The organism is Actinomadura fulvescens, from assembly GCF_039533225.1.
In the GTDB taxonomy this organism is placed as follows: Bacteria; Actinomycetota; Actinomycetes; order Streptosporangiales; family Streptosporangiaceae; genus Spirillospora; species Spirillospora fulvescens.
In genome coordinates this window covers 521,521-579,191 of record NZ_BAAATD010000002.1, presented here as the reverse complement: position 1 = coordinate 579,191, position 57,671 = coordinate 521,521, and the positions used below count along the sequence as shown (strand labels likewise).

Annotated in this window: 43 protein-coding genes and 3 tRNA genes (2 of these 46 only partly in view); 22 read left to right on the top strand and 24 right to left on the bottom strand. The window is 70.9% G+C overall.

The features are described from left to right. Nucleotides 1–158, top strand: the final stretch of a protein-coding gene (locus ABD333_RS09500) for a maleylpyruvate isomerase family mycothiol-dependent enzyme (RefSeq protein ID WP_344539718.1). It extends 574 nt beyond the left edge of the window; only the last 158 of its 732 coding nucleotides appear in the window; its start codon lies beyond the left edge, outside the window; it ends in the stop codon at nucleotides 156–158. 3 nt (nucleotides 159–161) lie between these two features. Here the strand turns inward: ABD333_RS09500 and ABD333_RS09495 are convergent, their stop codons facing one another. The 3 genes from ABD333_RS09495 to ABD333_RS09485 form a co-directional block, all read right to left on the bottom strand. Beyond that, nucleotides 162–1,250 (bottom strand): PQQ-dependent sugar dehydrogenase, encoded by a 1,089-nt coding sequence (locus tag ABD333_RS09495; protein WP_344539716.1) that lies wholly within the window; start codon nucleotides 1,248–1,250, stop codon nucleotides 162–164. A gap of 16 nt (nucleotides 1,251–1,266) precedes the next feature. Continuing rightward, the gene (locus ABD333_RS09490; protein WP_344539715.1) at nucleotides 1,267–5,007 is read right to left on the bottom strand and encodes a glycoside hydrolase family 2 TIM barrel-domain containing protein; all 3,741 of its coding nucleotides are present in this window, start codon (nucleotides 5,005–5,007) and stop codon (nucleotides 1,267–1,269) included. A gap of 125 nt (nucleotides 5,008–5,132) precedes the next feature. Continuing rightward, entirely contained in the window at nucleotides 5,133–6,296 is a 1,164-nt protein-coding gene (locus tag ABD333_RS09485) for an ROK family transcriptional regulator (RefSeq protein WP_344539714.1), read from the bottom strand. Nucleotides 6,297–6,399: 103 nt separating this feature from the next. On the opposite strand from ABD333_RS09485, the gene ABD333_RS09480 reads away from it, so the two are divergent. From ABD333_RS09480 to ABD333_RS09450, 7 genes are all read left to right on the top strand, one after another. Then, nucleotides 6,400–7,806, top strand: coding sequence for a Gfo/Idh/MocA family protein (locus tag ABD333_RS09480; RefSeq protein ID WP_344539712.1), 1,407 nt, complete (start codon nucleotides 6,400–6,402; stop codon nucleotides 7,804–7,806). After that, complete coding sequence (locus ABD333_RS09475; RefSeq protein ID WP_344539711.1) at nucleotides 7,803–9,098, top strand: ABC transporter substrate-binding protein; 1,296 nt, start codon at nucleotides 7,803–7,805, stop codon at nucleotides 9,096–9,098. The genes ABD333_RS09480 and ABD333_RS09475 overlap by 4 nt, the downstream gene beginning before the upstream one ends. Nucleotides 9,099–9,139: 41 nt before the next feature. Further along, nucleotides 9,140–10,231, top strand: a complete 1,092-nt coding sequence (locus ABD333_RS09470) for a carbohydrate ABC transporter permease (RefSeq protein WP_344539709.1) — start codon at nucleotides 9,140–9,142, stop codon at nucleotides 10,229–10,231. Then, a complete protein-coding gene (locus ABD333_RS09465) occupies nucleotides 10,228–11,070 on the top strand; it encodes a carbohydrate ABC transporter permease (protein WP_344539707.1) in 843 nt (280 codons plus the stop codon). Before ABD333_RS09470 ends, ABD333_RS09465 begins: the two co-directional genes overlap by 4 nt. A gap of 90 nt (nucleotides 11,071–11,160) precedes the next feature. Further along, nucleotides 11,161–12,750, top strand: a complete 1,590-nt coding sequence (locus ABD333_RS09460) for an alkaline phosphatase D family protein (RefSeq protein WP_344539705.1) — start codon at nucleotides 11,161–11,163, stop codon at nucleotides 12,748–12,750. A 4-nt stretch (nucleotides 12,751–12,754) separates the two neighbouring features. Beyond that, entirely contained in the window at nucleotides 12,755–13,699 is a 945-nt protein-coding gene (locus tag ABD333_RS09455; RefSeq protein ID WP_344539703.1) for a polysaccharide lyase family protein, read from the top strand. A 103-nt stretch (nucleotides 13,700–13,802) separates the two neighbouring features. Next, the gene (locus tag ABD333_RS09450; protein ID WP_344539701.1) at nucleotides 13,803–14,567 is read left to right on the top strand and encodes a hypothetical protein; all 765 of its coding nucleotides are present in this window, start codon (nucleotides 13,803–13,805) and stop codon (nucleotides 14,565–14,567) included. 19 nt (nucleotides 14,568–14,586) lie between these two features. Here the strand turns inward: ABD333_RS09450 and ABD333_RS09445 are convergent, their stop codons facing one another. Beyond that, nucleotides 14,587–16,419, bottom strand: a complete 1,833-nt coding sequence (locus ABD333_RS09445) for a tetratricopeptide repeat protein (protein ID WP_344539699.1) — start codon at nucleotides 16,417–16,419, stop codon at nucleotides 14,587–14,589. Nucleotides 16,420–16,845: 426 nt separating this feature from the next. Between ABD333_RS09445 and ABD333_RS09440 the strand changes: the two genes are divergently transcribed. Next, nucleotides 16,846–17,568: an MFS transporter gene (locus tag ABD333_RS09440; protein WP_344539697.1), complete on the top strand. Its 723-nt coding sequence runs from the start codon at nucleotides 16,846–16,848 to the stop codon at nucleotides 17,566–17,568. An 87-nt stretch (nucleotides 17,569–17,655) separates the two neighbouring features. Here the strand turns inward: ABD333_RS09440 and ABD333_RS09435 are convergent, their stop codons facing one another. Together ABD333_RS09435 and ABD333_RS09430 are read right to left on the bottom strand one after the other, a co-directional pair. Then, the gene (locus tag ABD333_RS09435; RefSeq protein WP_344539695.1) at nucleotides 17,656–18,339 is read right to left on the bottom strand and encodes a GntR family transcriptional regulator; all 684 of its coding nucleotides are present in this window, start codon (nucleotides 18,337–18,339) and stop codon (nucleotides 17,656–17,658) included. Then, nucleotides 18,336–19,487 carry a CaiB/BaiF CoA transferase family protein gene (locus ABD333_RS09430; protein WP_344539693.1) on the bottom strand — a complete coding sequence of 384 codons (1,152 nt, stop codon included), beginning with the start codon at nucleotides 19,485–19,487 and terminating at the stop codon, nucleotides 18,336–18,338. Before ABD333_RS09430 ends, ABD333_RS09435 begins: the two co-directional genes overlap by 4 nt. A gap of 82 nt (nucleotides 19,488–19,569) precedes the next feature. Between ABD333_RS09430 and ABD333_RS09425 the strand changes: the two genes are divergently transcribed. After that, nucleotides 19,570–20,745 carry an acyl-CoA dehydrogenase family protein gene (locus tag ABD333_RS09425; RefSeq protein ID WP_344539692.1) on the top strand — a complete coding sequence of 392 codons (1,176 nt, stop codon included), beginning with the start codon at nucleotides 19,570–19,572 and terminating at the stop codon, nucleotides 20,743–20,745. A gap of 102 nt (nucleotides 20,746–20,847) precedes the next feature. Here the strand turns inward: ABD333_RS09425 and ABD333_RS09420 are convergent, their stop codons facing one another. Further along, a complete protein-coding gene (locus ABD333_RS09420; protein ID WP_344539691.1) occupies nucleotides 20,848–22,647 on the bottom strand; it encodes a glycoside hydrolase family 3 protein in 1,800 nt (599 codons plus the stop codon). Nucleotides 22,648–22,827: 180 nt separating this feature from the next. Here ABD333_RS09420 and ABD333_RS09415 point away from each other — a divergent pair, with 180 nt between their 5' ends. Then, a complete protein-coding gene (locus ABD333_RS09415; RefSeq protein ID WP_344539689.1) occupies nucleotides 22,828–23,178 on the top strand; it encodes an ArsR/SmtB family transcription factor in 351 nt (116 codons plus the stop codon). Further along, on the top strand, nucleotides 23,175–23,660 hold the full coding sequence (locus ABD333_RS09410) for an SRPBCC family protein (protein ID WP_344539687.1): 486 nt from the start codon (nucleotides 23,175–23,177) through the stop codon (nucleotides 23,658–23,660). The genes ABD333_RS09415 and ABD333_RS09410 overlap by 4 nt, the downstream gene beginning before the upstream one ends. On the opposite strand, the gene ABD333_RS09405 is transcribed toward ABD333_RS09410, so the two are convergent. The 8 genes from ABD333_RS09405 to ABD333_RS09370 form a co-directional block, all read right to left on the bottom strand. Then, nucleotides 23,661–23,735: transfer RNA gene (locus tag ABD333_RS09405), tRNA-His, on the bottom strand. 1 nt (nucleotide 23,736) lies between these two features. Then, a tRNA-Ile gene (locus ABD333_RS09400) sits at nucleotides 23,737–23,810 on the bottom strand. Between the two features lies 1 nt (nucleotide 23,811). After that, nucleotides 23,812–23,897 (bottom strand) — tRNA-Ser (locus tag ABD333_RS09395). A 264-nt stretch (nucleotides 23,898–24,161) separates the two neighbouring features. After that, a complete protein-coding gene (locus tag ABD333_RS09390; RefSeq protein ID WP_344539685.1) occupies nucleotides 24,162–24,407 on the bottom strand; it encodes a hypothetical protein in 246 nt (81 codons plus the stop codon). Between the two features lie 99 nt (nucleotides 24,408–24,506). Further along, nucleotides 24,507–25,667 (bottom strand): acetate/propionate family kinase, encoded by a 1,161-nt coding sequence (locus ABD333_RS09385; protein ID WP_344539683.1) that lies wholly within the window; start codon nucleotides 25,665–25,667, stop codon nucleotides 24,507–24,509. After that, nucleotides 25,664–27,706 (bottom strand): phosphate acetyltransferase, encoded by a 2,043-nt coding sequence (pta, locus tag ABD333_RS09380; protein ID WP_344539682.1) that lies wholly within the window; start codon nucleotides 27,704–27,706, stop codon nucleotides 25,664–25,666. Before pta ends, ABD333_RS09385 begins: the two co-directional genes overlap by 4 nt. Before the next feature lie 35 nt (nucleotides 27,707–27,741). Beyond that, the gene (locus ABD333_RS09375; protein WP_344539680.1) at nucleotides 27,742–28,503 is read right to left on the bottom strand and encodes an ABC transporter permease; all 762 of its coding nucleotides are present in this window, start codon (nucleotides 28,501–28,503) and stop codon (nucleotides 27,742–27,744) included. Further along, the gene (locus tag ABD333_RS09370) at nucleotides 28,496–29,413 is read right to left on the bottom strand and encodes an ATP-binding cassette domain-containing protein (protein WP_344539678.1); all 918 of its coding nucleotides are present in this window, start codon (nucleotides 29,411–29,413) and stop codon (nucleotides 28,496–28,498) included. Before ABD333_RS09370 ends, ABD333_RS09375 begins: the two co-directional genes overlap by 8 nt. 67 nt (nucleotides 29,414–29,480) lie before the next feature. Between ABD333_RS09370 and ABD333_RS09365 the strand changes: the two genes are divergently transcribed. Then, nucleotides 29,481–30,254 carry a TetR/AcrR family transcriptional regulator gene (locus tag ABD333_RS09365; RefSeq protein ID WP_344539676.1) on the top strand — a complete coding sequence of 258 codons (774 nt, stop codon included), beginning with the start codon at nucleotides 29,481–29,483 and terminating at the stop codon, nucleotides 30,252–30,254. Here ABD333_RS09365 and ABD333_RS09360 read toward each other — a convergent pair. The 3 genes from ABD333_RS09360 to ABD333_RS09350 all read right to left on the bottom strand — a co-directional run bounded on the left by ABD333_RS09360 (nucleotide 30,202) and on the right by ABD333_RS09350 (nucleotide 32,460). After that, entirely contained in the window at nucleotides 30,202–30,441 is a 240-nt protein-coding gene (locus tag ABD333_RS09360) for a sigma-70 family RNA polymerase sigma factor (RefSeq protein ID WP_344539674.1), read from the bottom strand. The genes ABD333_RS09365 and ABD333_RS09360 overlap by 53 nt on opposite strands. A 118-nt stretch (nucleotides 30,442–30,559) precedes the next feature. After that, complete coding sequence (locus ABD333_RS09355) at nucleotides 30,560–32,077, bottom strand: alkaline phosphatase family protein (protein ID WP_344539672.1); 1,518 nt, start codon at nucleotides 32,075–32,077, stop codon at nucleotides 30,560–30,562. 71 nt (nucleotides 32,078–32,148) lie between these two features. Then, nucleotides 32,149–32,460, bottom strand: a complete 312-nt coding sequence (locus ABD333_RS09350; RefSeq protein WP_344539671.1) for an antibiotic biosynthesis monooxygenase — start codon at nucleotides 32,458–32,460, stop codon at nucleotides 32,149–32,151. A gap of 79 nt (nucleotides 32,461–32,539) precedes the next feature. Here ABD333_RS09350 and ABD333_RS09345 point away from each other — a divergent pair, with 79 nt between their 5' ends. The 3 genes from ABD333_RS09345 to ABD333_RS09335 all read left to right on the top strand — a co-directional run bounded on the left by ABD333_RS09345 (nucleotide 32,540) and on the right by ABD333_RS09335 (nucleotide 38,695). Further along, nucleotides 32,540–33,037, top strand: coding sequence for a GyrI-like domain-containing protein (locus ABD333_RS09345; RefSeq protein ID WP_344539669.1), 498 nt, complete (start codon nucleotides 32,540–32,542; stop codon nucleotides 33,035–33,037). 66 nt (nucleotides 33,038–33,103) lie between these two features. Continuing rightward, nucleotides 33,104–34,519: an amidase gene (locus ABD333_RS09340; protein ID WP_344539667.1), complete on the top strand. Its 1,416-nt coding sequence runs from the start codon at nucleotides 33,104–33,106 to the stop codon at nucleotides 34,517–34,519. Nucleotides 34,520–34,852: 333 nt separating this feature from the next. Then, complete coding sequence (locus tag ABD333_RS09335; RefSeq protein ID WP_344539666.1) at nucleotides 34,853–38,695, top strand: S8 family peptidase; 3,843 nt, start codon at nucleotides 34,853–34,855, stop codon at nucleotides 38,693–38,695. Between the two features lie 75 nt (nucleotides 38,696–38,770). Here ABD333_RS09335 and ABD333_RS09330 read toward each other — a convergent pair whose 3' ends face one another. Further along, nucleotides 38,771–39,175: an SRPBCC family protein gene (locus ABD333_RS09330; RefSeq protein ID WP_344539664.1), complete on the bottom strand. Its 405-nt coding sequence runs from the start codon at nucleotides 39,173–39,175 to the stop codon at nucleotides 38,771–38,773. Nucleotides 39,176–40,710: 1,535 nt separating this feature from the next. On the opposite strand from ABD333_RS09330, the gene ABD333_RS09325 reads away from it, so the two are divergent. Continuing rightward, complete coding sequence (locus ABD333_RS09325; RefSeq protein WP_344539662.1) at nucleotides 40,711–41,976, top strand: HNH endonuclease signature motif containing protein; 1,266 nt, start codon at nucleotides 40,711–40,713, stop codon at nucleotides 41,974–41,976. A gap of 718 nt (nucleotides 41,977–42,694) precedes the next feature. On the opposite strand, the gene ABD333_RS09320 is transcribed toward ABD333_RS09325, so the two are convergent. Next, nucleotides 42,695–45,313 (bottom strand): ATP-binding protein, encoded by a 2,619-nt coding sequence (locus ABD333_RS09320; RefSeq protein WP_344539661.1) that lies wholly within the window; start codon nucleotides 45,311–45,313, stop codon nucleotides 42,695–42,697. A 319-nt stretch (nucleotides 45,314–45,632) separates the two neighbouring features. Further along, nucleotides 45,633–47,072 carry an MFS transporter gene (locus tag ABD333_RS09315; protein ID WP_344539659.1) on the bottom strand — a complete coding sequence of 480 codons (1,440 nt, stop codon included), beginning with the start codon at nucleotides 47,070–47,072 and terminating at the stop codon, nucleotides 45,633–45,635. Between the two features lie 121 nt (nucleotides 47,073–47,193). Here ABD333_RS09315 and ABD333_RS09310 point away from each other — a divergent pair, with 121 nt between their 5' ends. Then, nucleotides 47,194–47,493 (top strand): ArsR/SmtB family transcription factor, encoded by a 300-nt coding sequence (locus ABD333_RS09310; RefSeq protein ID WP_344539657.1) that lies wholly within the window; start codon nucleotides 47,194–47,196, stop codon nucleotides 47,491–47,493. Nucleotides 47,494–47,496: 3 nt separating this feature from the next. On the opposite strand, the gene ABD333_RS09305 is transcribed toward ABD333_RS09310, so the two are convergent. Next, nucleotides 47,497–48,048, bottom strand: a complete 552-nt coding sequence (locus tag ABD333_RS09305) for an NUDIX hydrolase (protein ID WP_344539656.1) — start codon at nucleotides 48,046–48,048, stop codon at nucleotides 47,497–47,499. Between the two features lie 43 nt (nucleotides 48,049–48,091). Here ABD333_RS09305 and ABD333_RS09300 point away from each other — a divergent pair, with 43 nt between their 5' ends. The 4 genes from ABD333_RS09300 to ABD333_RS09285 all read left to right on the top strand — a co-directional run bounded on the left by ABD333_RS09300 (nucleotide 48,092) and on the right by ABD333_RS09285 (nucleotide 54,029). Beyond that, nucleotides 48,092–49,807, top strand: coding sequence for an AMP-binding protein (locus ABD333_RS09300; RefSeq protein ID WP_344539654.1), 1,716 nt, complete (start codon nucleotides 48,092–48,094; stop codon nucleotides 49,805–49,807). Between the two features lie 181 nt (nucleotides 49,808–49,988). Continuing rightward, a complete protein-coding gene (locus ABD333_RS09295; RefSeq protein WP_344539652.1) occupies nucleotides 49,989–52,706 on the top strand; it encodes a PQQ-dependent sugar dehydrogenase in 2,718 nt (905 codons plus the stop codon). Between the two features lie 29 nt (nucleotides 52,707–52,735). Further along, a complete protein-coding gene (locus ABD333_RS09290) occupies nucleotides 52,736–53,686 on the top strand; it encodes a phosphotransferase family protein (RefSeq protein WP_344539650.1) in 951 nt (316 codons plus the stop codon). Nucleotides 53,687–53,753: 67 nt separating this feature from the next. Then, nucleotides 53,754–54,029: a TFIIB-type zinc ribbon-containing protein gene (locus tag ABD333_RS09285; RefSeq protein ID WP_344539649.1), complete on the top strand. Its 276-nt coding sequence runs from the start codon at nucleotides 53,754–53,756 to the stop codon at nucleotides 54,027–54,029. Between the two features lie 77 nt (nucleotides 54,030–54,106). Here the strand turns inward: ABD333_RS09285 and ABD333_RS09280 are convergent, their stop codons facing one another. Then, nucleotides 54,107–56,686 (bottom strand): polynucleotide kinase-phosphatase, encoded by a 2,580-nt coding sequence (locus ABD333_RS09280; protein WP_344539647.1) that lies wholly within the window; start codon nucleotides 56,684–56,686, stop codon nucleotides 54,107–54,109. Beyond that, nucleotides 56,683–57,671: the 3' portion of a 3' terminal RNA ribose 2'-O-methyltransferase Hen1 gene (locus ABD333_RS09275; RefSeq protein ID WP_344539646.1), read on the bottom strand. 466 nt of this gene lie beyond the right edge of the window; 989 of the gene's 1,455 nt are visible here — the last part of the coding sequence; its start codon lies beyond the right edge, outside the window; the stop codon is at nucleotides 56,683–56,685. The genes ABD333_RS09280 and ABD333_RS09275 overlap by 4 nt, the downstream gene beginning before the upstream one ends.

Below are 57,671 nucleotides of genomic sequence, written 5' to 3'. Positions count from 1 at the left end.
CCTACGGCGAGCCGGGCGCCCCCTCGTCCATCACCGGGCCCGCCGGTGACTTCTGCCGGGTCGGCGCCCGCCGCCTCGACCCCGAGGCCTCCAGACTGAAGGCCTCGGGGCCGCACGGCGCGCAGGCGCTCGCCGTTCTTCGCAACTACGCCATCTGACGGTCAGCGGCGCTGCTTGGGCGGGAAGCGGACCACCCGGTCGTCCTGAGGAGTGGGGTTGCCGCGGCCGTCACGGTTGCTGGTGACGATCCACAGCCAGCCGTCCGGGCCCACGGCGACCTCGCGGAGGCGGCCGTAGGTGCCGGGCAGCACGGCGGTGGGCGAGCCGGACGTGCCGCCCTGGCCGTCCAGCGGGACCTGCCACAGGCGGGTGCCGCGCAGCGCTGCCGCGTAGAAGGTGTCGCCCGCGACGGTGCCGCCGCTGGGTGACGATTCCGAGGTCCGCCAGATGACGATGGGATCGCGGTAGGTCGGCTCACCGCCCCGGCCCTCCACACGGGGCCAGCCGTAGTTGGCACCGGCCCTGATGTGGTTGACCTCGTCCCAGGTGTTCTGGCCGAACTCGGTGGCGTACATGTGGCCGCCGCCCCAGCCGAAGCCCTGCACGTTGCGGTGCCCGAGCGTGTAGACGAGAGAGGACGGGTTGGGATTGTCCGGCGGCGCGGTGCCGTCGGGGCGCATCCGCAGGATCTTGCCGCCGAGGCTGGCAGGGTTCTGGGCGTTGCCGGTCTGGGCGGCGTCGCCTGTTCCGGCGTAGAGCATCCCGTCGGGACCGAAGTGGATGCGCCCGCCGTTGTGGATGGACGCCTTGGGGATACCGGACCGCACCACCTGCTGTTGCGGCGTCGGCGCAAGCCTGAAGCGGACGATTCGGTTGTCGCTCGCGGCGGTGTAGTAGGCGTAGACGTATCCGTCCTGGGCGTAGGTGGGGCTGACGGCCAGGCCCAGCAGACCACCTTCGCCTGCGGGCCGCACGCCGGTGAGGCGCGCTACCTCGGTGGGCGGCGAGCCGGCGCGCAGACGGACGATGCGGGAGCTGTTGCGCTCCGAGACCAGAGCGCTGCCATCCGGCAGGAACGCCAGGCCCCAGGGAATGGCGAGGCCGGTGGCCACGACGCTGGGGCTGGTGAAGTCGAACTCGGGCTCGGCGGCGGGCTCGGCGGCCGGTGTGGCCGAGGCGGCGGACAGGGGTAGTGCGGACAGGGGTGTGGCGGACAGGGCAATTCCGAGGATGAGCGCGCGGAGTCTCATGTCGGTCCTCGAATCTTCAGCGGGGGGCGGACTCCTGGGTCACCGGCCGGATCACGACGGAGTAGCTGTGGTCACGGTCCGGCCGGACCTGGTATTCGGGGCGTACGGGGTTGGGAGTGTCCCCGACGCCGGTGACGGCGTGGTTCACGTGGAAGGTGTTCCAGCCTGGGTTGCGTACGCGGGCGAAGGGATAGAGGGCGCGGTCCAGGTCGTCGTAGGGCGTGACCGATGCTTCGAGGTCACCGCCTACGAGGAGACCCCTGCCGCGGGTGTCCGTGAGCATGGCCCAGCGGACGTCATCGTGATTGCCATAATCCTGCGGCCGATAGTACGAGACGTACTGGTCGTCTACGGAGGACGACCAGACGCCCATGCGAGTACCGTCCTTTCGGTCGTTGTAGTTCTCGACGGGCCCCCGTCCGTACCACGAGAAACGGTTGAACGTGTCGGGCATCTTCAGTGTGAAACCCACCCGGGCCAGGTAGGGAACGGTTCGGACGCGGCCCTGCGGACTGACCCGGTGGCTCAGCTCGATCTGCCCTCCGCCGTCCACCACGTACGTCGTGGTCTGGTCGAGCCAGGCGTCGGCGTGGCCGGGGGCCGACACCCTGCTGGTGATCCCGATCGTGGTCTTCTCGCCGGGGGTGACCGTGATCGAGGTCGGGGTGGTGACGAGCCGGTCCAGTCCGGCCAGGCGCCAGTCCTCGCCCTCGGCGCGGCCCCACGTGTAGGTCTCGTTGCTGATCGGCGCACGCCATACGTCGAGCTCGGGGCCTGTGCGGAGGAGCTCGGCGCCCTGGTGGCGCATGGACGTCAGGGTGCCCGTGGCCCGGTCGAACACGTACCGGAAGTCGCGGCCGGACACGACGATCTCCTTGCCGTTCTGCGTCGTCTCGGCCTTCCCGTTCGACGGCGTCGCAACCCCCGGCACCGCCGTTCCGCCCGCCGCGAACTGCCCGAAGCCGACCACATGCCCGGCCGGGGCGTACCAGGTCCGCTTCGCCAGCACGGCCTCGACCGTGAGCCACCGTTCGTTCGAGGTGGGCGGCAGGGCGGGAACCGCCACGGGACCGGGTTTCAGCGGGAGTGTGCCGGAACGGATCGTGCGGCGGCCCTCGGTGTAGCGCCAGCGCAGCTTGAGATCGCGGGTGTCGGCGAACGCGCGCTCGCTGGCGACCGAGACCTGCTCGCCGGTACGGGTGATGCGGATCGGTGACTGTACCCAGGCCAGCTGTGCCAGCTCGGGCTGGAGGTATCGGTCCGAGCCCACCAGTCCGTCCACGCCGGACAGGCTCTGGCCGTTCGACAGGAACGAGCCCTTGCGGTCGAAGTCGTCGAAGTTCAGCGCGAGCAGCGCGTCCTTCGTCGGATCGGCTCCCGAGCCGAGCTCGGCGGGGGTCAGCGCGCGGCCGTAGACGCGTACGTCGTCGATCGTGCCGTGGGCCATCCGGCCGCTGTAGTTGTCCTGCATGCGTTCGGAGTTGCGGCCCACGTTGACGTCCCAGGACGACCAGGCGATGGTGCCGCTGTACGGGACGTTCGCGGCCTCCTTGCCGTCCACGTACAACTGCAGCGCGCCGCCGTCGTAGACGCCGGTGACCCGGTGCCACCGGTCGTGCCAGTCGCCGGGCACCGGCGCCCGCACGGTCCGCCAGGCGCCGCCGCTGAAGATGAAGAACTCCAGCGTGGTCTCGTTCGACATCTTCAGGCCGTACTGGTGGTCGCCCTTGGTGACGATCGTGAAGTCGCCCGTCCACGGCCGCGCGGGCTTCACCCACGAGTCGAGCGTGACCTTGTCACCGGTGAGGTCGAGGCGCCGGTCCCGGTAGACCTCCACGAAGTCGTCCAGCCCGGAGAGATACAGCGCCTTTCCCCGATGCCCCGGGACGGTCTTCGGCAGGCCCTGCAGCCAGGTCTTGATCTTGTTCGGTGAGCCGTCCGGGGTGGTGATCAGGGGATGCCGGAGGTTGGCCTCGGCCCAGTCCCAGATGAAGCCGCCCTGGACCTGCGGGTACTTGCGGACGACCTCCCAGAACTCGCGGAAGTTGCCGAGGCTGTTGCCCATCGCGTGGGCGTACTCCCCCATGATGATCGGTTTGGTGGTGACCTGCGCCTGCGCCGCCAGCCGCGCCGGGGTCGGGTAGCGCGGCCCCCAGACGTGGGCGAACGGGGCGTCGCCGTCCGGCGAGTTGGACTGGTGGTAGAGCGGCCGGGTGGGATCGGCGGCCCGCGCCCATTCGGCCATCTTGTGGTGGGCGACGCCGAGGCCCGCCTCGTTGCCGGTGTCCCACAGGAAGACGCTGGGGTGGTTCTTGTCGCGCGCCACCATCGCCTGGAACCGTTCGAGGAACGCCTTCTGCCATTCGGGGCGGTCGGCGAGGCAGTCACGCGGATGGCCCGCCGGCAGCGCGCAGTTCTCCAGGTTGTGGGTCTCGATGTCGACCTCGTCGTCGACCCACAGCCCGCGGCGGTCGGCCAGCTCGTAGAGGTAGGGGTCGGACGGGTAGTGCGAGGTGCGGACGGCGTTGACGTTGAGCCGCTTCATCAGCGCGACGTCGGACTCCTGCCGCGCCCTGGTCTGGTGCCGTCCGGTGCGCGGGTCGGTCTCGGCGCGGTTGACGCCCTTGATCAGAATGCGCTTCCCGTTGGCCAGCAGCCGCCGGTCCCTGACCTCGATCTCGCGGAAGCCGACCGTCTCGCCCGTGGTCTGGGTGACGCGTCCGCCGGGATCGACGAGTTCGAGCGCCAGCCGGTAGAGGTCCGGGGTCTCGTCCGACCACTTGGCCGGGTTCGTGACCGGCGTGGACAGCCGCAGGGTGGCCGTGTCGCCGGTCACCGCGACCTTGCCCGCGAAGCGCCGCACCGGCTTGCCGCGCGGGTCGAGCAGGGTCGCGCGTACGGTGTGCTCACCCTTGGCGCCGCCCGCGCCGGCGAGGGTCAGCGAGGCGGTGAGCGTGGCGTCGCGGTACGAGGCGTCCAGGTCGGTCGTGATGTAGGCGTCCCGGACGAACGTCTTGGGAGTCGAGTACGCCCATACCGAACGGAAGATGCCGCTGTAGCGCCACTGGTCGACGTCTTCGAGGTACGAGCCCGAACTCCACCGGTGCACCTGCACGGCGACGGTGTTGGCTCCTTCGCGCACATGGGCGCTCACATCGAACTCAGCCGGCGTGTAACCGCCCTGGTCGTAGCCGACGTACTTCCCGTTCACCCACAAGAAGTAGGCGCTGGTCACGCCCTCGAACCGCAGGACCGTACGCCGGTCGCCCCAGCCCGCGGGCAGCTCCAGGCGCTTGACGTACGCGCCGGTCGGGTTGATGTCGCGCGGCGTCTTCGGCGGGTCGTCCGGCCAGACCTCGGTGGGGATGTTGCGGAAGACCGGATGGTCCAGACGGTCGCTCTGCCAGGTGTGCGGCACCTTCACCCTCGGCCAACGGGACGTGTCGTACCCCTGGCGGTAGAACCCCGCGGGCACCTCACCGGGCCGTTCGGCCATCCGGAGCCGCCACTCCCCGTCCAGCGACCGCGTCCAGCGCCGATCGCTCGGCCGGAGCATCGCGTGCGGTGGCTCCTGCCCTTCCGCCACCATCTGCGGGTCGTCAAGGTAGGTGTAGACGTCCGACGGTTGCGCGGGCGCACCGGCCGAGACGGAACGCGGCCAGGCGGAACGCGGCCAGGCGGCGAGCAATCCCAAGGCGACGACGACGACCAGGCAGCCGGTCAGCAAGCGGGAGCGGAAGCAGGGACGTAGCGCCATTACGCGCCTCCTAGTGGGCGCCCCCTGACTTTGCCCGGCACAGGATTCGACCGTCGTGGTGAAGGAGTACGTCTGGGACGCTAGATCGACGACGCGCCGCCGTCAACGGCGCCGAGCCCTTGATCCTATTGGACCGTCTCGATGCTGAAGAGGCGTTCGTCGATGTGGTCCAGGGCGAGGCGCACGGCGCCCAGGCCCACCGCCTCCTCGCCCAGCGCCGAGGCCTCGATCCGGGTGGGGCCGAGGCACAGCGGGCGGATGTGCCGCCGCAGTTCCTCGACGAGCCGGTCCCCGGCGTGGGTCAGCTCGCCGCCGATCACGATCATCTCGGGGTCCAGGGCGAGCGCCATGGCGGCGATGCCGCGCGCCATGCGGGCGGCGAGCCGCTCCACCAGCGCGACCGCCTCGGGGTCGCCGCTCATGGCCGCGTCCAGAACGCGTCCGGCGCCCTCGTCGCGGGTCCCGCCGGGGCCCGCGGGCGTCATCGCGCCGGACAGGGCGGCGGTGGTGTCGCGCAGGCCCAGCTCGGGCAGCATGCCGACCTCGCCGGCCGCGCCCCAGCGGCCCCGGTGCAGCCGGCCGTTGATGATCGCGCCCATGCCGGTGTGCAGCTGGGCCAGCACGTAGATCACGTCGTCGACGTCCTTGGCCACCCCGCGCCAGCGTTCGGCGACGGTGGCCAGGTTGGCGTCGTTCTCGACGTACACCGGGCAGGAGAACGACCGGCCGAGCTCGCGGGCCAGGTGCAGCCCCTGCCAGCCCGGCACGACCGTGCAGATCGCCACGGTGCCGTCCGGGGCGATCACGCCCGGGGTCCCGGCGGCCACGGCCCACAGCGCCGAGCGTTCGACCCCGGCCCGCGCCAGGCAGGTCTTCACCGCGGCACGGACGGCCGCGAGCCGCTCGGGCGGCTCCCAGCCCACGTCCAGGTCCACGCTGTGCCCGCCGACGACCTCGCCGTCGAGGTCGGCGACGAAGATCCGGGCGCGGTGCGACTCGATCTCCATGCCGAGCGCGTGGCCGGCCTCGGCGCGGAAGCGGTAGCGCCGCGCGGGACGGCCGAGGCCGGCCGAACGCGGCGCGACCTCCTCGACCAGCCCGCGCTCCACCAGCTCGCCGAGCACGCCCTCGGTGGTGGGCCGGGACAGCCCGACCTGCCTGGCGAGCTCGGACAGCGTCGGCTCGAACGGCGCGGGCTCGCCGCCACCGCGCAGCGCGCGGAGGGTGGCCACGGAGTTGAGCCGCCGCAGCACGGACGGGTCTCCCCCGTGGAGAGAGATGTCGGACACGCGAACCTCTTGACAGGGATCAGGGGTACGAGGACATTATTGCGCAACCTACTTACGAAATGAACTTTCGTAAATACCGGCGCAGGTCAGGAGGCACGACGCGATGAGAGCATCGGGGGTCACGCTCGCCGTGGCGGGGGCCGGGATCCGGGGCGCCACGTACGCGCGCCGCGCCCTGGCCACCGCGCACCGCGGCGACGCAGCCCCGGGGAGCCCTGGGGATCGTCCTCCCTCGGGCGAGCACAGCGGCGAAGCCGCGACGGGGGGCGTGGGGGGGCGTCCCCCCTCGGGCGAGCACAGCGCGACGGTGGTCGCGGTCGCCGAGCCCGACCCGGTGCGGCGCGCGCGGTTCGCCGCCGAGCACGGCATCCCGCCCGAGCGGGTCTTCGCCGACTGGCGCGAGATGGCCGCCGCCGGGCGGCTCGCGGACGGCGTGATCATCGCGACGCAGGACGCCGAGCACGCCGAGCCGGCGATCCGGTTCGCCGACCTCGGCTACCACATCCTGCTGGAGAAGCCGATGGCCACCAACGAGCCGGACGCGGCCGCGATCCTGGAGGCCGTCGAGCGGAACGGCTCCACGCTCGCGGTCTGTCACGTGCTCCGTTATACGCCCTACACGGCAGCGATCAGGGAACTGATCGCGGCGGGGCGGATCGGCACCCCGATCAGCATCCAGCACCTGGAGCCGGTCGGCTGGTGGCACCAGGCCCACTCGTACGTGCGCGGCAACTGGCGGCGCGAGGACGAGTCCGGCCCGATGCTGATGACCAAGTCGTGCCACGACATCGACTGGATCATCCACGTGATGGGCGAGGTCCCGGCCCGGGTCTCCTCGTTCGGCCGGCTGTCGCACTTCCGGCCGGAGAACCGGCCGCCCGGCGCCGCCGACCGCTGCCTGGACTGCAAGGTCGAGTCGTCCTGCCCCTATTCGGCCAAGCGGCTCTACCTGTCCTGCCTGGACGACCCCGACCTGCGGGCCTGGCCGCTGAGCGTGGTGACCACCGACCACACCGAGGCCGGGGTCACCGAGGCCCTCCGCGAGGGGCCGTACGGGCGGTGCGTGTACGCCGCCGACAACGACGTGGTCGATCACCAGGTCGTCAATCTGGAGTTCCCGTCCGGGGCGACGGCGGCGTTCACCATGACGGCGTTCACCCCGTACGTGCAGCGCCAGACCCGCATCTTCGGCACCGCGGGCTTCATCGAGGGCGACGGCGCGCGGCTGACCCTGCGCGACTTCGTCACCGGCGAGGAGGAGGTGGTCGAGACGGCCGACGACCACCGTTCGCCCGACGGCCGCCACGACGACGCCGACGACGCCCTCGCCGACGCGTTCATCGCCGCGATCGCCACCGGCGACCCCTCCCTCCTGCCCTCCGACGCGCGCGAGAGCCTGGCCGCCCACCGGGTGGTCTGGGCGGCCGAACGAGCACGTCGATCCGGCACGGTAGTAGACATAACACCCTCCCTTCCCTCCGCATCCCCCGCGAAAGGCACGGCCCAATGAACACCAATCGACTCACGGGTACCGCGGCCACCGCGATCGCCCTGGCGCTGGCCCTCGGCGCGTGTGGATCCGGGAGCGACGACAAGGGCTCCTCGTCCCCGGCGACGAACGACGCGCGCGGCCCCATCACGTTCGCCACCGGCAAGGACCTGACCGGCACCATCCAGAAACTGGTCGCCAAGTGGAACACCGCGCACCCGAGCGAGAAGGTGCGGATCATCGAGCTGCCCGAGGACGGTGACCAGACCCGGCAGCAGCTGGTCCAGAACGCGCAGATCAAGTCCAACGCCTACGACGTGATCCGGCTGGACGCGGTGTGGACGGCCGAGTTCGCGGCGCGCCGCTGGGTGCTGCCGCTGGACGAGTCCAAGCTCGACCCGTCCACGTTCCTGCCGACCGCGCTGGAGACCGGCAAGTACCGCGGCAAGCTGTACGCCGCGCCGTGGCTCACCGGCACCGGCATCCTCTACTACCGCACGGACCTGCTGAAGGCGGCCGGGGTGAAGAGCCCGCCCAAGACGTGGGCCGAGCTGTCCGACGCCTGCGCCAAGGTGAAGAAGACCTCCCAGGGCAAGGGCGTCGACTGCTACGCCGGCCAGCACGACAAGTACGAGGGCCTCGCGGTCAACTACTCCGAGGCGGTCCAGTCGGCGGGCGGGCGGGTCTTCGACGACTCCGGCAAGCCGCAGGTGGCGACCCCGCAGGCCAAGGCCGGTCTGCAGTTCCTCGTGGACGGCTTCAAGCAGGGCACCATCCCCTCCAAGAGCGTGACGTTCAAGGAGGAGGAGGGCCGCCGCGCGTTCCAGGACGGCAAGCTCGTCTTCCACCGCAACTGGGCGTACGTGTACGCGATGGCCTCGGCCAAGGACGGCTCGTCCAAGGTGAACGGCAAGTTCGACGTCGTCCCGCTGCCCGGCAAGGACGGCCCGGGCTCGGGCACGCTCGGCGGCAACAACCTGTCGGTGTCGGCGTTCTCCAAGCACCAGGCCACCGCGCGTGACTTCATCGCCTACATCGTGAGCCTGGACATCCAGCGCGAGTACGGCAAGGAGCAGTCGTTCCCGCTGTCGCGCGCCGCGCTCTACGACGACCCCGAGATGATCAAGCTCTACCCGTACCTCCCCGTCCTGAAGAAGGGGCTGGAGGCCGCCGGGTCGCGCCCGGTCGCGGTGAAGTACAGCGAGGTCAGCGCGGCGATCCAGGACCACGTCACCGCGGCGATCAGCGGTAAGAAGACCGTCGACCAGGCCTCGGCCGACCTGCAGACGGCGCTGTCCGGCCTGACCGACTGACCCGCGGCCACCGTCACCGGACGCGGACCACAGGAGCCCAGTTGACCTCCAAGAGCACGGGGCCGGCCCCCACGAGCACGGGGCCGACCTCCACGAGCACCGGCGCCGGCCCCACCGGGTCGCCGCCGGAGCGGTCCCCCGCCGGGCCTGCCCGCGCCATCCGCGGGCGGCCCGGCAGGGGACGATCCCGCCCCAGGGACGGCCAGGGGCGGCTGGCGGCCGCCCTGCTGTCGCCGACCCTCGCGGTGCTCGGCGTCGTGATCGTCTTCCCGATCGCGGTGGCCGTGTGGGACTCGCTGCACACCACGAGCGAGGAGCTCGACGCGGACGGCCTGCTGGTCGAGGGCACCCGCTTCAGCGGCGCGCGCAACTACACCGACCTGTTCCGGGGCGAGACCGGCGACCGGTTCCTGAACGCGCTCTGGAACACCTCGTTCTTCACCGTCACGACCGTCGTGCTGGAGACCCTCCTCGGGCTGGGCATGGCGCTGCTGATGCACCGGGCGTTCCGCGGCAGGGCGCTGTTCCGGGCGAGCGTGCTGGTGCCGTGGGCGATCCCCACGGCCATCTCCGCGCTGCTGTGGCGGTGGATCTTCTCGGCGGACGGGGTGGCCAACGCCGTGCTCGGCCGCGAGGTGCTCTGGACGGCCGACGGCGCCGCCGCCAAGTACGCGGTGATCCTGGCCGACACCTGGAAGACCGCGCCGTTCGTCGCGCTGCTCGTCCTGGCGGGGCTGCAGATCATCCCGCAGGAGGTGTACGAGGCGGCGCGGGTGGACGGGGCGAACGCGTGGCAGCGCCTCTGGAACATCACGCTGCCCATGGTCAAACCGGCCCTGCTGGTGGCGGTGATGTTCCGGATGCTGGACTCGCTCCGCATGTTCGACGTGCCGCAGGTGCTCATCGGCACCCGCAAGCCGTCGGTGGAGACGCTGTCGCAGCTGGCCTGGGACGAGGCGATGAACCTGCGGTTCGGCCCGGCTGCGGCCTGCGCGATCGCCCTGTTCGTCTACATCATCTTCGCCGCGTACGTCTTCGTCCGCCTACTCGGCGCGGACTTTATCCCCCGAGGGGGGACAACCCCCCACACCTCCCGACGTACAGCCCGATTCGGAAGGGGCACCGCGAAATGAGCCGCAGGGAAGGACAGCGCGGGCTGAAGCGGCTCACCGACCCGCTGACCATGATCGCCGTCGTGGTGTTCTGCCTCGCGCCGTTCTACTGGATGGTCGTCTCCAGCCTCCGCCGCACCAACGACATCCTCGACATGTCGCCGCTGCCGCGGCCGTGGTCGCTGGAGAACTACCGGGCGGTGTTCGACGCCGACAACGGCTTCGTCCGGGCGCTCGTCAACAGCCTCGTCGTGGCCGGGCTGACCACCGTGCTCACCCTGATCGTCGGGGTGTCGGCCGCGTACGCGCTGGCCCGGCTGGAGTTCCCGTTCAAGCGGCTGGTGCTGGCGCTGATCGTGTCGACCTCGATGTTCCCGGTGAGCCTGCTCATCGTGCCGCTGCTGAGGTTGTTCACCGACATCGGCTGGATCAACACCTACCAGGCGATGATCGTGCCCAACCTGTCGTTCGCGCTGCCGCTCGCGGTGTGGAACCTGACCGTCTTCTTCCGGCAGCTCCCGTTCGAGCTGGAGCAGGCGGCGATGGTGGACGGCTGCACGGCGGGCCAGGCGTTCCGGCGGGTCATCCTGCCACTGGCCGCGCCGGGCGTCTTCACCACCGCGATCATCACGTTCGTGGTGGCCTGGAACGAGTACATGATCGCGGTGAGCATGGTCAACGAGCAGTCCACCAAGACCGCCAACGTGATCGTGGCCCAGTTCACCGGCCAGCACGGCTTCGACCAGCCGTTCGGGACGCAGATGGCGGCCGGGGTCATCGTGACCGTGCCGCTGGTGGCGCTCGTCCTGGTCTTCCAGCGCCGCATCGTCGCCGGGCTCACCTCCGGCGGCCTCAAGTGATCATTTTCCGCTAGACCCGGCTTCACCTGTCGTTTCATCGTTCCCTCCAGGCTGCCTTGATCGGGCCCAATCCCCTCTGGAGTACCACGCATGAGATCACCCCTGCCCGCCCCCGGGCGCCGTTCGTTCCTCGCGATGACCGGCGTCAGCGGCGCCGCGTTCGCGCTCGGCACCGGGCACGCCGCCGCCGACGAGAACGTCGGCGGCAAGGTACCGAGCGATCCGTTCGGCCTCGGCGTCGCGTCCGGCGACCCGTGGCCCGACGGCGTCGTCCTGTGGACACGGCTCGCGCCCAAGCCGCTCGAAGCCGACGGCCACGGCGGGATGCCCCGGCGTCCCTACACCGTGCGGTACGAGGTCGCGGAGGACGCGGCGTTCACGAAAGTGGTCAAGCGGGGCCAGGCTCTCGCCACGCCGGAGCTGGCCCACTCGGTGCACGCCGAGGTGCACGGGCTGCGGCCTGGCCGCGAGTACTTCTACCGCTTCCGCGCCGGCAACGAGATCAGCCCGGTCGGCCGCACCCGCACCGCGCCCGACCCCCGTTCCATGCCCACCGAGCTGCGCTTCGGCTCGGCGTCCTGCGCCGCCTGGTACCACGGGCACTTCACCGCCTACCAGGACATGGCCAAGCAGGATCTCGACCTGGTCCTCTTCCTCGGCGACTACATCTACGAGTACGGCATCACCAAGACCAACTGGTGGCGCCAGGAGCCGCTGCCGCTCGGGCCCGAGCACGGCACCGAGATCGTGACGCTGGAGCAGTACCGGCTCCGCTACTCGCTCTTCAAGGCCGACGCCCATCTGCAGGCCGCGCACGCCGCCGCGCCGTGGGTGTTCACCACCGACGACCACGAGGTCCAGAACAACCACGCCGACGAGTGGTCGGAGACGGGCATCCCGCCCGCCGACTTCCTGCGCCGCCGCGCCGTCGCCTACCGGGCGTTCTACGAGAACCTCCCGCTGCGCAGCACGGTCAAGCCGCACGGCCCCGACCTCGCGCTGTACCAGCGGTTCAGGTGGGGACGGCTCGCCCAGATCGACATGCTCGACAACCGGCAGTACCGCGACGTCTACCCGGCGGGCGCCGTGATCGACGACTCGCCGGAGCGGCACGACCCGAAGCGCTCGATCCTGGGCGCGAAGCAGGAGAAGTGGCTCTACGACGGCCTCGGCAGGTCGAACGCCACCTGGAACATCCTCGCCACCGGCGTCGTCATGGCCGAGATCGACCGTGACACCGGCCCGGGGCAGCTCTACAGCAACGACATGTGGGACGGCTTCCCGGCCAACCGCGACCGCCTGTGGAACGCGTTCCGCAAGCACAAGATCGCCAACCCGGTGGTGCTGTCGGGCGACATCCACCGCGCGGTCGCCGCCGAGCTCAAGGCCGACTGGAAGAACCCCGACTCCCCCGCCATCGGCACCGAACTGGTCTGCAGCTCGGTCGGCTCCGACGGCGACGGCGCCGAGAGCGACGCCTACGCCAAGCTGTGGCTGGCCAACCCGCACGTGAAGTTCTACAACGCCCGCCGCGGCTACGTCACCGGCCGCATGACGCCGACGACCCTCACCTCGGAGTTCCGTCGCGTCGAGTTCGTCAGCCGTCCCGGCGCCCCGGTCACCACCGCGGCCCGCTTCGTCACCGAGGCCGGCAAGCCCGGCCTGACGCGAGAGGTGTGATGAGATGACCGAGAACAAGCGGAACAAGCCCTTGGCCCGCCGTACGGCCCTCGGCCTCGCCGCCACCGCCGTCACAGCGGCGCCCCTCGCCGTCCTGCCCGCCGAGGCCTCCGCCGCGGCCGGTCCCCGGCCCGTCCGGCGGCTCCGCGCCAGAAGCGAGATCGGCCGCGTCCGGCTGAGCTGGGAAGGCGACCCCTACAAGCCGTTCGTCGACCACTACGCCATCTACGGCGCGCGTACCCGGGGATTCAAGGTCGGTCCCGAGACGCTCATCGCCAAGACCGTCTACGCCTCGTTCGCCCACGACCGCATGGGCGGCCGCCGCCAGGACTGGTACTACCGGATCGTGGTGGTCGACGCCGCGGGCAACCGCAGCCGCCCGTCCGCCGAGGTCGCCGGGCACAGCACCGAATCGGTCACCGTCTCCGGCACGGCGCTCGCGACCGTCGGCGCGTTCGACCACAAGAGCCTGGAGCTGGCGCTCGCGCCCAACCTGTCGGCGCAGTACCGCACCAGGTTCCCCAACGGCGTGGACTACACGTTCGGCACGAGCAAGCCCGGGACGGACTGGTGCTACATCCAGCCCGGCCCGTCCGACTCCTGGGGCGGAAGCAAGCCGAGCCGGGCGACCTTCCGCTTCACCCTGGACGCCGTGCCGGCCGCCGAGACCTGGCTGGCGATCTGGCTGCTGGACACGCACGCCTCCCTCGCCGGAACGATCACGCTCGGCCTCAACGGCACCCAGATCAAGGAGGTGCCGCTGGAACGGGGCGCCACGCGGGGTTCGGTGGAAGGCGACGCCACCGTGCCCGGCACCACCCTCAAGCCGTCGTATGTGGAGCTCGTGCTGCCGGCCTCCGCGCTCAAGGCCGGCGAGAACGTCCTCACCGTCGACAAGAAGATCGGCTCCTGGCACGTCTACGACGCCCTGGGCGTCTTCACCCGCTGAACGAACCCGTCCGTGGTGGCCGCCGCTCTGCCCGCGGCCACCACGGCGCGCGGCCGGATTGCGCTTCAGAGGGCGCTGTATAGGCTGCATTGCTGTGGGGCTCATGGACGATACTTCCGCACGGGCGCGTCTAGTCACCGACCTGACTCCGGCGCGATGGCTCGAACAGGGCATCGGTGAGCTGGAGATGCCCGAGGTGTTCGACGCCTACGCCCGCGTTGTGCACCCGGCGCTGGACGAGTCGGAGCAGCCTGTCCGGTGGGCGGGCGTGGCCGAATGGGCGGGGCGCGAACTGCATGCGCGTTCGTACTTCGAGGAGATCTCCAAGCCCGTTCGCGGCGGCGGGACGGGACCCAGGCCATGGGACGAACCCCCGGAGAACGGGTCCTTCCCGATGGAGCTGTTGCCGCACCTGTGCGAGGTGCTGGCCGCGCACACCACGACGTCCGAACGGTGCTGGTTCTGCCTGTGGGATGGCTTCGGCTGGCTGAACGATGAGGACGCCGGCTCGTCCGTCGTGTCCATCGCGAGCGAGGAGGGCGATCCGGTGCAGGTGCCCGCGCCGGACCCGGACCCGCTTCGCGTGACGTTCGAGGGCGACCTGCGAAGCGCCCCCCTGATCCAGGTGCCGACGCGCGACTATTACGTGCTCACCGGCCCGCTGGAGGCGGCGCGGACGCTGGGGGCGGCCACCCGAAGCCACTTCTTCTTCCCCCAGTCGCCGAACCTCTTCTGGCCGGACGACCGCGCCTGGTGCGTGGCGACCGACATCGACCTGGACTGGACGTATGTGGGCGGCAGCGCCGAGCTGATCCGTACTCTGGTCGCCGACTCGCGGTGGGAAGCGTTCCCGATCGAGCCGAGCTGACGCGCGGCCACGATGACCGTCACGTCGCAAGCGCCTGCTGGATCTCCTCGTCGCCCGGCGCCAGTTTGCCGGCCCGTTCCAGATCGGCCCGCGCCTCGTCCTCCCGGCCCGCGGCGCGCAGTGCCAGCGCGCGGTTGAACAGCAGCGCCGGCGTCTCGGCGTCCGCCTCGTCGGTGAGCTCCAGGGCCCGGCTCAGATCGCGCACGGCGGCGGCGGAGTCGCCCGTCGCGAACGCGAGCACGCCCCGGCACGCCCACGCGGCGGCCATCGCCGCGTCCTGCGCGAGCGCCCGGTCGAGGGCCTCGCGGGCCGGCCCGTGGCGGCCCGCCGCGGTCTCCACTTGGCCGAGCGCGCAGAGCAGGTAGGGGTCGTCCGGGGTGACGGCCAGCCCCGCGTCGCAGGCCGCCCGCGCCTCGTCGTACCGGTCGAGCGCGACCAGGATGCCGGCCCGGTTGGGATGCGCCTCGGCGAATCCGGGGTCGAGTTCGAGGGCATGGTCGAGGTCGGCGAGCGCACCGGTGAGGTCGCCCGCGGCGAACCTGGCCTGCGAACGGTTGAAGTAGGGCTCGGGAAACGGCGGCCCGGCCTCCATCGCCGTCTCGTAGTCGGCGACCGCCTCGGCCACGCGGCCGAGCTTGTAGAGCAGGTTGCCGCGGTCGATGTAGTAGTCGGGGTACGCCGGGTCGGCGGCGATCACCGCGTCCCACTCGCGCAGGCCGTCGGCGGTCCGCCCGAGCAGGTCGTACAGCTGGGCCCGGTTGGCCCGCAGCACCATCTTGTGGACCGGCTGGGCGTCGTCCGGCAGGTCGCGGCCGGCCAGGTCGATGGCCTCCTCGACCAGGTCCAGCGCGCACTCGGGACGGCCGCGCCGTGTCTCGATCAGTGCCTTGCCGTTGAGATCGAAGCCGAGCTTGACCGCGCGCTCGGCCGGGCCCGGCAGCAGGCCGCACAGCGCGATGCCCGTGTTGATCCAGCCGAGCGCGGCGTCGAGGTCGCGGCACGCCGGGTCGTGGTGGCGCGTGGCGTGCATCGCCAGCGTGTAGGCGATCGTGGAATGCCACAGCGGCGAGGTGGTACGTTCCCGGGCCTCCATCAGGATCCGTTCCGCCTCGTCCTCACGGCCCAGCGCACCGAGCGCGATGGCGGTGTCGTGCACCAGGCCCCACCAGGTCTCGGGCGCGTCGTCGGGGTCCGCGAGCGCGAGGCCGCGCAGTCCGAGTTCGGCGACCGAGTGATGGCATCCCTGCTCCAGACACCACTCAGTGGCGAATCGGTAAGCCTCGGCCGCGCGCCGTGGATCGGTCCCGCGTTCGCGGTGCCACGGCACGGCGCCGAGCCTCGGTCCGATCAGGCCCTGCGCGACCAGCCCGTCCGCCCGCAGGTCATGCTCGCGGGGGGTCGGCTCCGGGCCGGGCGGGGCGCCGGTGCGCCGCAACGTGGTGATCGTGAGCAGTTCGGACGGGACGCGGCGGCGCAGCACGGCGACGAGCTCGCGGTCGGCCGGGTCGGCCTCGGCGTGGTCCAGCAGCTCGACGGTCAGCGGACCGGACCGGGCCAGGTGGTCACGGACGAACTCGGCGACGCCGTTGGCGACGCGCAACGTCCGGCGCGGCGCGGGGACCAGGATGCGCTCGGCCCGCGGCCGGTGCGCGGAGATCGGCTGCCGCCGGGCGTGCACACGGTCGCGCAGGTCAGGGGCCACCGTGCGGATCTCGATGTCGTGCTCGGCCACCGCCGCCGGCGCGATGTCGAGCGCCTCGGGCACGAGGGTGTGCAACAGGGCGCCGCCTGCCGTGTACGGGCCGCGCAACCGGCGGTCGGCGCTGATCCTGACGACACGATCGCGGTTCACGCGAAAGCCTCCACAGGTACGGAACGGGAAGGCTTCCGCGGCGCGGCCCAACCACGCGCCGCGGAAGCCGGTCTCGCGGATGCGGTCAGCCGAAGTGCTTGGCGCTGGCCGGCCCCCTCATCGCGACGGTGCCCGTGCGGTGCACGATGATCTTCTTCACCCGCAGCCCCTCCCTGGTGGATAACTTGCGAACGCAGACCATCATGCGTGAACACCTGCCACATTCAGTAACCGGTCATGTGGCCTGATTCGGACACCAGGAGGGCCTTGACAGAAAAGTTGACGATCGCTCCGCCCACGAGTGTTAAGAGCAGGTTAGATCTGGCCGCCTGCGCTTGTACGGGCCTTGTGACCTCGGTGAAGCTGCGGTGTCCTCTGGTGACGCAGGTCACTCCAGCCCACCCCGAGAACAGCAGGAGGAGCCCGGTGACGACGACGCTCTCCGGTACCCCGAACGACCGCCCGAGACCGGCGCGCAGCCCGTGGAGGGCGCTCGTCGGCGGCTCGATCGGCAACCTCGTCGAGTGGTACGACTGGTTCGTCTACTCCAGCTTCGCCGTCTACTTCGCCTCGGCGTTCTTCCCCAAAGGCAACTCCACCGCGCAACTCCTCAACACGATGGGCATCTTCGCGGTCGGCTTCTTCATGCGGCCGGTGGGCGGCTGGCTGCTGGGCCGGCTGGGCGACCGCAAGGGCCGCAAGGCCGCCCTGACCGCGACGGTCACGCTGATGTCGGCCAGCGCGCTGCTCATCGCCGTCGCGCCGACGTACGCGCAGGTCGGCTACTTCGGCGCCGCCGTACTGCTGGTGGCGCGGCTGCTGCAGGGCCTGTCGGTCGGCGGCGAGTACGCGGCGAGCGCCACCTACCTCACCGAGACGTCGGCTCCGGGCAAGCCGACCTGGCCATGGGGCTGGGCGACAGCGCGGCGGACGCGGACGCGGTCGTGGGTCTCGGCCCGTTCCCGTCGCCGCAGCCGGTCACGGCGTTGGCGCGCGTCTACCTCAACTACACCCATCTCGTCGTGGCCGCGCTCGCCGACGTGGTGCGGACCTGGAGGACGATCCCGTCGCCGCGCCGCTTCAGCACGTCCGCGAGCCGTTGGCCGAAGACGGCGTGCGGCCCGTTCACCGGCCCGCTCGCGAGCGTGAGCCGGCGCGGCTCCGAGTCGCCCGAACATCCGGGGAGCAGCGGAAGCACCGCGGCGAGCCCGAGGACCTGACGACGGCCGGGCGTCTTCATTCCAGGACGTCCTGGAGCGTGCTCACCGCGTGGGCGCGGTGGCGGTCGAGCCAGGTGACGGCGGCGTCGGCGTCGCCGTCGCGGATGGCGGCGAGCACGGCGCGGTGCTCGTGGACGACGCGTTCGCGGTTGGGCGTGCCGCCGTAGTAGAGCGACCGGTAGGCGTCGGTCGAGTCCCACAGCGTCGTGATCAGGCGGACGAGGCGCGGCATGCCCGCACGTTCGAAGAGCAGGAAGTGGAAACGCCGGTTGGCGGCGGCCATCGCGGCGACGTCCCCGGCCTCCCCGGCCCGTTCGACCTCGTCCTGGGCGGCCTCCAGCGCGGCGAGGACCTCCGGGGTCAGGTGGGCGGCGGCGACGCGGACCGCCTCGGCCTCCAGCAGCTCGCGGATGCGGTAGATCTCCCGCAGGTCGGCCATGGACAGCACGGCGACGAAGTAGCCCCGGTGTGCCTCGTGCACGACCAGGCCCTCGCCTTCGAGGATCTTGAGCGCCTCGCGCAGCGGCACCCGGCTCACCTCCAGCCGCTCGGCCAGCGCGTCCTGGCGGATCGGCGCGCCCGGCCGCAGCTCGCCGGTGGTGATCGCGCGGCGCAGCTCGGCCAGCACGAACTGCTGCGCGGTCGGCGGCCGCCGGGGCCGCGAGGCCAGGCTCGCCGGACGGGTCAGGTCGGAGGTCATCGCGGCGGCCCTTCGAGTTCGGCGAGCACGTCCCCGGTATCCTCGCCCAGCCTCGGCGGCGCGGTCCGGTAGACGGGCGGCGTGGCACTCATCGTGATCGGGTTGGCGACCTGGCCGACGGGTTCGTCCCGGCGGGGGTCGGCGAGGCGGAGCGCGGCGTCCAGGCCGAGCCGGCCGGCCAGCTCGAACGCGGCGGCGAGATCGTTGATCGGCCCGCACGGCACCCCGGCCCCGGTCAGCTCGGTGAACCACTCATCCGCCGTCCGGGCGGCCAGCGGCCCCGACAGCGCGGCCACCAGCTCCTCCCTGTGGGCGACGCGCGCGGAGTTGGTGGCGAAACGTTCGTCGGAGGCCAGCCCGGGAAGGCCGAGCCGCTCGCACAGCACGCCGAACTGCCGGTCGTTGCCGACGGCCAGGACGAGCGGCCGGTCTTTGGCCGAGAACACCTCGTACGGCGCGACGCTCGGATGGCCGTTGCCCATGGCCTGCGGCACGACTCCGGCCGCCACGTACGCCGACGCCTGGTTGGTGAGCGCTGACAGGAGCGAGGTGAGCAGGGCCACCTCCACCCGCTGGCCCTCTCCCGTCCGGTCCCGGTGCCGGAGCGCGGCCAGGATGCCGAGGCCCGCGTGCAGACCGGTGATCACGTCGACCAGCGCGACGCCCGCCTTGGTGCCGTCGCCGCCGGGCTCGCCGGTCACGCTCATCAGGCCGCCCATGGCCTGCACGAGCAGGTCGTAGCCGGCGAGCCGGGCGCCCTCGGCGGCGCCGAAGCCGGTCACCGAGCAGTAGACGAGCCCGGGGTGGGACGTGCGGAGCCGCTCGTAGCCGAAGCCGAGCCGGTCCATCGTGCCCGGCCGGAAGTTCTCGATCAGGACGTCGGCGCGGGCGACGATGGCGTGCGCGGTCGCGCGGTCGCGCTCGTCGCGCAGATCGAGGGTGATCGACCGTTTGTTGCGGTTGACGGCCAGGAAGTAGGTCGCCTCCCCGGCGGCGCGCGGCGGCCCCCAGGCGCGGGTGTCGTCCCCGGTACCGGGCCGTTCGATCTTGATCACGTCGGCGCCGAGGTCGGCGAGCAGCATGGTCGCGTACGGCCCGGCCAGCACGCGGCTGAAGTCGGCGACGACGATGCCGTCCAGTGATCCCATCAGGCCTCCGCAGGGTCGACGCGCGGTCCCGCGTCATTCTAATATCCAATACTGGATCCAAAATAAGCCGAGGAGGCATCCGATGACGTCGTCGCCTGTCCACCCGTTCGAGCTCTTCGGGATCGGCGGGCTGCTGTCCGGCGAGGAGCTGGAGATCCAGCGCACCGTGCGCACGATGGGCGAACGCGAGCTGCGCCCCCACGTCGCGGACTGGTTCGAGGAGGGCGCCATCCCCGCGCGAGAGCTGGCGAAGCGGCTAGGCGAGATCGGTGTCCTCGGCATGCACCTGGAGGGCTACGGCTGCGCGGGCACCAACGCCGTCTCGTACGGGCTGGCCTGCCTCGAACTGGAGGCCGTCGACTCGGGTCTGCGCAGCCTGGTGTCGGTGCAGGGCTCGCTCGCCATGTACGCGATCTGGAAGTACGGATCGGAGGAGCAGAAGCGCCAGTGGCTTCCCGGCATGGCGGCCGGAGACACGATCGGCTGCTTCGGGCTGACCGAGCCGGACGCGGGCTCCGACCCCGGCTCGATGCGCACGACCGCCAAGCGCCAGGGCACCGACTGGGTGCTGAACGGCACCAAGATGTGGATCACGAACGGCTCGGTGGCCGACGTCGCGGTCGTCTGGGCGCGGACCGACAAGGGCGTGCGCGGCTTCCTGGTGCCCACCGGCACCCCGGGCTTCTCCGCTCCCGACATCAAGAAGAAGCTGTCGCTGCGCGCCAGCGTGACCAGCGAGCTCGTGCTCGACGCGGTCCGGCTCCCCGCCGACGCGATGCTGCCCGAGGCGCGCGGCCTGTCCGGCCCGCTCGGCTGCCTCAACGAGGCCCGCTTCGGCATCATCTTCGGCGCGATCGGCGCGGCCCGCGACTGCCTGGAGACCGCGCTGTCGTACGCCGCCGAACGCGAGGTGTTCGCCCGTTCGCTCTCCTCGTACCAGCTCACTCAGCAGAAGCTGGCCGACATGACGCTGGAGCTCGGCAAGGGCATGCTCCTCGCGCTTCACCTGGGGCGGCTCAAGGACTCCGGCGAGCTCTCGCCCGAACGGGTCAGCCTGGGCAAGCTCAACAACGTGCGCGAGGCCCTCGACATCGCCCGCCAGTGCCGCACGATCCTGGGCGCCAACGGGATCACGCTCGAATATCCCGTCCTGCGGCACGCCAACAACCTGGAGTCGGTGCTGACGTACGAGGGCACCAGCGAGGTGCACACCCTCGTGATCGGCCGCACGCTGACGGGCGAGGCGGCCTTCCGCTGACGCGAGCCCTCGCCGTGCCGGCTTCGACGGCACGGCGAGGGTGTTCGCGCGTTCATCGTGTTCGCGCGTTCATCGTGTTCGCGTGTTTGCCGTGTTCGCGTGTCAGCGCCTGTAGGTGAGCCCGTAGCCGAACGGGAACAGCGGGTCCTTGCCGTCGCCCCGGTTGATGGGCTGCTGGCCGGCGCTCTTCATCCAGGTCACCGGCAGCTTGCCGGTCGGCCGCGCGAGGCCGAACAGCACGTCCGCGACGCCGCGTCCCTCGGTGCCCGGCAGCCATGCCTCCAGCAACGCGTTCCACTTCGGCAGCTCGGCGGCGATGTCGAGCGGCCGTCCTGACACGAGGACCACGATCACCGGCACGCCGGACGCGCGCAGCTTGGCGATCGCCGCCAGGTCGGCGTCGTCGAGACCCATCGCGCCGGGCCGGTCGCCCATGAACTCCGCGTACGGCAGTTCGCCGACGACCGCGACCGCCGCCTTGTAGGAGCCGTCGATGCCGTCGCCTTCCTTGTCATAGGTCACCGTGGTGTTCCGTCCGGCGTTCTGGCGGATGCCCTGCAGGATCGTGGTCCCCGGCGTGATCGCGCCGGGCGCGCCCTGCCACGTGATCGTCCAGCCGCCGGTCTGGATGCCGATGTCGTCCGCGCTCTTGCCCGCCACGAAGATCTTGTTGTTGTTCCGCCTCAGCGGCAGCACGTTCCCCGCGTTCTTGAGCAGCACCTGCGACCTGGCCGCCGCGTGCCGCGCGAGCGCCCGGTGCCGGTCACTGCCGACCGTGTCCAGGTACCGCCGGTCGGCGAGCGGCCGCTCGAACAGGCCGAGCTCGAACTTCTTGGTGAGGATGCGCCGGTTGGCGTCGTCGATGCGGGCCATCGGGACCCGTCCCGCCTGCACCTCGCCGCGCAGGACCTCGATGAAGCGCTTCCAGTCGTACGGCACCATGATCATGTCGAGTCCGGCGTTGATCGCCGTGGTGACCTCGGCCGCGGTGAATCCGGGCTGCCCGTCGATCTGGTCGATGCCGTTCCAGTCGGAGATCACGAACCCGGAGAAGCCCAGCTCCCGCTTGAGCACATCGGTGATGAGGTAGCGGTGCCCGTGCAGCTTCACGCCGTTCCACGAGTTGAACGAGATCATCACCGACCCGACCCCGCGGCGCACCGCGGCCCGGAACGGCGGCAGGTGGACCCGCCGCAGCTCGGCCTCGGACACCTGCGTGTCGCCCTGGTCGACGCCCCCGGTCGTCCCGCCGTCACCCACATAGTGCTTGGCCGTCGCCAGGATGGAGGCACGGCCGTCCAGCCGCCGCCCCTGGAACCCCTCCACGATCGTCGACATCGCCGACGGCAGCTCCGGCACCTCGCCGAACGACTCGTACGTCCGCCCCCACCGGTCGTTGCGCGCCACGCACAGGCACGGCGCGAACGTCCAGTCCGGCCCCGTCCCGGTGACCTCCTCCGCGGTGGCCCGCCCGATCCTGCGCACGAGCCCGGGATCGCGCGTCGCGCCGAGCCCGATGTTGTGCGGGAAGATCGTCGCGCCGACCACGTTGTTGTGCCCGTGCACCGCGTCCACGCCGTAGATCAGCGGCACCTTCAGCGGTGTGGCGAGCGCCTGCCGCTGGAACGCGTCGGTCATGTCGGCCCACGCCTCGGGCGTGTTGGGCGTCGGCGTGGACCCGCCGCCCGACAGCAGCGAGCCGATGCGGTAGCGGGTGATGTCGTCGCCGGTGACGGCCTGCCGCTCGGGCTGCGTCATCTGGCCGATCTTCTCGTCCAGGCTCATCCGCTTGAGCAGCGCCTCGACCCGTTCCCGTACGGGCTTGCGCGTGTCGAAGTGGGTCGCCGCACCCGCCGCCCGAACCCCCGTGACGGCACCACCGCCCAGGAGGAACGTCGTCATCAGGCCGACCGTGAGCGTCCGGGATGGTCTGCGGTGCATCGTCGCCTCCGGCTCCGGAATACGTTGTCCCACTCAACAAAAGGAACGTAAGTCGATCGCCGCGACCGTGCAATGGCCGCATCCGGACACGCTCGCCGCCTCGCTTCCACGAATGCGTAACTCATGGGTTACGCTTTCTCCATGGACGAGGTGATGAACGCGATCGCCGACCCGGTGCGCCGGGAGATCTTGAGCCTGCTCCACGGAGAGCCCCGCACGGCCGGTGACCTGGCGTCGCGGTTTCCGATCAGCCGCCCGGCGGTCAGCCGTCACCTGCGCGTGCTGCGCGAGAGCGGGCTCGTCCATGACCGGCTGGTGGGCAGGCAGCGCGTGTACAGCCTCGACCCCGCACCCCTCACCGGGCTCGCCGAGTGGATCGCCCTGCTGCGCTCCCCCACCGGCTGGCACCACCGCCTGGACGCGCTGGAGACCGAGGTCCGGCGCACGACCCGGGAGCGCACCCGTCGCACACCCAAGGAGAACAGCGCATGAGACCCACCGCACGGCTCCTCCGCACGGACGCCGGCAGCGACCTCGTCTTCACCCGCACGTTCAAGGCGCCCATCGACGACGTCTGGGCCAGCGTCACCGAGCCCGAGCGAACGGCCCGCTGGTTCGGCCCCTGGGAAGGCGACGCCGGACCCGGCCGCACCATCAAAGTCCGCATGAGTTTCGAAGATGGCGCACCATGGAGCGACATGCGCATCGAGGCCTGCGAACCACCCGAACGCCTTGAGGTCACCGCCGCCGACGAGGCGGGTCACTGGCGCCTCGAACTGCGGCTGTCAGAAGACAACGGCGTCACCGAACTGCAGCTGATCCACCACCTCACCACCGAGGAAGGAATGGGCGAGACGGGTCCGGGCTGGGAGTACTACCTCGATCTTCTCGTGGCTTACCGCGAAGGCACTCCGAAGCCGGATTTCGACGACTATTACCCGGCCCAGAAGGCCTACTTCGAGCAACTCCGATAAGGGCGATCGCCCGGGATCGAACCGGGACCTCCAGGACCACGACCTGGCGTGCAGACCGACTACACCACGAACGCCGTACCGGATGCAGGAATCGAACCTGCCTGGGGATGGCTTATGAGACCACCGGAAGCACCAGCTTCCCTATCCGGCGCGGAGGGTGTGAGGATCGAACTCACGCAGGGGATGACCCTGACGACGGCTTAGCAAGCCGCTGCCTTACCACTCGGCCAACCCTCCAAAACGAAAAACCGCCCGTACGGACTCCGAGTCCGCGGGCGGTGGGCACGCCAGAACGTCACGTTCGGCGGCGACTCCCGGGACTGGAGAGACGACTGCTATGCATTCGCATGGTGCGCTCTCCTCCCGGTCGGTATTTGCTGCGTTCGACGTTCACTTTGCCAAAGCGGTTCCCTGACGGCAACACATTTAAGCGGCGGGGGCACGCGTGCCGAATGCGAAGACCGCGCCGCAGCGGGATGCTGCGGCGCGGCCCGGTGCTCACTACTTCAGGGCCCAGAGCTGGTAGCTGGACCAGGGCGCGGAGCTGCCCTTGCAGTCCCAGGCCTCCCAGCCGTCGTTGCGGACGCCTGCCTCGCCGGCCGTGCGGCAGCTCTCGTACCAGTAGAACCGGGCGCCGGTGTCGCGCCAGGTCGCGCGCTGCTCCGCGGTGGCGGTGGGCACCAGGCAGGTCATGAACGCCAGTGCGGCACCACTGACGCCGAGCACCAGGTGCGTACGGGACTTCATCGCATCGCCTCGCTTCTGGGGGAAGGTTACGGTGTGCGACAGATTCTTACGTGCCGTAATCAATGGCGGGGTCAGGGAACCCCCACGTTTGGGTAGATCTCAAGTGGTGATCGCCAGTGCCTGCGTGGCGATCTCCAGTTCCTCGTTGGTGGGGATCACGAGGACCTGCACGTCGGCGTCCGGAGGCGAGATGGTTCGTTCGGCGCGGGAGCCGGTTTCGTTGCGGGCGGGATCGATTTCTATGCCCAGGCGGTCGAGGCCGGAGAGGGCGCGGGAGCGGACGCGGGCGTCGTTCTCGCCCACTCCGGCGGTGAAGACGATCGCGTCCACACGGCCGAGAACGGCGTAGTAGGCGCCGACGTACTTGCGGATGCGGTGGCAGTAGACGTCCAGGGCCTCGGCGGCCTGGGCGTCGCCGGCGTCGGCGCGGCGCCAGACCTCGCGGAGGTCGCCCGCGCCGGCCAGGCCCAGCATGCCGCTGTGCTTGTTGAGGGCGGCGTCGATCTCCATCAGGCTCAGGCCGGCGACGCGCGCCAGGTAGGCGGGCAGGGCCGGGTCGATGTCGCCGGAACGGGTGCCCATCACGAGGCCTTCGAGCGGGGTCAGCCCCATGGACGTGTCGACCGAGCGGCCTCCGGAGACGGCGGTCGCGCTGGCGCCGTTGCCCAGGTGCAGGACGATGGTGCTGGTCTCGGCGTACGGCTTGCCGAGCATCTCGGCCGCCCTGCGGGAGACGTACGCGCAGGACGTTCCGTGGAAGCCGTAGCGGCGCACGCCCAGGTCGGCCGCCCACGACCGGGGAACGGCGTAGGTGTGGGCGTGCGGCGGCACCGTCTGGTGGAAGGCGGTGTCGAAGACGGCCACGTTCGGCAGGTCCGGGAAGGCCGCGCGGGCCACGCGGATGCCTTCGAGGTTGGCGGGGTTGTGGAGCGGCGCGAGCGGGCTCAGTTCCTCGACGGCCTTCTCGACGGCGTCGTCGACCACGACCGGATCGCTGAAGCGGTCACCGCCGTGGACGACGCGGTGGCCCACGGCGACGACGCCGGCGAGGGACGGGCCGTGCTCGTCGAAGGCGTCCATGACGGCGCGCAGGCCCGCCTCGTGGTCGGGGTAGTGGGCTTCGGTCTTGCGCGAGCCGTGGGTGAGGGTGCCGGTCTCCTCGCCGATGCGTTCCAGCAGGCCGGACGCGAGCGCGCCCGTCCGGTCGAGGAGCTGGTACTTGATCGAGGAGGAGCCGCAGTTGAGGACCAGGACGTTCACGGGCTGTCTTCCTGCGCCTGGATGGCGGTGATGGCGACGGTGTTGACGATGTCCTGCACGGTCGCGCCTCGGGAGAGGTCGTTGACGGGCTTGCGCAGGCCCTGCAGAACCGGGCCGACGGCGACGGCCCCGGCACTGCGCTGGACGGCCTTGTAGAGGTTGTTGCCGGTGTTGAGGTCGGGAACGACGAACACGGTGGCGCGGCCCGCGACCGGGTTGTCCGGGAGCTTGGTACGGGCGACGCCGGGGTCGATCGCCGCGTCGTACTGGATCGGCCCCTCGATGAGCAGGTCGGGACGGCGTTCGCGGACGATGGCGGTGGCGGCGCGGACCTTGTCGACGTCGCCGCCGTGGCCGGAGTCGCCGGTGGAGTACGACAGCATCGCTACGCGGGGGTCCACGCCGAACCGCGCGGCGGTCGCGGCCGCGGAGATCGCGATGGCGGCGAGCTGCCCGGTGCCGGGCTCGGGGTTGATCGCGCAATCGCCGTAGACGAGCACCCGGTCGGGCAGGCACATGAAGAAGACGCTGGACACGAGCTCGGTGCCGGGTTCGGTCTTGATGATCTCGAACGCGGGCCGGATCGTGTGGGCGGTGGTGTGCGCGGCGCCCGACACCATGCCGTCGGCCAGGCCCAGGTGCACCATGAGCGTGCCGAAGTAGGACACGTCGGTGACCGTGTCGCGGGCCAGGTCCAGGTTGACGCCCTTGTGGGCGCGGACACGGGCGTACTCCTCGGCGAAGCGTTCGCGCAGCGCCGGGTCGAACGGGCTCAGTACGCGGGCGCCGCCGACGTCGAGCCCGAGCACGGCGGCGCGGCGCTCGATCTCGGCGGCGTCCCCCAGCAGGGTCAGCTCGGCGACGCCGCGGCGCAGCAGAAGGTCGGTCGCGCGCAGGATGCGTTCGTCCTCGCCCTCGGGGAGCACGATGTGACGGCGGGCGGCGCGGGCGCGTTCGAGCAGGTCGTACTCGAACATCAGCGGCGTGACCGCGGTCTTGCTCACCTGCAGCCGGTCGAGCAGCGCGTCACCGTCCACGTACCCGTCGAACAGCCCGAGCGCCGTCTCGATCTTCCCGTCGGCCTCCGGGGTGAACCTGCCCTCGACCTTCGACAGCAGGGTGGCGGTCTCGAACGTGTCCTCCTCGGTGATGACCACCGGGAGCCGGGCCGACATGCCGTCCAGCAGCTGGGCGACCGGTTCGGGGAGCTCCATCCCGCCGCTCATCACGATCCCCGACAGCGCGGGGAACGTGGGCGCGGTGTGCGCGACCAGCAGCCCGGGCAGCAGCCCCGCGGCCCGGTCGGACGGGATGATGATCGCGGCGCCCTCGGTCAGCCGGGTGAGGATGTTCGGCAGCGACATCGCGCCGACCAGGATCGCGCCGACCTCGCGGCCGAGCAGCCGTTCCTCGCCGAGCAGCAGCTGCCCGGCGCACGCCTCCATCAGGTCGTGCACGGTCGGCGCCGACAGCCGGGCCACCTCGGGCAGCGCGAACAGCAGCCGGTCGGGCCGCGCCACCGCCGGGACGTCGGCCGGGTCGACACGGGTGACGACGGTGGCCAGCTCGGTGGCGTGCTCGGCCTTGATCTCGGTCAGCGCCAGGTCGACGGCGACGCCGTTCTCCGCCGGGGTGCGGCCGCGGCCGTTCACCACGAGGAGCACGGGGGCGCCGAGGTGGGCGGCGAGCTCGGCGTTGAACTCGAACTCCGTGGGCGCGCCTACGTCGGTGTAGTCGGTGCCGACGATGACGACCGCGTCGACCTGGTCGGCGAGGCCCCGGTAGCGGGCGACGATGTCCGCCGTAGCTCGCCGTACGTCGGCGTGCACCTCCTCGTAGGTCACGCCGGTGGCGGTGTGGGCGAGGCGGAAGCGGGTCCGCAGCGTCTCCACCAGGTGGTCCGGGCGTCCGGCTCGTACGACGGGCCGGAAGACGCCGACCCGTCCGACCCGGCGTGAGAGCAGTTCGGTCATGCCCACCGCGATCGCGGCTTTCTTGGTAGCGGCGTCACTGGCCGCGATGTACACCGCGTGCGTCACCTGATCGATCGTACGGGACGGTTCGTGAGCCCTCCTTACCAGGAGGTGCGGTTCCGGAAGAGCACAGCGGCGGCCACGATGGCGAACGCCAGGATGCCACCGCACCAGGCCAGCGCGTGCCAGGGAGCCGAACCCACCGGCCGGTCGAGCAGGAGGCCGCGCACCGTCTCGATGACCGGGCTGATCGGCTGGTGCTCGGCGAACGGCCGCAACCAGCCGGGCATGGTCTCGGTCGGCACGAACGCGCTGCTCGGATAGGGCAGGAACATCATCAGGAACGTGAAGCCGCCCGCCGTCTCGGGAGACCGGGCCAGCAGGCCGAACGCCGCCGACAGCCACGAGATCGCCACGATGTACGCCAGCAGCACGCCCGCCGCGGCCAGCCAGCCCGCCACGGTCGCCCCGGGCCGGAACCCGATCAGCAGCGCGGCACCGAGGACCAGCACGGTGGAGGCCAGGTTGCGGGCAGTGGAGGCGAGGACGTGGCTGGCCAGGATCGGCGTGCCGCCGATGTCGAGCGAGCGGAAGCGGTCGATGACGCCCTGCTTCATGTCCTCGACGACCGTCACGGCGGTGGTCGCGGAGCCGAAGCCCGCGCACAGCAGCAGGACGCCCGGCGTGACGTACATGACGTACTGGTCGCGCGTGTATCCGGCACCGGTGTCGATGGCCCCGCCGAAGAAGTAGACGAACACCAGCATCAGCAGGACGGGCAGGATCATCGCCGTGAGCACGGCGTCCGGCTGGCGGCGCGAGAGGCGCAGCGTCCGGCCCGTAAGGATCAGTGCCTCAGACATGGGCTGACTCCGCGGCGGTGAGGGTGAGGAAGACGTCGTCGAGCGTGGCGCTGTGGACGCTGAAGCGCTCGACCCTCGTCCGGTCCGGGTCGAACTCGTCCAGCAGGGCGCGGACATGCGCCCCGCTGCCGTCGGTGGGCATCCCCACCGTCAGCGTGCCGGCGTCGGTGTACGTGGCGTGCGGCGCGAGCCGTTCGTAGGCCTCGGCATCGGCCAGTACCAGGTCGAGACGGTGCCCCGCGACGATCCGCTTGAGCTCGTCGGCCGTGCCCTCGGCGACGATCCGCCCGCCGTTCAGCACCGCGACCCGGTCGGCGAGCCGGTCGGCCTCCTCCAGGTACTGCGTGGTGAGGAAGACCGTGGTGCCCCGCGCCGACAGCTCGCGCACCAGTGCCCACAGCTCCGTGCGGCTGCGCGGGTCGAGCCCGGTCGTCGGCTCGTCCAGGAAGATGACCTCGGGGTCGCCGACCAGCGACGCGGCCAGGTCGAGCCTGCGGCGCATGCCTCCCGAGTACGTGCGGACGAGCCGGCCGCCCGCGCCGGTGAGGTCGAAACGTTCGAGCAGCTCCGCCGTGCGCGAGCGGGCCGCCGATCGGGAGAGCCCGGCGAGCCGCGCCATCATGCGCACGTTCTCGGCACCGGTCTGCAGCTCGTCGATCGCGGCGAACTGCCCGGTGAGGCTGATCGCACGCCGTACCCGCGAACGTTCGGCGACGACATCGTGTCCAGCGACACGCGCCACTCCCCCGTCGGCGGTCGTCAGCGTCGCGAGGACGCGCACGGTCGTGGTCTTGCCCGCGCCGTTGGGCCCGAGCAAGGCGAAGACCGAACCCCTGGCGACGTCCAGCTCGATGCCCTTGAGCACCTCCAGCTCCTTGTAGGACTTCCGCAACCCGATGGCCTCGATCATCACACCTCCACTGCGTAACCCATACGCGCTACTATTTAACTCTCACGCAGAACTAGGATGTCAAGACATGAGCGACACGGGTCTGCCCGCAAGCCTCGAAATGGCCTGGGGCCTGCGCGAACGCCCGTCCAAAGGGCCCAAGCCGGGGCTGACGCTGGACGCCATCGTCACCACCGCGGTCCAGCTCGCCTCCACCGAGGGCCTCGCCGCGGTGTCGATGGTCCGCGTGGCCAAGGCCCTGGGCGTCTCAACGATGTCGCTCTACCGGTACGTCGGCGCCCGCGACGAGCTCTACATCCTCATGCAGGAGGCCGTAACGCCACCTCCCCCGGAGCCCGACCCCACCGCCGGCTGGCGCGCCTCCCTGACCCGCTGGGCCCACGCCCAGCGCGCCGCGTTCCACCGCAATCTCTGGCTGCTGCGCATCCCGATCTCCGGCCCGCCCGCCACGCCCAGATCGGTCGAGTGGATGGAGAGCGGCCTCTCCGCCCTCTCCGGCACGGGACTCGACGAGCCCACCAAGCTCGGCGTGATCATGCTGGTGTCCGGCCACGTCCGGAGCGAGGCCATGCTGATGTCAGACCTGGACGCCGCCTACACCGCGCGTGGCCTGGCCCCCGACGACGTACTCCGGCGCTACACCCGCACGCTCGCGCACCTGACCGACCCCGAGCGTCACCCGGCGGTGACCCGCCTCCTCGACTCAGGCGAGCTCACCGGCACCGAAGACCCCGACGCCGACTTCGAGTTCGGCCTCGGCCTCATCCTCGACGGCATCGAGGCCCTCATCAGCCGAGGGCCGTCCGCAGGGCGCACAAAGCCTGATAAACGCGCACCTTGACCTCGTCCACCGAAAGCCCCAACGTCACCGCGGCCTCGTTCACCGACCGCTCCCGAAAGACCGTCTCGGTGAGGATCTCGCGATGGACCGGAGCGAGCGCCCGGTACGCCCGCGCGACCACTGCCGGGCGGAGCCCACCATCCGCCACGCCGGGAACATACGCCTGCACGACGGTCTCATCGACCACGCTCTTGCCGTATCGCAGTGTCACGCCACGAATCTCGCACCATAACGCCCCCACAACCCCTCCCTTAGGCCCCGCTTAAGGAACCGCTCAGGAGGGCTTAGGCGGCGGGTCTTGGCGGTCAGGGTTCGGTGCGGCCTAGCTCGGCGGCGTTGAGGAAGGCGGTGCGTAGTTCGCCGGCGCGTTCTCGGGGTGGGTGGGTGGAGGGTTGGGCCAGGTTGACCTGGCTTAGCGTTCCGGCCACCTTGTCGGCTAGCTGGACGTAGGGCGCGTAGTGGTCGGGCACCTCTTGCGTCGTGCCGGCTGGTGCCAGCGGTGTCACGGGTGTCGTTGTGTGCTCTGACAGGTCGGGGAGGTCGCGGCGTGGCTCGGGCAGGGTCAGAAGTGTGTCGAACCGGGGGGCGGCGGCGTCTCGGGGGGTCAGCGGCTCTGCTGCGGGGGCGAAGAGGGCGCGCAATGTCGCGGGCACGCTCGCGTGGTCGCGGGGCTCGGTGTCGACCGCCCCTTCGGGGATGTACGGAGAGACCGCGACGGCGGGGACCCGGCCGCCGGTCATCGTGAAGTCGAACGCGGCGCTCTTGCGATGGAGGAGGAAGCGGAGCGCGGCGGTCATCGGGTCGGGGTCGTGTCCCGGGTCGGCCATGCCGCGTTCGGGGGGCACGTGGTCGTAGAAGCCGCCGTTCTCGTCGTAGGTGATGAGCAGGAGGGTCTTGTCGAAGACCTCCGGACGCGCGCGCAGCGTCTCGTACACGTGGGCGATGAGCGCCTCGGCACGGGCGAAGTCTCCCGTGGCGTCGTCGCAGTCGTCGTACTCCTCGTCGGGGACCAGAGCGTTGCCCGGGTGCTGGCTGTTGCTCGGATGCCCGGCCGTGAGGCGCACGGGAGGCCGGTGGTTGGGTTCGATGAACGAGTAGGCGGGGAGCGCCCCGGCCTCCACGTGGCGTGCGAACTCCTCCATCGCGTACCAGCGGGCCAGGCGCTCGGGTCGTGTCCACAGTTCGGTGAACGCCATCACCTGCGGGACGTCGTCGAAGTAGATGTGCCAGCCGGCCCCGGCCTCTTCCAGCACCTCGAAGATCGTGGTGTTGGTGTAGAAGCGCGGCTGGATCTCGGTGTCGCCGTCGGACGTCGCGGCGTGCAGGAAGTTGCGGTTGGGCCAGGTCTCGCCGGGAACCGAGCAGAACCACCTGCTGAACGTGCCGAACCGCGTGGCCAGCGTGGCGAGCACCGGCACGTTCTCCGGCGGCTGGCACCGCATGATGAGCGGCCCCCGGCCTTTGATCTTGGGCTGGCCGCGGCGGTGGCTGAGGCGGACGGCGAGGTTGACGACCGGCCCGAGCAGGCCGCCCCACGCGCCTGGTTGCTTGCCGCGTCCCTGCTTCTCGTACGACCGGACGAACCCGGCGTTGTCCTTCAGCTGCTCCAGCATCGCCTGGTGCGAATGGTCGGGGTCTATGGGCAGCACGCGTTTCGCGTCGGGGGTCGCCGGGATCGTCTCCCCCCGCCCGGGGTTGGTGTAGGGCCCGCCGTCGAGCAGACCGTCGAACGCGGGGTCCGGATGCCGGACGAATCCGAGCAGGTGGTCGAACGAGCGGTTCTCCAGGGCGAGAACGACGACATGCTGGATGTCCGCGGTCATGGTCACTCCCTGCGACTGGGGGTGTCCTCGACGTTAGGCCGCTCCCGGTCCCTGGTGGGCCATCGGCCGGATCAGGCCACGGTGTCGACCACGACGGTGAAGTGCGTGACGGTGTCGTCGAAGCCGGTGAGCGCCGCGCGGGCGGCCGGTTCGACCACGGCCGTGTCGACGTCCGGCCCGGCGAAGGCGCGGATCGCGGCCATCGACTCCCACAGGGTGACGACCTCGATCTCGACCGAGCCCTCCGTCTCCCGCTCCATCAGGTAGGCGCCGCGGTGGCCCTCGACTCGCCGCAGGGCCGGCACGACCTCGCCTTCGAAATGGCTTCGATAGGCGTCCGCGCCCTTCTCTGTGGCGAGGGCGCCCCAGACTCTCGCGATCATTCCGGTTCCTCCCGTCCGCTTCGGCGGACAGGATGACACGAACCGATGAGTTTCGGCCCGCCGGCGGGTCTACCGGCACATGAGCATCGACACGCCTGAGATCAAGGAACGCGGCGAGCAGCCGTACGTGGCCGTCAAGCGGTGGATCTCCTGGACGGAGTTCCCAGTGATCGCCGACCGGCTGCCGGAGATCATCGGCTGGCTGGCGGCCCGCGGCGTCCGGCCCGCCGGCGCCCCGTTCTTCCGGTACGTCACGATCGGCGGCGACCAGAACGGCGAGGTGGAGGCGGGCGTGCCCGTCCCGGCGCCGATGGAGGGCGAGGGCGACATCCACTCCGGGGTCCTGCCCGCCGGACGGTACGCGTCGGTGGCCCATGTCGGCCATCCCGACCAGCTCGTCGCCGTCACCACCGACCTGCTCGGCTGGGCGGCCAAGGAAGGCCTCACCTGGGACATGTACGAGGACGACGAGGGCGAGCACTGGGCCTGCCGCCTGGAGCTCTATCACTCCGACCCGGCCGTTCAGCCGGACATGGGCAAATGGGAGACCGAGCTGGCCTTCAAACTCGCCGGCTGAAATTCGCTGGCCTCCCGGACGGCCGTGCGCGACGCTGGGTGCGGTCATCTCGGGGGAGCCGAACACGTGGAACCGCACGAATACGCCAGTCAAGACGCCGTGGGCCTGCTGGGGCTGATGCGGTCGGGTGCCGTGACGGCGGACGAGGTCGAGGCGGCGGCGCGGCGCGCGATCGAGGCCGTCAACGCCGAGCTGAACGCGCTGACGCTGCCGCTGTTCGAGCCCGCCCTCGGCCACGATCCGCGCGGGCCGCTGGCGGGCGTGCCGTTCCTGATCAAGGACAGCCAGCCGTTCGCGCGCGGCGTCCCGTTCGCCATCGGCAGCCGCGCCATCCGCGGCGCCGTGGCCTCGGCCGACCATGAGCTCATGGCCCGGTTCCGCGCCGCCGGGCTGGTCACGCTCGGGCAGACGACGACGCCGGAGATGGCGCTCAGCTTCGCGACCGAGTCGGTGCGGTACGGCTTCACCCGCAACCCCTGGGACCTGGAACGGGGCGTCGGCGGGTCGAGCGGCGGAGCGGCCGCGCTCGTCGCGGCCGGGGCCGTGCCGGTCGCGCACGCCAACGACGGCGCCGGGTCGATCCGCGTCCCGGCGGCGGCCTGCGGGCTCGTCGGGCTGAAGCCGAGCCGCGGCCGCACCCCGTGCGGGCCGCTGATCGGCGAGGCCGCGTTCGGGCACTCGGCCGAGTTCGCCCTCACGCGGACCGTACGCGACGCCGCGCACCTGCTCGACGCCGTCGGCGGTGCGCCGCCGGTGGGTGAGAAGTACGCGGCGCCGCCTCCGCCTCGCCCGTACGCCGACGAGCCGCGCGCCGACCCCGGCCGCCTGCGCGTCGCGCTCACCACGGCCGCGTGGTCGGGCGTGCCCGTCGATCCCCAGGTGGCGGCCGTCACGGTGAACGCGGGCCAGGTCCTGGAATGGATCGGGCACACGGTGACCGAGGCGAGCCCCGCCGTCGATCCCGACCTGCTCGTCGAGGCGATGATGCTCGGCGCGATCGCGGCGGGGGCCGCGCTGCTGCGGGCGCGGCGCAGGCCCGACCCGGCGTTGCTGGAGGCCGTCACGCGCCGGCTCATCGCCGAGACCCAGGCGTTCACCGCGCTCGACATGATGGCCGCGGTCGACGCCCAGCATCAGGTGACCCGGCCCGTCGGCCTGTTCTTCGAGGAGTACGACCTGCTGGTGACGCCGACGCTCGGCCACTTGCCCGCCCGGCATGGCGCGCTCGACTACGACGATCCGGACTACTCGATGCGCTCCTGGCTGCGCCGCATCTTCGAGTACGGGCCGTTCACCGCGCCGTTCAACGTCTCGGGCAACCCGGCGATCAGCCTGCCGCTCGGGCACAGCCGCGAGGGCCTGCCGATCGGCGTGCAGCTGGTCGCGGCGCGGGACCGGGAGGACCTGCTCCTGCGGGTGGCCGCGCAACTGGAGCAGGCCGTGCCCTGGCACGACCGCAAGCCTCCCGTCCACGCCGATTAGCGATCCTCATCGATCCATGAGAAATACTCATTAAAATGGCTCGACGTCGCCTTGAACGGCATGTCGCGCGATTTTATAGGGCCATGCCGATGCCACTCTGTCATTGTGGATTGAAACGCCTGTCCGGGATTGTCAACCGGTGATAATGACAGCTTCTGATCTGCTGTTTTAGCAGTCACGGCAGTTCCGGCCGCAACAGGACAGAGCCAGAAGTTGATCTCTGGTGAAGTCAAGTCCCAGACTTTTACGTGTATGAATTCGGGCTTTTTCCGCCCCTATTTCACTGGAGGTCTGGTGGCCAGTATTCGCAGGCCGCACAGAAAGTGGCGGGCCGTGTCCGGCGCCGCCGTGGCGATGGCCCTTCCGTTGACGCTGGCGGTCGCTCCGCCCGCCGGCGCCGGGGCCGGAGCCGCCCCGAAGAGCCGTCCCGACTCGTCCAGCAAGGCCGTCTCGCTCATCACCGGCGACACGGTCCTGTACGGCAAGGCGCGAGGCTCGGTCGTGCTGCTCAAGGGCAGGCCGGGGATCAGTTACAGCGTCACCCAGCAGGGCGCCGACCGGTACGTCGTGCCGAGCGACGCCCTGCCGCTGGTGACGGCCAAGCAGGTCGACAAAGAACTCTTCAACGTCAGCCGGCTCGTGAACGAGGGGCTCGCCGACGCCGGCGAACCTCTTCCCGTCATCGTGGGGTACGGGAAGAAGGGCACCCGCCTCTCGCGCGGCACGTTGAAGAGCCGGGCGGACGCGCTTCCCGGCAGCGCGCCCGGCAAGGTCCTCGACACCATTGACGCGGTCGCCCTCAAGGTCGACCGCAAGAAGCGCGGCGCGCTCTGGTCGGCGCTCGCGCGGACGGGCACGAGACCCGGGCTGAAGGCGAACGCGCGGCGGCTCGTCCTCGACGCGCGGGTCCGGGCGACGCTCGACACGAGCGTGCCGCAGATCGGCGCGCCGCAGGCGTGGCAGGCCGGGTTCGACGGCAGGAACGTGAAGGTCGCCGTTCTCGACACCGGCATCCAGGCGCATCCCGACACCGACGGCACGTCGATCGCGTGGCGCAGCTTCGTCCCCGGCGAGGAGTCGATCCTCGACGAGAACGGCCACGGCACCCATGTCGCCTCGACCATCACGAGCCAGGGCACGGGCGGCACGCCCGCGCGCAAGGGCGTGGCACCGGGCGCCAAGCTGATCATCGGCAAGGTGCTCGGCAAGGACGGCAGCGGATCGGTGTCCGGCATCATCGACGCGATGCACTGGGCCACCGAGGAGCAGGCGGCCGACATCGTGAGCATGAGCCTCGGCGCCGCGCCGGGCTCGGCGGCCGACCTGATGGACCAGGCCGTGAACGAGCTGTCACGGTCCACCGGCGCCCTGTTCGTCATCGCGGCCGGCAACAGCGGCCCGAAGGCGCGGACGCTGAACTCCCCCGGCACCGCCGACGAGGCCCTGACCGTCGGAGCCGTCGACAAGGCCGACAAGCTCGCGGCGTTCTCCTCCCGCGGCCCGCGAAAGGCCGACGGCGCCCTCAAGCCCGACCTCGCGGCGCCGGGCGTGGGCATCGTCGCCGCCCGCGCCTCCGGAACGTCGATGGGCAAGCCCGTCAACGACCTGTACACCTCGGCCGACGGCACCTCGATGGCCACGCCGCACGTGGCCGGTGCCGCCGCGATCCTCAAGCAGAAGCACCCCACCTGGAAGGGCCCCCAGCTCAAGGCCGCGCTCATCGGCTCGGCCAAGGACGTCGGCGCCCAGGCGTTCCAGGTCGGCGCGGGCAGGGTCCAGGCCGACAAGGCCATCGCGCAGACCGTGACCGCAGACCCGCCGAGCCTCGGTTTCGGCAAGCTGACACCCGACCAGGGCCACCAGGTGAGCAAGACGATCACCTACGCCAACACCGGGACCGCTCCGGTGACGCTCACCCTGGCCGCCAAGGTCAACGCTCCCGACGGCACGCCGCTGCCCGCCGACGCGGCCCGGCTGTCCACGTCCAGCCTGACCATCGCCGCCGGTCAGACCGGGCAGGCCACCCTCACGCTCAAGACCTCCGCCGACGCGCGCGGCCTGTACACCGGCGCCGTCACCGCGACGGCCGGCGCGCAGACCGTCCGCACGGCGGTGGGGCTGGAGCAGACGGGACCGCTCCGCAAGGTCACGTTCAAGACGGTCGACCGTGACGGCACCACGCTCGACGTGCCGCGTACCCTCCGCGTCGGCTCCAACGACGACGCGAGCCAGGACTGGACCGACTACCGGCTCATCGGCGGCGGGACGCTGGAGCTGCCCGACGGGTCCTACACGTTCGTCCTCGAAGGTCCCGCGTCCGACGCCGACGACCGCAACGGCATGAACCCCGAGTCGATGCTGGCCGTCCAGCCGCAGGTGGAGGTCAGGAGCGACACCACCGTCACGTTCGACGCGCGGCAACTGCGGCCGATCAACGTCACCACACCGGCGACCGGCTACGACGCGGCCACGTCGGTCAACTGGTTCCGCGCGCCGCGCGCCGTGCCCGCACGCGGCGGGGCGCAGATCTTCTACGACCCGGCCAAGGTCTACGTGCTGCCCACCCCGCAGCCGGTGACCGACGGCACGTTCTCGACGGGCTACATGGGCCAGCGCATCGCGCCGCAGGTCGTCGTGGAGGCGGGGCAGACGCGGGTCGAGGCCCGCTACCTGGAGCACGACCGTGAACGCGCCACCGAGGACGCGACCAAGCTGGAGATGTTCCCGGCGGGCAGCAGCGACGCCACCATGGTGTACGCGGGCGACGGCAGCGCCGCCGAATTGGCGAAGGTGCCGGTACGGGGCAACCTGGTCCTCGTCGCACGTGACACCTACAACCTCGCCGAGGGCGTGGCCCTCGGGCAGCGGCTCGCCGACGCGGGCGCCAAGGGCGCCATCGTGTACGAGGCGCGCGACGGCTACGAGACGAGCACCATCGTGCTGCACGGCGGCGAGAAGGCCGTGCTCGCCGCGGTCACCAAGGCCGACGGCGCACGTCTCCGGCAGGCGATCGGCACCCAGCCCGCCCAGGTGAAGCTGGGCAGCCAGCCGCGGTCCGGATGGGTCTACAACCCGGCCAAGTACTGGAAGGGGCAGATCCCCGCCGACCCGAGCATCACCATGACGCCCGCCACCATGACGGTCGTCGACACCGCCTACCCCGCCACCGAGGACAAGCTCTACCTCACGGCGAACTCGGCCTCACCGCGCGACCACGTCCAGGCCCTCTACACCGCCTCGCTCTCGTCCTGGGTCCCGGTCAACCGGCTGGAGGTCTATCCGGTGGACAACGACCTGCGCTGGCAGCGGATGGCGATCCCTGACGGGGACAAGGCGTGGTTCTTCTCGCCCACCTGGTCGCGCTGGGACTACTTCACCGGCAACACGCCCCGCAAGGAGACCCGCGCCCGTACCCCCATCCGGCTCGGCCAGCTCGCCCGCACCAACCAGCCCGCACCGGAGTTCGGCGGTCCCGGCCTGACGCCGCTCTTCGCTGCCCGGCGCGGCAACACGCTCTACCCGGCGCCGCACCTGATCTCCGGCGACGGCCACAGCGAATACCTGCATCCGCTCCTGGCCGACGGCCTGCTTCCCTGGCCGGACGGGCAGGTCGTCACCAGCACCCTCACCCGCGGCGGCACCGAGGTCCCGGGCCGCAAGGAAGGATCGATGACCGTCTACGACGTCCCCGAAGCCTCCGCCCGCTACGACCTGCGCCTGGTCTACAAGTCCGACCTGCTCGGGTACGAGGGCTACAAGGTCGACACGACCTGGGGCTTCACCTCGGCCAAACCAACCGCCTCCAACGTGCCCGCTGGCTACATCTGCGGAGACACCAAACCCGATTGCGCGTCCACCCCGGCCCTCCTCCTGGACTACGACATCCCGCTCGACCTCAAGAACACCGCCGCCCCCGGCGCGTTCACCATGACCGTCAACGGCCACCACCAGCCGGGCGCCGCCGACCCGAACCTGACGAACCTCCAGGCCTCGGTCTCCTACGACGGAGGAACGACCTGGCAGCAGATCACCACGACCAAAAAGGATGACAAGTCCTACACGGCCAACGTCACCCTGCCGACCACCAAGACCGTGTCGCTGCGCTTCCAGGCCCAGGACGCCGACGGCAACACCGTGAACCAGACGTTCCACCAGATGTTCAAGACACGCAGCTAACCCATCAGACCCCCGGCCGGACCCCCCGGCCGGGGGTCGCTTCCAGCGTCGCCCTGACAGCGGCCAATCCCCGCCTCATGTAGTCGTCAACAACCCCGGCCGCCTCGTCCGGCAGGCAGTCGGTAATCCACACGAACCTGGCCCCTCCCCCTCGGCGACGATCTGCGCCGAAGCCATATGGTGCGTGAACCCCATCGGCGACTCCGTCACCGAATAGGCGATCCGCCAGGCCGCCTCATCGATCCCCACAAGCCGCTCCCGCGCCTCCACCCCGCTGAAGAACGTGACGACCCGATCAGCACCCTCCATACGCACGTCCGCCACAAACCCCGCCGCCAGCCTCTCGTGCAACGCCCCATAATCCTTCAGCGCGTCCCAGACCACCTCCGGAGCCGCGTCCACCACAATTTCCCTACGAACCGTCACCATGCCCCAACCATCCTCGCCCCGTCTCGAACGGTATTGAACTTCCTTGCGCATCCACGCCCACCTCGACGACCCCATGCCGTGACCAAGGCGCGAGACGACGAGCCGAGCCCCACACCGCCCTGACAGCACCCCGCCCCCCAAACCCCGCCGCCCCACACCACATCCGTGCCCCATCACGCCCCGCACCACAGCCGCGCCGCACCACACCACGACCCGCATCGCACTACATCCGCGCCACACCGGCACCGCCCCCGCGTGCACCGCCGCCGCACCGCGCCGCACCACATCCGCACCGCACCACGCCCGCACCGCACCACGCCCGCGCCACGCCCGCGCCACGCCACGCCTGCACCGCGCCGCACCCTCCGCACCGCACCGCACCCTCCGCACCGCACCACACACCGCACCACACACCCGCACCACAGCCGCGCCGCACCACGCCCGCATCGCACTACATCCGCACCGCAGCCGCCCGCACCGCAGCCGCGCCGCATCACCCTCGCGCCACGCCACGCCCGCACCACACCACGCCCGCATCGCACTACATCCGCACCGCAGCCGCCTGCACCGCAGCCGCGCCGCACCACGCCCGCATCGCACTACATCCGCACCGCAGCCGCCCGCACCGCAGCCGCGCCGCATCACCCTCGCGCCACGCCACGCCCGCACCACACCACGCCCGCACCACGCCGCACCGCACCGCACCGCACCGCAGCCGCGCTGGCATCACCCCGCACCGCACCACACCACGCTCCGCATGGCACTACATTCGCGCCACGCTCGCACCACACCACACCACACCACGCCCGCACCCCACCACGCCCGCATCGCAGCCGCGCCGCACCACACCGCATCCACACCCCCCGCACCGCAACACCCCCACACCACAGCCGCGCCCGCACCACATCCGCACCACACCACGCCCGCACCACCCCCCGCACCGCACTACATTCCGCACGAAACCATGCCTGCGCCGCATCACACCCGCGCCGCACTACGTCGTCCCGGTGATACGTCCGCACCGCGATATAGCCACACCGCGATATGGCCAAACCGTGCCGCTGATGCGCTATGTCGCGCCACTGCCGCCTACTTCACGGCCTGATGCGCTTCGCGGGTTTGCGGCAGCGGTCACCCCTTTGGTCGAGCATTTCGCCCGGCAGGCGGGCGGGACGGGGCTGAAGGCCTAAAAGCGGCAGCGACAAAGAGGTGGGTGGCGGGCGTGGTCTCGTTCGGTTGCGCGGCCTTTCCTGTGGCTGATGTTCGATCTTCAGCCGCGCGGAGCGCGGGTTTAGCGCCACCCCAGGTAGCAGCCCTACCACTCCCTCGCGCATGGCCTAGCTCCCGCAACCTCAAGCAACGTGACAGCACCCACGAAAGCCCGCACGAACGCACAATGGGTCATTTCGGCACCGCTCAACCGTCATCCCAGATCAGCCGACTTAATCTCCGACTCACCCGCCCTCAACCAACGACGAGCGTGGGACGACAACCCGCCTCACGCCAATAAACCGATGGCCAGATACGGCCATTGACAGCCATTCAATTGATCACTGTATGGCCGTGTGTGGCGATACAATAACTGTATGCGTTCGATCGTGGCGGATCCCCATTCCGCTTCTACCGATGAATTGGTGGAAGCGGCGGCTGCGATCGCCACCGAACTCGCCCAGCGTGCCGCACCCGATTCCGGGGCGGCGTGCATGGAGCTGGCCGAGAAGCTCGCCACCTCCCTCGATCAAGCGGAACTCGCACTGGCCGGGCTGATCGCGGTCGTCGACCGGACCGGTGAGATGAAGCAGTGGGGGCTGCCGTCCACCCAGGCATGGCTGCGCTGCCACATGGGGATGCGTGAAGGCCGCGCGAAAGAACGCATCGCCCTGGCCCGCCAACTGCCTCGTTTGGAGCAGGTGAAGGCAGAGTTGGCCACCGGCGCACTGTCTTACGGATATGCCGCCACCATCGCCGACGCCGTGCAACGACTCAGCGAACAGGACTGCGCCGCAGCCGAAGACATCCTGTTGAAGGCCGCCGGTGAGGGATTGTCGGCGGGCAAGGTCGCGCGCCTCGGCAGCAAGATTCATGACCTGGTCGCCGAACGCAACGGCGACGACCAGCCGCCGCAGGATGTGCGACGCGGGTATGAACGCTCGTGGCTGACCGTCAGCCGGTCGCTGGATGGCGGCTGCTACCTCAACGGCTGGCTCAACCCCGAAGACACCGCCATCCTGGACGGCACCCTGGCGCCGTTGGCCAAACCCGCCGGCACCGACGACCGGCGCGACCTGGGTGAACGCACCGCTGCCGCGCTGTCCAGTGTGCTGGCGGGCGGCCACAAGGCCACCCGCGTGACCGTCATCGCCCACATCGACACCCTCACCGGTGATGACACTCCGGGCCGGTTGCGCGATGGCACACCGGTGCCCGCAGAGCAGGTGCGGCGCCTGGCGCTGACCGCCGGAATCTCACCGCTGATCCTGGGTAAGGGAAACGAACCGCTGTACCTGGGACACACCGTCCGCATCGCCAGCCCTGGGCAGCGCCGCGTACTGGAGACCCTGTACGACACCTGCGCCGTGCAGGGTTGTGAGGTGCCCGGCTTGCTGTGCGAGGTCGACCACGTCGACGGGTGGGCGTTGGGCAACAGCCCCACCGACATCGACAAACTGACTTTGTGCTGCGGCTGGCACAACCGCTGGAAACACACCCACCCTGACCAGATTCAGATCACCAAAGCCGACGGACGCTATCTCTATCGGGCACTGCCGCCCAACGGCATCACCCGATCAAGGCGCAGCCGATCACCCGATGATCGCCTCGACCCCTGGCACGACCAACAACTCGCAGCCTGATCCCGCCAATGCCAGCCCGGCGCCCCACCGCACCGGGCCCACAGGCACGCCCACGGCAACTGATCGACCGTTGACCTTGCTACGAGGGGAAGCCCAGACCAATGAGGTCCCCAGTTGCGCGGACGATGGGACCGTCTGGCGCGGTGATCGCCGTCAGTTCAGGGTGAGGTGGTTTTGCGCCTCCGGTCCTGCGTCTCCTTCATGGCGAGCAGGCCCCGGCCCATGGAGTCGTCGACGGCCCTGGCCGCCTCATACGGCAGGCCATCAGTGATCCACACGAACCTGGCCCCCTTCAGCGACGACCTGCGCCGGGGCGCGAATCCCACCGGCGACTCGGGTACCGAGCAGGCGGGCCGACGAGCCGCTCTCGCGCCCCCACCCCGTTGAAGAACGTGATGACCCGGTCAGCGCCCTCCATGCGCGCGTCCGTCACTCTCGTGCAATGCCCCCAGCGCGTCCCAGACCGCCTCCCTGCGGGTCGTCGCCATGACGGGTCCATGTTCACGCGGTCTCCGGGGTACTGAACTTCCCTGCCATCCGTCACGGCGCACCACCTTGCCCTGGCCGCCCTCGATCGGCAGCAGATCCGCCATGAGGTAGTCGACGATGAGCAGACCCCGTGATGTCTTCCGGCCCCGCGTGGTGGAACGCGGGGAGCTCTGGGCGGGAGTCCTGATCCCCGACGGGTTTCAGCCGGGACGCGTTCGCCGGCTGGCACCTAGGGCTGTAGGTCGCGGAGTTTGGCGCGGATCGCGTCCGGGTCGGCGTAGCCGGTTCCCAGGCGGGGGACGAGTTGGAGCAGGTCCAGCATGTCGATGGCCTGCTGCCAGGCGGTGCGGGCGGCGGCGTGGTCGCCTCCGGCCTGATGGGCGTCGCCTAGATGGTCGAGCTTGGTGGCCTGGCGGTGCAGGTCACCGAGTTCTCGTTGCAGTGCGGCGGCCCGTTCGAGACAGGTAATGGCCTCTTGGTGATGGCCGAGCAGGTGGTGGGCGTAGCCGATGCTGTCGAGCGTGTTGGCCTCGCCCTGCCGGTCGCCTAGTTCGCGCTGGAGGGTGAGGGCTTGTCGGCAGTAGTTGAGGGCCTGGTGAGGTTCCCCGAGCAGGACGTGGAACCAGCCGAGGTTGTTGAGGGTGCCTGCCTGCCCATGGCGATGGCCGGTGGCACGGGACAGGGCGAGTGCCTGCCGGGTGTGGGCCATCGCCTCCTCGTAGCTGTCCTGGAATTCGGCCAGTATGCCGAGTTTGTGGTGGGCCTCGACCTGACCGTTCGCGTCGTCGAGGTCGTCGAAGAGGGCGAGAGCCTGTCGCAGGTGGAACTGGGCCTCGTCGTAGCGGCCGAGCAGCGCGCACGCATGGCCGACGCCGAGGCGAGTGTGGGCCTGTCCGTACGGGTCGTGGTGGTGGGTGGCGGTCAGGGCGGTGTGGTGACTGGCGATCCAGTCGTGCCAGTGTTCCTTCAGCCTGAAATAGATCCTGAGGGCCCAGGGGATCTGCCAGGCGTGAACTGTGTGGCCGTCGGCTGCGGCCTGCTCGATGGCGGCTAGCAGCACCGGGTATTCGGCGTCGAACCACGTTCGTGCCGCCGTATGGTCGGGGGGCTTCTCGGGCACCACGCCGGGCTGAGGCGGGGTGAGGGTGATGTGGGGCACGCCCGGATACATCAGCAGGGTGGCGGCATGGGCGCTGTGCAGGTAGTGGTCGAGCATCCGGTGGACGGCGGCGCGCCGTTCGGGTTCGGGGTCATGGGTATGGGCCTGCTCGTTGGCGTAGAGGCGGAGCAGGTCGTGGAAGGCGAACCGGCCGGGGGCGGATTCGGCGAGCAGGTGTGCGCGGGCCAGCTCGCTCAGCAGGCTCCTCGCCTGTGCGCCCGCCAGGCTTGCGGCGGCGGGAACGCTGACCTCTGGGCCGGGATGAAGGCCCAGCAGCCGGAACAGCCGTGCGGCCTCGGGCGTGAGCTGGTCGTACGACCAGGAGAAGACGGTCCGGGTGTCGGTGGCGGCCTCGCCGCTGTCGAGGGTCTCCAGGCGTTGGTGAACGTCGCGCAGCTCGTCGGCCAGTGCGGTCAGTGGGAAGCTCGGATGGGTGGCGGCGCGGGCGGCCACGATCGACAGGGCCAGCGGCAACCGGGCGCACCGGTTGATGATCTCTTCTGTGGCCTTGGGGTGGGTCGTCACCTGTTCCGTGCCCACGCGGCGGGCCAGGAGCTGGTGGGCGTCGGCCCTGGGGAGCACATCGAGGGTGAGGGGGCGGGCGCCCTGCGCGATGAGGCTCGGCAGGCGGTTGCGGCTGGTCACCATCACCACGCAGCCGGGCGAGCCGGGAAGCAGCGGATTGATCTGGTCGATGTCGCGGGCGTTGTCGAGGACGACGAGGATTCGCCGACCGGCCAGCAGGCTGCGGTACAGGGCGGCCTGGGCCTCCAGGTTGACCGGGATCTGCTCCGGGGGCACCTGGAAGGCGTCGAGGAACACGCGGATCGCCTCGGCGGAGGCGACCGGCGGCCCGGCCGGGTCGAAGCCGCGGAGGTTGACGTACAGCTGGCCGTCGGGGAACCGCGCGGCGACCTGGTGCGCCCAGTGCACCGCCAGCGCGGTCTTGCCGATGCCCGCCGTCCCGCCGATCGCGGAGATCAGTACCGTGCTGGTCTCCTCCAGCATGGCGGTCAGCGCGCGCAGTTCGGCCCGGCGGCCGGTGAACCCGGCGATCGCGGCGGGCAGTTGCCGTGGCACCGCCACGTCCGGCATCGGCTGACGGGGCGGGTACGGGTCGTCCGGCAGGCAGATCCACGCGCTGGTCCGGGTCTGTTTCACTGAGATCCGCACCCGCCGGTAGGTGGCCGGACGGGCGTCCGCGTCGTGACGGACGACCTCGTCGTAGAACCACTGCGAAGCGATCACAGCGAGCGTCCCCGCCGAGCCGACCAGGGCGCGCCTGAGCGGCTCGGCGTCCAGCAGCCGGAACGCCAGGTCGATGGCGGACCCGGCCACCCCATGGGCGTCGTGGCAGACCTCCCCGGCGTGCAGCGCCAGCCGTAGCCGGATGCGCGCCTGCCGGTCGCAGCCCTCGTTGTGGTCAGCCAGCGCCAGGGCCAGTTCGCCGAGGACCTTGGTCACCAGCAGGGTCTTGGGCACCTCGGACGGCACCAGGACGAACACCCCATCGCCCCGGTCCTCGTGGTAGCAGTCCCGCCAAGGCACTCCCGAACGGGTGAACGCGGCACGCAGCGACCGGTACACGCCATCGCGTACCGCGAGCTGATGGGGGCGGTGCCGATCGGTGAACCTCTCGACATCGACACAGAGGATCGTCCGGTGCACCGCGGGTGGAAGCGCGCTCATCCCTTTCCTCGCTCAGGCCGTAACGGCATCATCGGCCGAACGGTTCGGTCACGCAATGTGATCACGTGAACCAGCGGGTGTGGGCCTCACAGAACGTCTGCGGGTCGTCCGGACGACCCACGTCGTAGGTGATGTCCAGGCCACTGATCATGCCGCCGAGATAGGCGTTGACCTGGTCGAGGTGTATGAGCTCACGCAGTGCGACGCGTGCGGCCGGGCCATGCGGACTTGCCCGCGATGTACTCGGCCGTCGTGCGTGCTGTGCAGGGGCCGTCACGTCGTCGAGGGAGCCGCGCCGGTCGAGTGTCCACCCCACCTGTCAGTCTTCGATGAGGACGGGTTCGGGTGCGAGGGGGGCGCGATCCGGCTCGCGTGTGTGCCGCTTCAGGGCGAGGGTGATGAACGCGCCCAGCAGGATGGCGGCGGCCGCGGCGTAGGTCGCTGTGCGGATGCCGTCGGCCAGTTCGGCGCGCAGCGCCTCACCGGTGAGGCCGTCCAGGCCCGAGTTGGTGAGCGCGACGAGGACGGCTAGGCCGACGGCGCCGCCGACCTGCTGCGCGGTGGAGGCCATGCCGGAGGCGACGCCCTGCTCGCTCGCGGCGACGCCGGACGCCGCCGCGATCCACATCCCGGTCCAGGTGACGCCCTGGCCGATCCCGGAGATCAGGATCCCGGGCAGCAGCGCGGCGTACGAGCCGTCGGCGGTGACCGCGTACGCCATCAGGGCGGTGCCGGGCGCGCCCGCGACCAGGCCGCTGAGGAGCGTGGCGCGCAGGCCGACCCGGCCGACCATCCGCTCGCCGAGCTGGGTGCCCGCCGCGATCGCGAGCGACGGCACCAGGAACGCCAGGCCGGTGGCGAGCGGGCTGTAGCCGTGCACGCTCTGCAGGTAGATGGTCAGGAAGTACGGCAGGGCGCCGAACGTGCCCATGAAGGTGAACGTGATCGCCATCCCCGCGCTCAGGCTCCGGTTGGTGAACAGCCGCAGCGGCATCAACGGGTCCGCGGCCCGCCCCTCGATCCAGGCGAACACCGCGAGCAGCGCGGCGGACGCGCCGAAGGCGGCGAGGATCTCCGGCGCGGCCCAGCCGGCCTCGGGGCCCTGGACGAGCGCGAAGACGAACAACGTCACGCCCGCGGTCACGGTCAGCGCGCCGGGCAGGTCGAAGCCGCGGCCCCGCTCGCGCCGCCCGTCGCGGGCCAGGAGCGCGAAGGCGAGCAGCGCGGCGCCGCCCGCCAGCGGCACGTTGACGTAGAACACCGACTCCCAGCCGAACGCGTCGGTCAGCACGCCGCCGAGCAGCGAGCCGAGCGACAGCCCGCTCGCGCCGGCACCGCCCCAGATCGCCAGCGCGCGGTTGCGTTCCCTGCCTTCGGCGAACATGGTGTTGACCAAGGAGAGCGTGGCCGGGAAGAGCAGCGCGCCGCCGAACCCCTGCACGGCGCGGGCGGCGATCAGCAACCCGGGTCCATCGGCCAGCCCGCCCGCCAGCGACGATCCGGCGTAGAGCACGAGCGCCAGGGCGAACATGCGGCGGCGCCCCAGCAGGTCGGACGCGCGGCCACCAAGCAGCAGGAAACCACCGAAGACCACCGCGTAGGCGCTGACGACCCATTGCAGGCCCTGTTCGGAGAAGCTCAGCTCGCGGCCGATCTCCGGGAGCGCCACGTAGACGATGTTGAAGTCCAGGGCGATGATGAGCTGGGCGAACGCAAGAAGCGCCAAGGCCCAGCCCTGGCGCGAACGCGCTGCGGGCATGAGGGTCCCCTCGTATCGTTACGACCGTCCGGGAAGCCCGAACAGTTTGACCGTACGAGACTTTCGTACAATTCGGGCGTGAAGTCAACCGACCGTACGGCTATCCCGTACAGTGGTACGCATGGCGGCACTCCTGCACCCCGAGCGCGACGCGATCCAGCTCGTGGACGTGATGCACGCCCTCGGCCACCCGGTCCGGCACAAGATCGTTCAAGAGATCGCCTCGGGTGAGGAGAAGTGGTGCGGCGACATCGACGTGGGCGCGCCCAAGTCGACGCTCACCGGCCACTGGCGCGTGCTGCGCGAGAGCGGGGTCATCTTCCAGCGCCCCGAGGGCCGCAACCTCTACATCACGTTGCGCCGCGATGATCTGGAGGCCCGCTTTCCCGGTCTGCTGGACCTGGTACTCGGCGACACGTGACCGTCACGCCTCTTCGTGCAGCAGCAGGAGGGTGTACGCGGCGACCGTCGAGTCGTCGGTGATGAGGCCGTCCCGCACCATCCGCCTGAACTCCGCGCGCGTGACGAATCGCTGCCGCATGTCCTGCTCTTCGAGCTCGCGGTCGGTCTCGCCCTGCGTCAGGCCGGTGGCGAGGAAGACGTGGAACCCCTGGCTGCTGCTGCCGTGCGAGCTGTTGAGGTAGCCGAGCGGAGTCATGGACGCGGCGCGCAGGCCGGTCTCCTCCGCCAGCTCGTGCCGGGCGAGGATCTCCGGGTCGTCGGCGGGCTTCCGGTCGGGATAGGAGCCCTGCGGGAAGTTCCACGTCCGGCGGCCGATCGCGTAGCGGTACTCCTCGACGAGATGGAAACCGTCACGTTCGGCGGGGACCACCAGCGCGTAGTCGGACTTGTCGACGACGCCGAAGACGCCGCGCGAGCCGTCGGGGCGTTCGACCTGGTCCTCGCGCACGGTCATCCAGCGGTTCTCGTACACGACACGCGACGACAACGTTCTGATCGTCTGCTCGTCGGCCATGCCGCAACCCTAGCGACACCCATCCGTGGTTGAATCCACGGATATGTGGCCGTCGTCACACATTTCCCGTCCGTGGCTGCGCTGGTACGAGCCCGGTGTCCCGGCCGAGCTCGAGATCCCGGAGATCCCGGTCACCCGGCTGCTCGACGACGCGGCGGGGCGGCGGCCACGCGGCACCGCACTGATCTTCTTCGGCCGCCGGATCCGGTACCGGCAGCTGCGCACGGCGGCCGACCGGTTCGCGGCGGGCCTGCACCGGTTCGGCGTCCAGCCCGGCGACCGCGTCGCGCTCATCCTGCCCAACTGCCCGCAGCTGGTGATCGCGTTCTTCGGCACGCTGCGGCGCGGCGCCATCCCGGTGCCGCTGAACCCCCTCCACACCGAGGAGGAGCTGCGCCACCAGCTCGCCGACTGCGAGGCCCGGCTCGCCGTCGTGCTGGATCGTTCCTACGCCGCCCTCGACGCGATCGGCGACAAGGTCTCGGTGGAGCACGTCGTCGTCACGTCCCTGCTGGACTTCCTGCCGCCGCTGAAACGGCTCGCGCTCCGGCTGCCGCTCGTGCAGACCCAGCGGCGGCGGGCCAGGCTCACCGCCGAGGTGCCGTCCGACGCCGGGCTGCTGCGGTTCGCCGAGCTCCAGCGGCCGGCGCAGCGCCGCGTCCGGCAGTACCGGCTCGACCCCGCCAAGCACCTCGCCGCGATCCAGTACACCGGCGGCACCGGCGGGCTGCCCAAGGGCGCCATGCTGACCCACCGCAACCTCATCGCCAACGCGTGCCAGCAGCAGGCCTGGGACACCGGCTGCCGGGACGGCGGTGAGGTGACCCTGGCGGTCCTGCCGCTCTTCCACTCGTTCGGCATGCTGAGCTGCATGATCGCACCGGTGATGCGCGCCGGTGCTGTGGTGCTGCTGCCCCGCTTCGACGGCGAGCAGGTGATCAAGGCGCTGCGCCGGCACAAGCCCACGATCTTCCCCGGCGTGCCGACGCTGTACGACCACGTGCTGGACAGCCCCCGCCTGGCCCCCGGCGACCTCGACTCGGTACGGATCTTCCTGTCCGGCGGCGTCGAGCTCCCGCCGGACACGGCCGCCCGGCTGGAGGCGCTCGGCGGCGACCGGCTCATCCAGTGCTACGGGCTGACCGAGGCGTCGCCCGCCGTCACCGGCAACCCCCTCGGCGGCGGCGCCCGCAACACCACCATGGGCGTCCCGCTGCCGATGACGGACGCGCTCATCGTCGATCCCGACGAGCCGACCAGGGTGCTGCCGTACGGGGAGCCGGGCGAACTGGTCGTGCGCGGTCCCCAGGTGTTCGCCGGCTACTGGAACGCACCACTCGAAACCGCGCAGGTGCTCTCCAAGGGATGGCTCCGCACCGGCGACATGGCGGTCATGGACGAGATCGGCTTCGTCACGATCCTGGAACGCCGGCGCGACGTGATCAAGGTAAGCGGCTTCAGCGTCTTCCCGTCCGAAGTTGAGGAGGTGCTGCGCCGCCACCCCGCGGTGTTCGACTGCGCCGTCGCGGGCGTGCGCGACGAACGCCGCCGCGGCGAACGGGTCGTCGCCTACGTCGTCGAGCATCCCGCCTACCCGTTCTCTGCCGACGAGCTGCACCGCCACTGCGAACGCTTTCTCAGCCACTACAAGGTCCCCGCCGCGTTCGTCCCCTGCACCGACCTGCCGCGCACGATGCTCGGCAAGCTGCAGCGGCACGAGCTCCGCGAACGCACTCCCAGCCCCGAGCCGTCGCCCTAGGCGGACCGCGTGGCACGGTCCACGTCGTTCGATCACGCTAATCGGTTGACATGGTGACCGATTGTGGATGAAGCCCTGGCCAGTTGAGGTCCGGCCCGTCCCCACAGCCCGAAGTTCATTCATCTTCAAGGCAGAGCGCCACATCGCTGTGGTCTCTACGGGGCACAGAAGGGGGCCATCCGTGGTTGCACGCACGTCACCCGGATTCATCCGACATCACCATCCCTTCCTCGCGGGCCTGCTCGCCCTGACGCTGGTCGTCACGCTGACGGCCGCCTCGTGGCAGCCGCCCGCCGACGCGACCACACGGGCCGCCGCCGCCGCGCTGCCGGCCAACTTCCAGGAGAGGGCGGTGCTCAGCGGCTTGACGGCGCCGACGAACGTGGAGTTCGCGGCGGACGGGAGGATCTTCGTCGCGGAGAAGAGCGGCATCATCAAGGTGTTCGACTCGCTCAGCGACACCACCGCCGAGGTCTACGCCGACCTGCGGCAGGAGACGTTCAACAACTGGGACCGCGGGATGCTCGGCCTCGCGCTGCACCCGAACTTCCCGAGCGACCCAAGGGTGTACGTGATGTACACCTACAACGGCGTGCTCGGCGGCACGTACCCGCGGTGGCCCTCCTCCGACGGCTCCAACGACCAGTGCCCCGATCCCCCTGGCGCCACCAACGAGGGCTGTGTCGTGGCCGGGCGCATCTCGGTGCTGACTCCGGGCGTCCAGGCGGCGGGCGCGCTGGCCACGAAGGCGGCGGCCGGGCCGGTCACCGAACGGGTCCTGGTCGAGGACTGGTGCCAGCAGTTCCCCAGCCACTCGGTCGGCACGCTGGCGTTCGGCAAGGACGGCATGTTGTACGCGGGCGGCGGCGACGGCGCCAGCTTCAACTACGCCGACTACGGCCAGAAGAACAACGCGTGCGGCGACCCGCCCGGGACGGCAGGCACACCGCTGACCGCGCCGACCGCCGAGGGCGGCGCGCTGCGTTCGCAGGACCTGCGCACCCGGACCGACCCGACGACGCTCGACGGCACCATCATCCGGGTCGACCCCGACACCGGCGCGGGCGCGCCGGGCAACCCGCTGGCCACCGGCAACGTCAACGAGAAGCGCGTCATCGCCTACGGCCTGCGCAACCAGTTCCGGTTCACCATCAAGCCGGGCACCAACGAGATCTGGGCCGGTGACGTCGGCTACACGACCTGGGAGGAGATCAACCGCCTGACCGAGCCGTTCACCACCCTGCGCAACTTCGGCTGGCCCTGCTACGAGGGCACGCCGCGCACGACCTCCTACGACGCGGCCAACCTCGACCTCTGCGAGAACCTGTACGCGGCGGGCGCGAGCGCGGTGACGCCGCCGCACTTCGCCTGGAACCACAGCGCCAAGATCGTGCCGGGCGAGACCTGCACCACGGGAAGCTCCTCCAGCAGCGGCGTCGCGTTCTACGCGGGCAGCGTCTACCCGGCGCAGTACCGGAACGGCCTGTTCTTCACCGACTACTCGCGCAAGTGCGTGTGGGTGATGAAGGCGGGCACCGACGGGCTGCCCGACCCGGCGCAGATCGAGACGTTCGCGACCCGTTCGGGCGGCCTGGTCGAGCTGCAGGCGGGGCCGAACGGCGACATCTTCGGCGTCGACATCGGCGCGGGATCGATCGTCCGCTACACCTACCACGGCGTCAACAACCCGCCGGTCGCGGCCATCAAGACCGACGTGACCAGCGGCGCCGTGCCGCTGACCGTGCAGTTCGACGGCACCACCTCCAGCGACGCCGACGGCAACGTGCCGCTGACGTACGCCTGGGACCTCAACGGCGACGGCACGTTCACCGACTCGACCGCCGCCAGGCCGGCGTACACCTACACGGCCGCGGGGCGCTACACCGTCGGCCTGCGGGTCACCGACACACGCGGCGCGAGCGACACCGCGACCCAGCAGATCGTGGCCGGGTCCACCCCGCCGACGGCGACGATCAACACCCCCGCCGCGGGGCTGACGTGGAAGGTCGGCGACCGGATCGACTTCTCCGGCTCGGCGACCGACGCCGAGGACGGCGCCCTCACCGGCGCCTCCCTCAAGTGGCAGACGATCATGCACCACTGCCCGAGCGACTGCCACACCCACACCATCACCGGCCAGGACGGCGCGTCCGGCTCGTTCGTCGCGCCGGACCACGAGTACCCGTCGTGGATCGAGCTGCGGCTCACCGCGACCGACTCCGGCGGGCTGTCCGACACCAAGAGCGTCGCGCTGCAGCCCAAGACCACGCAGATCACGCTGGCGTCCAACCCGCCCGGCATCCCGCTGACCCTGCTGCAGACGACCAGGGCGGCACCGTTCACCAGCACCGTGATCAACGGGTCCACGGTCTCGATCTCGGCGCCCACGGCGACGCAGATCGTCAACCGCAAGGGCTACGAGTTCGTGGGCTGGTCCGACGGCGGCGCGTCCGCCCACAACATCACGGCCCCGGCCACCAACACGACGCTGACCGCCAACTACCGCCTGAAGACCAACCTGGCGCTCAACCGGCCGACGAAGGTGTCCAGCGTCGAGAAGGCCGGGACCGAAGGCCCGAAGGCGGTCGACGGCAGCATGTCGACCCGCTGGTCCAGCAAGCGGACGGACCCGCAGTGGATCGAGGTGGACCTCGGTACCGCCAAGCAGGTCGGTTTCGTCAACCTGAAGTGGGAGGTGGCCTACGCCACCGAGTACCGGATCCAGACCTCCACGGGTGGCGGAGTCTGGACGACCGTCCATACCCGCACGGGCGGCAACGGCGCCGACGACTGGGTGCAGTTCACTCCGGTCAACGCGCGGTGGGTCCGCATGTACGGCGTCAAACGGGCGACGCAGTACGGCTACTCGCTCTGGGAGATGGAGATCTACAACAGATAGGGCCGATGGGCTGATGGTTAACTGATCGGATGCTTTCCGACAGGTCCGGCCTCCTGGCCTCGCTCGCCGACCTCGGCCGCGCCGCGGCCGGGTCGGCGGGCGCACCGGCGGGCGCACCGGCGGGCGCACCGGCGGGCGCACCGGCGGGCGCGCTGGCGGAGCCGGAGGTGCTGTACGACCGGCACTCGGTGCTGGTCGTACGGCTCGGTGACGTGGTCGTCAAGGCCCACCAGCCGGACCGGGACGGCGGCCCGCTGCTGGAACGGCGGATGGAGATCGCCGCCGGCCTGCCGGCCCTCCTCCTCCGGCCGCTCGGACCCCGGCGCGAGATCGGCGGCCGGGTGGTCACGGTCTGGCCGTACGGGACTCCGGTCGACCCGGCCGGCCCGCTGCCCTGGGAGGACGGCGGACGGTTGCTCGCGGAGCTCCATGCCGTGCCCGTGCCCCCGCGGGCACCGGGCTGGGGCCGCCCGGCGCGGGTCGCGCGGCTGGTCTCCCGGCTGGAGGACGGCCCGGCGGCGGTCGAGATCCGTCGCGCGTTCGCCACCCTTCCCTCCTGGATTCGCGGCGAGGCCGACGAGCCCGCGGGTGGTGCCCGGTGCCTGATCCATGGCGACTGGCACCTGGGGCAGATGGTCCAGGACGCCTCCGGGGCCTGGCGGCTCATCGATGTGGAAGATCTCGGAGCGGGCGATCCGGCCTGGGACCTCGCCCGGCCCGCCGCGCTCTACTCGGCGGGCGTGCTGCCGCCGGACGACTGGGAACGCCTGCTGGGGGCCTACCAGGCGGCGGGAGGGCCCGCGGTGCCGCCGCACGCGAACCCATGGACGACCTTGGACGTACCGGCCCGAACTCTCGTGATCCAAATCGCCGCCACGTGCGTCATATCCGCGCGGGAGGGGGACCGACCGCTCGAAGAGCCGGAACGCGCGCTCGTCGATGCCTGCCGCAGAATCTCCACCGCGGGCATTCCGGCATGACGTGACGTGGGGACTGCTCTAGATTTAGCCTCTACCTGGGGATTCCATACCGGAAGGACAAGAAGGCATGCACTGCCCTAAGTGTCGTGGCGTGATGCGGACGTACACCCGCAACGGCGTTCACATCGAGCAATGTGACAACTGCCGGGGCATCTTCCTCGACTACGGCGAGCTCGAGGCCCTCAGCAACATGGCGGCCAACTTCCACGCGCCGCCCGCCGCTCCCGCCGCCCCCGCGGCTCCGGCCTGGGGCGCACCCGCGGCGGTCCATCACCATCACCACGGTGGGCACCACCACCGCCCCCACCACGGGAGCGTCTTCCACATGCTCTTCACCACCTGAGGCCGCGGGCGGTCGCTCCTTCGCCACAGACGGAGAAGCGACCGCCTTGACATGACCCGGCGGCACCGCGCCGGTGATTACAGGCGCGGGTCGACGGGCTCGGACTCCAGCGCGAGGACGGCGAACACCGCCTGGTGCACGCGCCAGAGCGGCTCCCCGGCGGTGAGGCGGTCGAGCGCCTCCAGGCCGAGCGCGTGCTCGCGCATCGCGAGCGAGCGCTTGCGCCCGAGCGAGCGGTTGCGGAGCCGGCCGAGGTTCTCCGGCTCGGTGTAGTCCGGTCCGTAGATGATCCGCAGGTACTCGCGGCCCCGGCACTTGATGCCGGGCTGCACCTTCCGGTCCTCGGGCGGCGGGCCGAGCGGCTTGACCACCATGCCCTCTCCCCCGGCCTCGGTCCGCTCCGTCCACCAGTCCGTGGCGGCGGTCACCGACGCCGGCGAGCCCAGGTCGACGACCAGGGAGCCGGTGCCGGTGATCAGCCCGGCCGGGTCGGTCCCGGCCAGCCGCCCCGTGATCTCCATGTGCCAGTCGTGCTCGCGGGACGTGGCCCACGTGCGCCGCTCGCCCGCCAGCACCTGGAACGGCGCCAGCTTCAGCCCGGTCAGGCCGTCCACCTGCCAGCAGTAGCGGGCGTACGCCTCGCGGAACAGCGCCGCGTTCGCGGTGCGCCGGTCGACGCGCTCGCGCAGGCCGCCGACGTCCAGGCCGCGGGCGGCGGCGCGGGCGAGGGCGTCCGACGCCATCGGCAGCGCCGCCCGGGCGGCCGCGCCGGTCGCCGCGTACTGCGTCCGGATCAGGTCCATGGCCTTGGCCGACCACGGCAGCAGCTCGCAGTCCAGAACGAGCCAGCCGGTCTCCAGCTCGTCCCAGAGCCCGGCACCGGCGATCGCCGTCCGGACGCGGTCGAGGACCTCGGCGGTGCGCGCCGGGTCACGGAAGAACGCGCGCCCCGTCCGGGTGAAGATCGCGCCGGTGGTGCCGTCGGTCACGCCGAAACGGCCGGCCGCCACCTCGGCGTCGCGCGCCGCGACCACCACGGCCCGCGATCCCATGTGCTTCTCCTCGCAGATCACGCGGTCGAGACCCTGCTCGCGGTACGCGGCGAACGCCTCGGCCGGGTGCTCCAGGTAGCCGGGCAGGGACGAGGTCGCGGGCGGCGCCATCGTCGGCGGCAGGTAGACCAGCCAGCGCGGGTCGATCGCGAACCGGCTCATCACCTCCAGGGCCGCGAGCGCGTTCTCGTGCCGGACCGAGACCCGGCCCATCAGGGTCGTCTCGACCCCCTCGTTCCCCAGCACATCCTCGATCTTGAGGACGTCGGACTCGCGGTGCCCGCCCGCCTTCATGGCCGGGACGGGCACGAGCGGCCGCGTCGGCTCGTACCAGACCTGCTTGGCGGGCACGGCGGCCAGCTCGCGCTCCGGATACCGGAGCGCGGTCAGCTTCCCGCCGAACACCACTCCGGTGTCCAGGCAGATCGTGTTGTTGATCCACTCCGGCTCGGGAACGGGCGTGTGCCCGTACACGACCATCGCCTTGCCGCGGTAGTCGTTGGCCCACGGGTAGCGCACCGGCAGCCCGTACTCGTCGGTCTCCCCGGTCGTGTCGCCGTAGAGGGCGAACGAGCGGACACGTCCCGAGGCACGTCCGTGGTAGTCCTCCTTCAGCCCGGCGTGCGCGACGACCAGACGTCCCTCGTCCAGCACGTAGTGGCTGATGAGGCCGTCCATGAACCCCAGGGCACGGTCGCGGAAGTCGTCCGGCTCGGCGGCCAGCTGGTCGAGCGACTCGGCCAGGCCGTGCGCGACGCGCACCTTCTTGCCGCGCATGGCCCGCACCAGTTTGCTCTCGTGGTTGCCGGAGACGCACAGCGCCTGACCCGCCTCGACCATGCCCATGACCAGGCGCAGCACGCCCGGCGTGTCCGGCCCTCGGTCGACCAGGTCGCCGACGAAGACGGCGGTGCGTCCGCCGGGGTGGTTGGCTCCCGCGGCGCGGCCGAGCGCGTCGCGCTCGATCTCGTAGCCCAGCTCGCCGAGCAGTTCCTCCAGCTCGGCGCGGCAGCCGTGGACGTCGCCGATGATGTCGAACGGCCCGGTGAGCTCGCGCTTGTCCGTCCACGCCTTCTCGTACGTGATCGTCGCGGCGTCGATCTCGTCCACGCCGGTCAGAACGTACGAGCGCTTGAACTCGCGGCCCAGCGACCGCAGGCCGCGCCGCAGCTCGCGGCGCTGGCGCGGGATCACGTGATCGGGCAGGTCGCGGTCGGGGCGAGCGGCGTTACGCTCGGCGGCGACGTGCTCGGGCACGTCCAGGACGATCGCCACGGACAGCACGTCGTGGTCCTTGGCGATCTGGAGCAGCGACTGGCGGGCCTTCTGCTGCACGTTGGTGGCGTCCACGACGGTCAGCAGCCCACGCCGCAGCCGTTTGCGGACGATGTAGTTGAGCAGGTCGAACGCGTCGCCAGTCGCGGCCTGGTCGTTCTCGTCGTCGGCCACCACGAGCCGGCAGTAGTCCGACGACACCACCTGGCTCGGCTTGAAGTGCCTGCGGGCGAAGTGCGACTTGCCGGAGCCGGAGACGCCGACGAGCACGACGAGCCCCATCTCGGGCAGGCGGATCTCGGTGGGGGTGGTCTCGGTGATCTCGGTCATCGGGCGAACACTCCCAGCTGGGTCGGGGCCCCGACCTCAGGATCGTCGTCGCCCACGGGCACGTAGCGGACCTGATAGCCGTGGTCGGCGGCGACCCGCTCGGCCCATCGGCGGAACTCCGCGCGGGTCCATTCGAAACGGTGGTCGGGGTGGCGCATCGCGCCCGGCGCCAGCCCCTCGTACCGCACGTTGTATTCGGAGTTGGGCGTCGTGACGACCACCACGCGGGGCTTGGCGTCGCCGAACACCACCCGTTCCACGGCGGGCAGCCGCGGCGGGTCGATGTGCTCGATGACCTCCATCAGCACGGCCGCGTCGTAGCCGCGGAAACGTTCGTCGGCGTACGTCAGCGCGCCCTGGAACACCTCCACCCGCGGCGGCCGGTCGGACCGGGATTCATCGGGCTCCCCGCGGCGGCGGGCACCGTGCAGCGCGCGGTCGGACACGTCGACGCCCACGATCCGCTGGAAGTAGGCGTCCTGCTTGAGCCGCGCGACCAGCTTGCCCGAGCCGCAGCCGAGATCGATGACGCGCGGCGCCCGCTGCGCGTGCAGCGTCTCCAGCACGGCCTGGATGCGCCGTTCGGCGAGCGGCACCGGCGGCGCGGCGGCCGTGGACTCGGCCTCCGGCGCGGCGCCGGGCTCGGCCGCCGTGGGGTCGACCGCGGGCGGCTCCTCCTCGATCGGGTCGCGGTCGAGCTCGTCCTCGGGCGCGCCGTCGGAGTCGGCGAGCCGGGCGAGCGCGGTCCGGACGAGCCCGCGCCGGTTGGCGAGGTAGCGGCGGGTGATGTCGGCCCGGTCCGGGTGCGCGGCCAGCCAGCCCTCACCGGCCCGGATCAGCTTGTCGACCTCGTCAGACGCGATCCAGTAGTGCTTGGCGTCGTCCAGCACCGGCAGCAGCACGTACAGCTGGTTGAGGGCCTCGGAGAGCTTCAGCCGTCCCGTCAGCGTCAGCGAGACGTACCGCGAGTCGCCCCAGTCCGCGA

What these genes read in the sequence shown, in the direction of transcription:
- ABD333_RS09495 (WP_344539716.1), bottom strand. Translation starts at nt 1,250, where the DNA reads ATGAGACTCCGCGCGCTCATCCTCGGAATTGCCCTGTCCGCCACACCC.
- ABD333_RS09490 (WP_344539715.1), bottom strand. Translation starts at nt 5,007, where the DNA reads ATGGCGCTACGTCCCTGCTTCCGCTCCCGCTTGCTGACCGGCTGCCTG.
- ABD333_RS09480 (WP_344539712.1), top strand. Translation starts at nt 6,400, where the DNA reads ATGAGAGCATCGGGGGTCACGCTCGCCGTGGCGGGGGCCGGGATCCGG.
- ABD333_RS09475 (WP_344539711.1), top strand. Translation starts at nt 7,803, where the DNA reads ATGAACACCAATCGACTCACGGGTACCGCGGCCACCGCGATCGCCCTG.
- ABD333_RS09465 (WP_344539707.1), top strand. Translation starts at nt 10,228, where the DNA reads ATGAGCCGCAGGGAAGGACAGCGCGGGCTGAAGCGGCTCACCGACCCG.
- ABD333_RS09460 (WP_344539705.1), top strand. Translation starts at nt 11,161, where the DNA reads ATGAGATCACCCCTGCCCGCCCCCGGGCGCCGTTCGTTCCTCGCGATG.
- ABD333_RS09455 (WP_344539703.1), top strand. Translation starts at nt 12,755, where the DNA reads ATGACCGAGAACAAGCGGAACAAGCCCTTGGCCCGCCGTACGGCCCTC.
- ABD333_RS09450 (WP_344539701.1), top strand. Translation starts at nt 13,803, where the DNA reads ATGGACGATACTTCCGCACGGGCGCGTCTAGTCACCGACCTGACTCCG.
- ABD333_RS09435 (WP_344539695.1), bottom strand. Translation starts at nt 18,339, where the DNA reads ATGACCTCCGACCTGACCCGTCCGGCGAGCCTGGCCTCGCGGCCCCGG.
- ABD333_RS09430 (WP_344539693.1), bottom strand. Translation starts at nt 19,487, where the DNA reads ATGGGATCACTGGACGGCATCGTCGTCGCCGACTTCAGCCGCGTGCTG.
- ABD333_RS09425 (WP_344539692.1), top strand. Translation starts at nt 19,570, where the DNA reads ATGACGTCGTCGCCTGTCCACCCGTTCGAGCTCTTCGGGATCGGCGGG.
- ABD333_RS09420 (WP_344539691.1), bottom strand. Translation starts at nt 22,647, where the DNA reads ATGACGACGTTCCTCCTGGGCGGTGGTGCCGTCACGGGGGTTCGGGCG.
- ABD333_RS09415 (WP_344539689.1), top strand. Translation starts at nt 22,828, where the DNA reads ATGGACGAGGTGATGAACGCGATCGCCGACCCGGTGCGCCGGGAGATC.
- ABD333_RS09410 (WP_344539687.1), top strand. Translation starts at nt 23,175, where the DNA reads ATGAGACCCACCGCACGGCTCCTCCGCACGGACGCCGGCAGCGACCTC.
- ABD333_RS09390 (WP_344539685.1), bottom strand. Translation starts at nt 24,407, where the DNA reads ATGAAGTCCCGTACGCACCTGGTGCTCGGCGTCAGTGGTGCCGCACTG.
- ABD333_RS09375 (WP_344539680.1), bottom strand. Translation starts at nt 28,503, where the DNA reads ATGTCTGAGGCACTGATCCTTACGGGCCGGACGCTGCGCCTCTCGCGC.
- ABD333_RS09370 (WP_344539678.1), bottom strand. Translation starts at nt 29,413, where the DNA reads ATGATCGAGGCCATCGGGTTGCGGAAGTCCTACAAGGAGCTGGAGGTG.
- ABD333_RS09365 (WP_344539676.1), top strand. Translation starts at nt 29,481, where the DNA reads ATGAGCGACACGGGTCTGCCCGCAAGCCTCGAAATGGCCTGGGGCCTG.
- ABD333_RS09355 (WP_344539672.1), bottom strand. Translation starts at nt 32,077, where the DNA reads ATGACCGCGGACATCCAGCATGTCGTCGTTCTCGCCCTGGAGAACCGC.
- ABD333_RS09350 (WP_344539671.1), bottom strand. Translation starts at nt 32,460, where the DNA reads ATGATCGCGAGAGTCTGGGGCGCCCTCGCCACAGAGAAGGGCGCGGAC.
- ABD333_RS09345 (WP_344539669.1), top strand. Translation starts at nt 32,540, where the DNA reads ATGAGCATCGACACGCCTGAGATCAAGGAACGCGGCGAGCAGCCGTAC.
- ABD333_RS09330 (WP_344539664.1), bottom strand. Translation starts at nt 39,175, where the DNA reads ATGCGCAAGGAAGTTCAATACCGTTCGAGACGGGGCGAGGATGGTTGG.
- ABD333_RS09325 (WP_344539662.1), top strand. Translation starts at nt 40,711, where the DNA reads ATGCGTTCGATCGTGGCGGATCCCCATTCCGCTTCTACCGATGAATTG.
- ABD333_RS09320 (WP_344539661.1), bottom strand. Translation starts at nt 45,313, where the DNA reads ATGAGCGCGCTTCCACCCGCGGTGCACCGGACGATCCTCTGTGTCGAT.
- ABD333_RS09315 (WP_344539659.1), bottom strand. Translation starts at nt 47,072, where the DNA reads ATGCCCGCAGCGCGTTCGCGCCAGGGCTGGGCCTTGGCGCTTCTTGCG.
- ABD333_RS09310 (WP_344539657.1), top strand. Translation starts at nt 47,194, where the DNA reads ATGGCGGCACTCCTGCACCCCGAGCGCGACGCGATCCAGCTCGTGGAC.
- ABD333_RS09305 (WP_344539656.1), bottom strand. Translation starts at nt 48,048, where the DNA reads ATGGCCGACGAGCAGACGATCAGAACGTTGTCGTCGCGTGTCGTGTAC.
- ABD333_RS09300 (WP_344539654.1), top strand. Translation starts at nt 48,092, where the DNA reads ATGTGGCCGTCGTCACACATTTCCCGTCCGTGGCTGCGCTGGTACGAG.
- ABD333_RS09290 (WP_344539650.1), top strand. Translation starts at nt 52,736, where the DNA reads ATGCTTTCCGACAGGTCCGGCCTCCTGGCCTCGCTCGCCGACCTCGGC.
- ABD333_RS09285 (WP_344539649.1), top strand. Translation starts at nt 53,754, where the DNA reads ATGCACTGCCCTAAGTGTCGTGGCGTGATGCGGACGTACACCCGCAAC.
- ABD333_RS09280 (WP_344539647.1), bottom strand. Translation starts at nt 56,686, where the DNA reads ATGACCGAGATCACCGAGACCACCCCCACCGAGATCCGCCTGCCCGAG.